Origin of the sequence: Streptomyces sp. G-G2 (assembly GCF_030063135.1) — a bacterium.
Classification (GTDB): domain Bacteria; phylum Actinomycetota; class Actinomycetes; order Streptomycetales; family Streptomycetaceae; genus Streptomyces.
Window position 1 is genome coordinate 55,590 of sequence record NZ_JASISO010000025.1, and the last position, 57,286, is coordinate 112,875.

Consider the following 57,286-nt stretch of genomic DNA (forward strand, 5'->3'; position numbering starts at 1 on the left):
GCGGAAGGCAGTGTGACCGGTTCCGCCACTGGCGATAGCGGGTCGGTGCTATCACTGTTGATGCCGGTAATTGAGGTGGCGTAGGCAGCCGGGACGGTCGCGGTGGCGGTACGCCGATTGTTGCGACGGCAACAGAGGCAAGAGCGCCTCACCCAGGTAGCCATACACCCTTCTACCAGCGCTCCCGTTCCGGCCTCCGCAAAGCCGAAGCCGCCCACTGCTGACAGTGGACGGCATTCGACGGACGCAGTCGGAAGCCTTACTCTCCGATGTTCAGTTCATCGACCTGCTCGATCCGATCCGGCGGCAGCCCGAGAGCCTCACCGAGCTCGTGAATCAGCTCGATCTCGGCCGAGGTGAGCGACTCCTCTTCATCGGACAGCACATCACAAAGACTCTGCAGTCCGATCTCGGCCTCGTCCACACGGATGTAGGTAAGTAGATCTTCCACCACGGGAGCGGGAACGTGACCGGAGAGCATGGCGGCCAGCTCTCGCAGCCTGTCATTGATCATCAACATGCTCCATGGTCCGGGAAGGCGGAGACAATTCCCCGGCCAGCTGGTTCCATCGCCACGCGGATGCACACTCCATCACGCACCCCAAAAACCTTGAACATTGCCGGATTTCCTCTCCGCGTCAACCACGCGCCGCCAGGCCCGCCTCCTTCCCAGCGTGAATTCGGGTCAGTCGCAATGTCGGACACATGTTCCATGATGTCGTCAGCGGACCAGCTCGACGGGAAGACCGTTTTGCCCGGGTTACCTGGCGCCATGTGGCCGCCGCTCCACTGTCCGTTCCTCCCTAGGCCGCCGCGGAGGATGTGAGATGTCGCCTGTTCGCTCGCCAGGTTGATGCGCCCGGGTGAGGGCTGCAGGGTCGCATCGCTGGCGCTACCCGTGCTGTCGACCGTGAAGCGCGCAGTTCCGCAGTTGTGGACCAGAACTGCAGTCGCACCTGCCAGCACATAATACGTGTGGAGGCCATCGACGGTCAGGTCATAGGTCGTGGTGTTGGCATGGTAAAGCCGCACCACCGTGACTTGGGCGGTGCCGGTGGGGGTTCTAAGGACGTCGCCGGGACGGAGGTCCTGGGCGTCTACGAAGGAGGACTGGGTCTGGTCGTAGAAGGGGTGGTGGTAGGTCGTGGTGAGAGTGGCGCCGTGGGTCGTGACGTCGCTGGCGCCGGCAGCGACGATGCTGGCGTTTCCGTCAGGGGAGCTTCCGAGAACGGCGGCGAAGGCCGCCACGGATGCCGCCAACCCCAGTGCGCCCCTGTGTAGTACCCGGGCCTTCGACGACTGATCCGGCGTTGAAGGGGTGCTGGCGTTCTCAGTGTTGGGGACGATGGTCAGGTCGACGAAGTCGTGGTCGGTGGTGGTGACGATGACCTTGTCGACCTTGTGGGTCTGGGCATCGTCCTTGCCAGGTGCGGCGTTCTCTACTTCGTCGCCCGCTTTGACCTGATCGATCGGTTTGGCCGTGCCGTCGGCCATCAGTACTGGGGTGGACCCGGTGAAACTGTGCGGCGGCGCCGACCCTTCGATCGGACAGCTCCCGCCGGCGCCCTCCTCCACAGGTCCGCTTTCGTCGGCGCCCTTGGAGGACCGGCCCTTTGCTGCGGCTGCACCGGTGAAGAGTATTCCGCCTGCGGCGCCGCCGATGGCGCCGTCCTCCGCGCCGCTGATGGCGGCGTTTGCGGCTCCCGACCATGAGCAGCCTGCTGAGGTGTCGGAGCAGGTGAGGCCGTAGTCGGCGGCGCCCGTTGCGCCGCCGGATATGCCGCCTACTGCGGCTCCTTCGAGGGTGTTGGTGACGAGTTTGGGCAGTATTTTGCCGATGGCGGCTTCGGCGAGTTTGCCTCCGAGTGCTCCTCCGAGTGCTCCTCCGATGGCGCCGCCGACGGCTCCGAGGAGGATCGCGCCGCCGAAGGCCTTCGCTGAGCAGGCTCCGCTTTGGCCGTCCATGCACTTGAAGCCCTGGTCGATGGCTCCGCCGACTTCGCCGGCGAGTGCGCCGCATGCTGCGGCTCCTACGACGGCTCCGACGCCGCCGGTGGCTGCGCCGATGGCGACCTCGCATCCGAGGAAGACGGCGGTGCTGGCTGCGAAGGAGGCGATGGCTGCGGCGTGGTTCTGGAAGAAGGTGGTAGTGGTATTCACCGCTACGGCTGCGGCCTGATAGGTGGTGGTGACGACTGCGACGGATTCGCGAGCTCGGCTGGTGACGTATGCGGTTGTTTCGTGCCACTTTTGGGTGACGGTTGCGCGGATGGGTCGGTAGGCATCGGCCAGCTGGCGTTTGAGACGATTGAGGTAGGCCATGGTGTCGTCGTATGCGTCAACGGTCGCGTGCCAGGCGCTGGCAGCCCAGTTGTATGCGCTGTTCAATTGGGTGGAGGCCCAGTTGGCGACAGTGTGATACGCGCCGGTGGCCGCCTTGACGGTGCTGTGCCACTCCTTGGAGACCCAGTGTGCGGCGTCTCCGAACCAGCTGTGGCCGCTTGGGTCGGTGCGGTTGAGGGGGTTGTCGTCGACGTAGACGAACGGGTTGGCCGCGACGGAGTTCGGTGCCGGGTCCAGGGACACGGTGTCCTTGTTCATGAACCGTCCGACGCCCGGGTCGTACCAGCGGGCGGCCATGTTCACCTGGCCGGTGCTGTTGTCGGTCCATCCGCTCTGGTAGCCAAGGCTGCCTGCGGGGGTGTTGGTGGTGGCGGTGGGGTTGCCCAGTGGGTCGTAGCTCCGGGATGCGGAGAGGGTGGGCGACGCGGCAGTGAAGTTGCCGACCACGTCACCGTGCTGGTCGTTGTAGGCGAGTGCGGAAGTGGCGGGGCCGCCTGCGATGGTGCCGATGCCCAGGAGGGAGCCGCCCGGGGTGCGGGTGTAGGTGTTGACGCCGTCGGAGGCGACGCTGTTGTCAGCGCCGCTGTAGGCGAAGGTGGTGGTGGCGCCAGTGCCGGCAGTGCTGGTGATGACGCGGTCCAGGGCGTCACTGAGGTAGGTCTGGGTGCCTTGGGTGACCTGACGGTCGAAGGCGTCTGAACTGGACGTGATCGGCGTGGCGCCGCTGGTTTTCCGGGTGACGGTTCCGCGGGCCGAGTAGGTGTAGGTGTTGATGCCGTCGCCGGTGAGTTGGTTGCGGGCATCGTAGGTGTACACGTTTGCGCCGGACTGGATGCGGTTGCCCGAGGTGTCGTAGCCGTATGCGGTGGTTGCGGTGCCGTTGTTCCAGGAGGTGAGGCGGTTGGCCCAGTCGTAGGTGTAGGTGTTGGAGGCGGCTCCGGCCAGGCCGGTGGTCGTCTTGGATGTCTCGTTGTCGTTGCCGTCGTACCCGTAGGCGATGGAGGCCACGGAAGCGCCTGCGCTGGTTTTGAGGCTGTCGCCGGTCAGTCTGTGCAGGTGGTCGTAGGTGTAGGAGCGGGTGTTTCCCGTGCCGTACTGAATCGTGCTCGGCTGGGAGAGGGTGTTGTAGCTGTAGGTGAGTTTGGTGGTGGTGGCCGCGTCGGTGATGGTGGCGAGCCGGTCGGCGTTGTCGTAGGTGTAGGCCGTGGTGCCGGAGGCGTCGGTGCGGGCGGTGGGCAGGCCGTCGTTGTTGAAGGCGAAGGAGCTGGTTCCGCCGCTGCCGCTCACGCTGAGTGGCTGGCTGCGGTCGTTGTAGGTGAGGGTCTCGTTTGTGGCTCGGAGCGTGGTGTCGATCGCCGCGGTGTTGGCGGTGAGCAGACGGTTGTCTTTGTCGTAGGTGAAGCTGCGGCTGGCGGTGGCGGCTTCGGCGCCGGTGCCGTCCCGCGAGGTGATGTTGCCGAGGTTGTCGTAGCCGACCGTGACCTTTACGCCGCCCGGTGAGGTTTGGGTGACCGGGCGTCCGGCGGCGTCGTAGGTGGTGGTCTGGGTGGAGTCCGCAGCGGTGGTGTAGCTGTAGGTCGATGTGGTCACCGACGGCTGGATGGTTGATTCGGGCAGGTTCCACGCGTTGTAGGTGGAGTAGGTGCTGTTGCCGCGGCCGTCGGTGAAGCGGGTGCGCTGCCCGGAGGCGTCGTAGCCGAAGGACGTGGTGATCGAGTGGGTGGCGTCGACCGGTTGCACCTCGCCGGTCAGCAGTCCGGTGGCGTCACGGGTGAAGGTGGCAGTGTGCTGGTTGGCGTCGGTGGCGGACATGGTGCGGCCCATGGCGTCATAGGTCGCCGATTTACTGGAGAGGACGGTGGTGCCGTCGGTGTCGAGTGACTGGATGGTCAGCGGGTCACCGAGCTGGTCGAGGGTGACCTTGCTCTTGGTGCCGTCGGGCAGGGTCGTTATGGTCTTGCGGCCCTGGAGGTCGTAGGTGTAGCGGGTGGTGTTTCCCGCGCCGTCGGTGACCTGGGTCTGTTCGCCGACCTTGTCGTACCCGTAGGAGGCGGTGACACCGTTGTGGGTTGTGGTGGAGGCCAGGAAGGCTCCGCCCGGGTTGATGGCGCTCGCTGCGTAGGAGTTGGTTGTGGTGATGGCGGACGGCGCCGGGAACCGCTCCAGAATGGTGCTGGTCACCTTCCGGCCCAGGTAGTCGTACGTGGCCTGGGTCTGGATCCCGGCAGGGTCGGTGGCGGCGAGGGCCTGGCCGTTCGGGTCGAACAGGGTGTGGCTGACGCCGTTGTTGGCGTCGGTGACCTGGGATGTGTCACCCAGTTGGTCATAGAGGTAGGACGTGGTGTGGGTCAGAGGGTCGGTGACCTTGGTGAGATTGCCTGCCTTGTCGTATGTCAGGCTCGTGCTGGCACCGGTGATCGGCGTACCGCCGCCAGGGGGGGTGTACGAGGGCAGGGTCTGCCCGGCCTTTCGGCCCGAAGCGTCGTAGGCGGTCGTGACGGTGTTTCCGTTGGGGTCCTGGGTTTCGGTCTGATCGCCGAAGGTGTCGTAGCCGACCAGGGCCGTCGGGTGTACCAAGCTTGCGGGGCCGCCGTTGGGTTCGGCGTTGACGGCCGGGGCGCTGGTGACGGTGAGGTGGCCGGCCTCGTCGTAGGTGTAGTTGGTGGTGTTGGTGTTGGGGTCCGTCATGCTCGTGGGCAGACCGCGCTGGTCGAGCTTCCAGGTGCTGGTGGCCTCCGTGCTGGAAGCGGTCGTGCCGCCGGAGCGGCCGGCGCCGTAGAGGGTGGCGACGTCCGCTGCTGTGAGAGCCCGGCTGTATGCCTGGACATTGCCGATCTGGCCGTTGTGGGTGTTCCCGGACAGGTATCCGCCGCCGGCCAGTTTGGCGTTGCCGATGGTCAGGGGTCCGTTTGCGTTCCAGGGGCTGGTGTTCGTCGCGGTGCCCGCCAGGACACCGTTGACGTACAGGCTCATGGTGCTGGTGGCGGAGTTGAAGACACCGACGAGGTGCGTCCAGGTGTTCAGTGCAGGGGCGGTTGGAGCTGTCGCCATGGCATAGGTGAGGCCGCTGGTCGCATCCGCACTCGGAGACTGGAACATCCATTTGCCGAAGTTCGGCGCGTACTGGAGGAAGAACGCTCCGTGGTTGGTGCCGCCCTGGGCAACGATCGTGCGGAAGTTGCTGGTGTCCGCGAGGTTGGCCCAGGCCGAGACGGTGTACGACGCCGCTGTGTTGAGGACCGGCCCGTTGGTGGAGATCCCGCCGGTGGTGCCGTTGAAGGCTGCCGCTCCGTCCGTCCAGGACACCGGCCCGGTGCTCGAGGCGGTGTTTCCTGTGCCCGAGGCGTCAGTAGCGGTCGTGCCGGACGTTTGGTTCAGCGGCCACCATCCGGCCGGGTGTCCGGCCGCGTCCTCTTGCAACGTGCGGCTCGTTACGTTGCCCATCGGGTCGAACGTCGTTTTGGTGGTGTGGCTGGCACCGCTCGCATCGGTGAGGGTGCTGGTGGCGGGCTTGTCATCGGGGGTGAAGGACACGGTGGTCGTGCGGTTTACCCCGTCCGGGTCCACGGTGGTGGAGGTGGGCCTGCTGGCGGCGTCCAGGGTGGACTTGGTGACGGTTGCGCCGTTGTTGGTCGCCTGCTGGACAACGTTCCCGGCCGCGTCGTAGCTGTTGGACTGCTGGACGAAGGTTTTCGTGCCGGTGGAGTCGACGCGGGTGACGGTCGCGCTCAGGTTGTTGTCGGTGTAGGTGTAGGCGGTGGAGTTGCCCATCGCGTCGGTGACGGACTGCAGCCGGCCGGCCGGGTCGTAGGCGCGAGAGGTGGTCACCAGGTCCTGGGCCGCCGACGGGTTCACCGGGTCGCCGGTGTAGCCCTTGAGGGTCTGGGTGAGCTGATGGCCATTGGGGTCGTAGGTGTACGCGGTGACGTTTCCGAGGGCGTCCTTGACGGTGGCCTGGTTGCCGTAGGCGTCGTAGGTGTAGTTCTTGATGCCGCCGGTCGCGTCCGTGGTGGTCGCGGCTTCGTCGTACGCGTTGTAGATCGTCGACACCGTGCGCGAGGCGTCGCCGCCGGTGAGGTCGGCGACGGTCTGTGACAGGACCTGCCCGTCCGCGTCGAAGACGGTGGTGGTCTGCGGCTGGTGAACAGCCCCGGTGACCCGGTTGGTTGCCTTCGCGTCGGTCTGCGACGTGACCCGGGACTCTCCGTCGTAGCCGAAGGAGGTGACCAAGCCCGCAGGGAAGGTGTCCGAGATCGCCGTATTGGTCAGGACACGGCCGAGATTGTCATAGGTGAATTTTGTGACCAGCCCGTTGGGATCGGTCATCGAGGCGATGTCACCGTTGCGGAAGTAGCTGATCGTGGTGGTCGCGCCGCCCGGTGAAACCGTCTTGGAGGGCAGCCCTTTGGGGGCGAACCCGCTGTCGGCAGCGGGGTTCGTGGTGCCGTCGGTGTAGGACACGAGGGTCGACCGGCCGGACGGGAAGCCCGCCACTGGCGGGGTCGTGACCTTCGTACGGTTCCCCAGGGCGTCATAGGAGTATGACGTCAGATAGGTGTTGTCGGTCGCGGAAGCGGACCGGCCGTCGCGGACGGTGTCGACCAAGTCGTTGATCGGGCTGGGAGTCAGCTGTGCGCTGGTGTCGTCCGGAAGGTATGTGGTGTAGGTGGTGGAGCACGAGTTGGCGGCCTGGTTCTGGCAGGTGGTCTTGGAGACCTCGTTGCCCCGTACGTCGTGGCCTGCGGTGCTCACATTGCCGTTCGGGTCGGTCACGGTGTGCAGATAGCCGCCGGTGTCGTACCCGTAGAACGTCTTGTTGCCGAGCCCGTCGATCTGGGCAACCATGCGGTTGCCGTTCCACAGGTCGTACTGGTATTTGACCGCCTTGCCACCAGGATCAGTGACGCTTGCGGTCTGCAGCGGTGCGAGACCGGTGGAGTTCTGCCCGGCGTTGAAGTGCGCCGAGGCATCCTGACCCGTGAGCTGCGTACGGTAGAAAGCGACCTCGGCGATCGAACCAGGGAAGTATCCGAGTTCGTTTGTCGGGTGGTTCGGCCAGTTGCCACCGGCTTCGCCTGCTCCGATGTAGGTGTAGTTCGCAACACTGGTGAGCAGGGCGGCGGTGGTGCTGCCCGCCTTGGTTCCGTCCAGGTACAGGGCCTGGCCGCTGGTGGCTCCGGCGGCGAGCATGACGTGATGCCACTTGCCGTCGTTGATCTTCCCCGGCGAGGTCATCATGCCGCCGGTGCCGTTGGTGTCCCAGAACTTGCCGTACAGCTTTCCGTCCGTGCCCACGTACAGGGCCGGTGTCCAGTTACCCCCGGTGGGATTGCCGCCGGTCAGGGATTGCGCCATCTGGTCGTACAGGACGCCGCCGGCGGTGTTTCCGGCAGGCATCTTGAACCACATGTCGACCGAACCGGGCTGTGTGACGACCTGGTCTGTCGAGGGCAGCTGGATGTAGGACGAAGTGCCGTTGAAGGAAGCCGCCGTGTTGTCGGCGAACGGTCCGGCGGCGCCGAGCGTGACGCCGTTGTAGGTCGCGGGGCCGGAGTGGATTTCGTCGTAGGCCTGCGACGCGCCCGCGGCGTCGCCGAGCCGGTGGTAGGTGGCGGGCGCTGCGCCGAGGACGGCAGCGCGGTATATCTGGCTGGATCCGGTGACGGTGGGCGTCGACATCGTCCAGGAGCCACCGTTTTCATCGGTGGCGCCGGTGACCGCAGCCGTTGCCGCGTTGTAGGTAACTGCCGAGTACGCCTTGCCGGAAGGCCGCGTGACGGAGGTCAGCAGGCTCGTCTGCTTTGTGCCGGCCTGCTGTAGAGCGGTGACGCTCGCCTGCGAAAGGGGCTTGTTGAAGAACGAGACGTTCGCGATCGAACCGTTGAAGTACGTGCCGTAGAGCGTGCTCGAGTTCGGGTGCGGCTGGTCGGGCCACGCATCACCAAGGTAGCCGGTTCCCACGTACACGTGGTTGAACTGCCACGGCGCCATGTTGCCGCCGCCATCCGCGCTGTAGCCCGCGCCGGTGCCGACCTGGTTGCCGTCCAGCCACATCGTCTGCGCGGTCCACGACCCGGCGAGCGCCACGTGGTGCCACTTGCCGTCGGTCACGGCGCTGCTGGTCTTGATGGTGCTCATGTCGGTGCCGGCCCGGAGGGTGCCGTTGAGCTTTCCGTCCGTGCCCACGTACAGGACCGGAATGATGTTCCCGGAGGTCTCCGTTGCCTTGACGGCCATGTCGGAGTAGGAGAACAGCACCCCTGGCGCCTGTGTGGATGTCTTGAACCACAAGGAGACGGTCTGGGCGGTGGAGCTGCTGGCGTGCAGGTCGGGCAGCTGCACTGAGGATGACGTCCCGTTGAAGCCTGCTGCTGTCGCCGGGCTGCCCGCCCCGAGGCCGGGCTGCCCCAAAGTGACGTTGCTGTAGGTGCCGTTATCGGCGCCCTGCTGGGACAGGACGGTGCTGGCCGCTGTGGTACCGGATGACTCCGACAGGGGCCAGAAGGAGCTGGCGCCCTGGTCGAGGACCTGGCTCTGGTACGGAGATCCGGCGGTGTAGCCGTACTGGGTGCAGTTCGTGGTGCTGGTCGGCGGACAGACCTTCGCCAGCTGGTCACCGGTGTACGTGTAGGTCCACGTGAGCGGGTTGGCCGTGGTGACCGGGTCGGTGACCACCGTCGCGACGTGCGCCCCGGACGCGCCGGCAGGAGTGGACCAGGTCAGGTGCAGGGCCCGCCCGGAAGCCGCGGAGGTGACGGTGGTGACCTTGCCGGAGGTCAGGCTGAAGGTCTGGGCACGGCCATTGGCATCCGTGATGGAGGCGAGTGCGAAACTTCCGGATCCCAGCGCCTGCGTGAAGGCATAGGTGGTGGCATTCTTGTCGGTCAGCGAGTATCCGCCGGTGATGCTCTTGAAAGTGGCGAACCGGCCCTGCGGTGCGGTGAAGGACCCGTCGGAGTTACGGCCGTAACCGATCACTGAACCGTCCGGATACGTCACTTGGACACTGCCGACCGCACCGGCGGAGTCGTACTGCTCGGTGGCCTTCGCGTCGAACAGGCTGGACCAGCCTGTGCCGAATGCTCCGGTCGTCCGTGAGTCGCGCGAGTTGTAGTCACGTGTCACCGTGAGCGATGGCCCCGGTGAGGAGACGTTCGCGTCGGTGGCTGTGGTCGTGTAGTTGCCGATCGCCGGGTTGAACCCGTGGTGGTCGGTGTTCTGCGACAGCCCGGAGGCGATGACCGGCTGCGGAACCTGAGTGGTCAACTGTTGCCAGTTGGGTCCTGCCGAGTAGTTGGTGCCGTCATTGGACTGCACCTCCCAGTAGTAGGCCTGACCCCACTTGAGCTTGCCCGCCGGGACGTCGTAGTAGCTGTTGGTGATCAGCCCTGAATCGGCGAGCTTGTTGCCCGAGGTGTCGTAGATCTGGAAGTCGAACTTGGGGGTGACGGAGACATTGTTGTCCACCGTCCCATTGGCACTCAGCTGTGGTGTCAGAGTCTGCACCGGCGAGTTGTTCGGCGGGCTGGTCGACAGGATCTGCGGCAGCAACGCGCCGGTATACGTCAGCTTCAGGCTGGGACCGCGCAGGGTGTTGTAAGAGGCGAACTGCTTCCAGTGCAGGTTGTCGGCCGTCGACGCCGTGACGGCCAGACCGTAATCGTTGGTCGCCCCGGTCGCCGCGGCCCAGTTGTTGAACGGAGTCGTGGACAGGGGCACCGTCAGGTAGTCCCCCTTCGACTGGTCGCCGCCGCTGTTGGCGCATCCGTTGGGCACGCTCGGGGTGAGGTTGCCGATGGACGCGCCGTAGGTCAGCCCGGGGTAGGAGGTCACCTTCGACGGTGTCCACGCCTGGGTGATGGGAGCGACGTCAAACCGCTCCGGCGTGCACGTGGAGGACCACACGTCGAAGAGGGTCAGCGAAGCCGCGGACACGTTGGCCCTTGAGCCGTCCAGCCCCAGGTAGGGAAACTGCATGAAGGAGATGGCCGAGTGAGGACCGGAGTCGAAGGAACCGACCTTGGTGGTCAGCTCCATCGAGTGGTCGATGTCGTTGCCCGCCCCCGTCTCCGCGTAAGTGGTCAGAGCATGGACATTGTTGTAAGACGGGTCGACCGTCACCGGGAAGGTACGGCCGGCGTCGTGCAACCACGCCGGATCCAGCGTCATGACCAGGGCGGTACGGCCCTGAGACGACTTCAGCTCGTAACGCACTTGGTGAGTCGTCCCTCGCTCACCGGAAGTACGGTCGATCTTCGAGTCATAGGCGTACGCAGGCGGGATCACCCCCTGCGTCTTGCCGGAGGCCTCCACCAGAGTGATGGCGCCGTCCTTCCCCGCTACCGCACTGAGCCCCTTCAGATCCAGGGGGAACGTCCACACATTGCCGGCCTGCGGCGAGTGGATGACCAGCGCCTCCTTGAGTCCCACCGTGCTCGGCTCCAGCACGAGGTCCGTCTGGGGAAGCACACCCTTGTACGTTGCCGTCGAGCCCGAGACCACCGGTGCGACAGCCGCCGCGCCCTGCAAGCCGTACGACATGGTGTGGCCACTGTCGACAGCCAGGTGAACCAAGGAGGTGTCGGCGGCACTCCGCGCGAAGTCAACCGCACTGGCCCCGGCCGCCTGATGCAACCTGCCGTCCGCGCCATCATGAACACTCGTGTCGATGGGCTGCCAGGTACCGGAAGGGTCCTGGTAGTTCTTGGGGAGCTGGGTGAGGTCGCGGGTGTACGAGCCGTCGGCGTTCTCGAAGTAGTCCGACGTCGCCGTCGACTTCGTTGCGTTTCGCTTGCTGGTCCGGGCGTCGAAGCCCAACTTGTCACCGCTGGGGCCCGCCGTCACCTTTCGCGCGTACGGGGCGTATTCGGGCAGCTCGCCCTTCCCCTTCCCAGGGGCCTGACCTGCCCCCTTTCCGGCTCGAGTGGATGCCGCGGACACTTGGTGCCCACGTCCGGCAGCAGTGCCCGACTGCTGCTTCGGCAGGTCACCCCAGTGCGGTGATGGCGGTGTATCCGAGGTGATCCAGTCGGCCAGGGAGGACAGCTTGGGCAGGGTGACGGCCGGCAGGGTCGCGCCGGTATTCATCGCGGTCTGGGTGCTCAGCCACAAGGCTGTGGCTGACAGCATCCCAACAGCGGTAACGCGCCGCAGGCGGCGAAGTCTTCGCGCCTGCTTGGTGGAGCCGCGGAAACGGCGTGGACGCACGAAAACTCCAGAGGAAGATCTTTAGGTGAACCAACAGACCCTCCCTGGTGCGCTCGTCGAAGCGCCAGAGCTGTAGATAAGATTTACGTAAGAGCGTGAAGATCTTGTGTAAACGATGGCGAAGCTGCCGCCGATTCGTTACCTACGTGATCTTTCCCTGTTGAGCTGCGGTCTTCACTAGTCGCGCTACCTCAGAACCGGCCTCAGGAGAGTCCGAAACCACCGTGACGTTGCTCGTCGGCGTTCCACCGCCCACCACCACAAAGCGCACCTTGTGCGCCTGCGAAGCGACTTGGATAACGGCGGCGGCCTGAACGTCGCCCACTGCCACCACCACATCGCAGTGACGCTGAACCAACGTGTTCGCATAGGGGACCGCGTTGCCCACAGTCGCCGGACCGAACACCGGAAGCGAACTCACCTTCGCGTGCGTCTCCAGGGACGCACTCTCCATCCCCGCCCAGATCTGTGCAGCCTGCGATCCGGTCACCCCCTGCGCATCCGACAGCAGGCATGCACTGAAAGCGGTGTACTGACGCGCTCGGGGCACCGGCGACGGCCCGGCGCTGCCACTCAGCACGACAACAGCGGCAGCTGCGGCCGCCAGCGCAAACCCTGCCCCCGCGAACAACAACATCCGACGACGTCTCATGGACAACCCTTTCCTCGTGGCACGGCACATCGCCCACCACAGCCCGCGCGAGCATATGCGCCCTCCCGCCCGCTCACGCCAAGGGGTAGTACGACCTCGCAGAGCACCCTGTCGCTCACGCCATACGTGCGTGCCAGCGTTCAACCCTCCCATTTGAGGGGCCCTCAGCCGCCACAGGCCTTGCGGATGTCACACCGGCCCGCGATATCGTGTGCCGGTTCGACGCCGATGGTGTCCGACCCCAACCGTCCCCCCGAAAGGTCACCAGTGTCGTTCCCGCCGAGTCATACCGCCCTGCCCGCACGCGCTGCCATCACCAAATGGGCTCCCCGTGTGCTGCTTGCCCTGGTACCGGTACTCAGCCTGGGGCTCCTGTGCGCCGTACCCTCCCTGGTCCTAGCTGTGCGGCGGAATTCCCGAGCCGGATGGGTCGGCTTCGCCTGCTTCGCCGCACTCACAGTTGCCTGGGTCACCAACACCGAACTCCACAAGTTCGAAACATCGGCAGGGGCCTCGGTCGTCAACATCCTTCTCCTCCTCCTCACGACCGTCGGCGCAATGCTGCATTGCCTTCTCACCTGGACCACCACGAAGCGATCTCCCGAAACAGAGACCAAATGACCCGCGCGATCCCGAATTAGGGTGTTCAATCAAGCCTTGGTCGCCGTTGCTGTCGTGTTCAGCAACGGATCAAAGCCGTCCGAGTAGTGCTGGTGCCCCGATGCTCTGAGCGTTCGCCTTCACGAAAGGGCCTGACCCTGGCCTGATGCTGGGGCCCCTCCGATCCTGGGCCCGCCAGCATCAGGCCGTTGCCGTCGCGGCGAGCTTGTACCGCTGGATGTACGTCACGACGTCCCCGCCGACCGGGTCGGCGCCTTCGTCCACGAGGAGCTCCCGGGCCCACACGTTCAGACCGGGGGCGGTGACCGGCTGCTCCCAGTCGCCCGCCGGCGTGCGCTGGAGGAATGCACGGCGTACCCGGTCGGCCAGCCACTCGGCCTGGTCGGTGCGGGCGCCGACGATCGTCACCTGAAACGCCGGACAGGCGTCCTCGGAGTAATCAGCGAACGGCGAGCCGCCCACCAGACCGCCCAAGGGGTAGAGCACGCTGTACGGAAGCGGCGCCGGCCGGCCGTCCACCAGCGGGAGCCCCCCGAGCCCGCAGGGCCTGCCGGTCGCCGCGGTCAGCATGGTGCGTACGGCGGCCGTGAGCGGAGCCCTGTCGATCAATCGGAGCCTCCCGTGAAATGGGAGGCCGCGGGCCCCTCGATGGACAGCACGCCGTACCGGCACATGCCGAGCCCGTCCCACTCCGTGACGCCCGGCGTCGTGATGATCGAGAGAGTGCGTTCGCCATCCGCGTCCAGCAGCTCGGCGACGACCACGGCCCGGGACAGCATGCCGCGTTCGTGCCCGCCGAGGACATCGGTCAGGGCCTCCTCAATGTCGGCGGCGAGATCGGTCACAGGGCACGCTCCACCGCAGCACCGAGAATCCGGGCGACGACCGGACCGGATGCTTCGACCGCGGGTCCGACGTGAGGGAACGGGGGCTGCGCGTACCGGCGCCCGAGGCTGTCCGTCCCGACGAACCCGTACTCCAGCCTCCGGGCCTGCGGGGCGTCCGAGCCGATCTCTGCGATGAACACCGGCCCCGCTGCTGTCACGTCGGACTGCCACGAAGCCCGGTACTTGCCGGTGATCACCCGCGGGCCCGGATGGCCAGACGCCCGCTGACGGATCGAAGCCACCAGCAGAGCCGCGCTGACCCGGGCCGCAGCCTCCGACTCCGAGCGCAGGGAGAGCCCCTTCTGATCGAAGAGGGCCGCGAGCGCCGCCGGATGGTTGAAAGATCCCCCCTTCGCCCGGCTCACTGGGCGCCCCGGTCACGCTGCTCCAGCCAGACGGTCCGCAGAACCGGAAGCGACGACACCTCTCCCATCGTGGTCACCTCATACGTACGGCCCTCGGCCTGCCGGTCATGAGCCGCGACCACCAGCACCACGTCACGGTCCTCCAGCTCCGGCGCCGACAGCGGCAGCAGCAGCTTGTACCCGGCCCGGATCTCCTCCGCCCACGCCCCGTCCCGGCTTCTGCTGCGGATCTTCTCCTGCTGCGGGTACAGCCCGGCGTTCCCGTCGTAGACCATGAGCGGAGGCCCGTCGACCAGCTGCCCGGTCTTCGGGTCGAGGACCTGCTCACCGACATCACGCATCACCCTCACCGTGTCCGGCATCAGGTGCCGCTCCGCGAAGCGGGCAACCCCCGCCTGATCAAGCACCGACAGCCCACTCCCGAAGCTGCGCCAGCAACCCGCGGGTCAGCTCTCCAGGCCGCCCGTCAAGGTCATCGCGGGCGAACATGGCCTCATCCAGCTTCTGGGCATCCACGGCGTTGAGGAAGTCGACCACCACGTGTCGGAGATTGGCCGGCTCGGCCATGACCTCGGCCAGGCCATCGAAGCCGAACCCCTCCCAGCCCGGCGACAGGAACAGCGTCACCTCCGGCGCCTCGCCCGGTACTTGTGTGACCCGGTAGACCTCTACGGCCGGGGCCACGTCGAGGCCGCAGACCTCGATCACCGGTGGCTCATCCGGGAGAGCAGTGATACGGACACGACGGGGCTGATCGAACGCGCTCATGAAGAGAACGCTAGGTGCGCGGGGCTCACGCTCCGCAGAGGCAGTAAGCGAACGGATCGGGACATCCTCTCGGCGCCCTGTTAAGGGCCGCCAACTAGGAGCAGTTGGTGGCGAACCTGCTGACCGGAGGGTGCGCGGTTGCCGCGAGCGGGGCAGTGCGGCTGCATGTTCGACCGGAATCCGCGCCCCCGGGTGCATCCGGAAGACATGCCAGCGGCGCCCCAGCTCGAGGCACTGCCCGCAGGTGGCGGGGCAACTACTCGACGCGCCGGGCCGGATTGCTGTCCTTGACGTCTCACGCCCCGAATTATTCGCACACACGTTTGCGTTGATGAGTTACCTTCGCCCCTCCCACACCAACAACGGGAGGACCTCGTCATGCAACTCATCGCCAGACGCGCCCTGTTACGGATGGCAACCGCTCTGACCGCAACGCTGATTACGGTAGCCGGGACGACTGTGGCCGCGTCGGCGCAGCCCATCCCTGAGATTGCCTCCCCAGTGGCCACCGGGCGCCCTGTGCCGGACCAGGGAAACCAGGACAGGAAGCCCGCCCCCAAACCGCAAACTGACCCCGCGGCGCACGGTGTGGGCAGCCCTACCAAGTGCTCGGAGCCGAACGCCGACGGTAACCGCAGCTGTATCGAATTCGGCAGCCGGGACACGCCGCCCCGTGGCGTGCTGCCGCAGGAGCGTGGCCTCTCCGCTGCGATCACACCCCCACAGTGGTGCGACCAGGCCCGTGACCAGGTCTGGGCCACGCGAACCCAGGCGTGCATCTGGACCACGCTCACGTACACCACTCAGCGAGTGGTCAACGGGCAGACAACGACCACTGGGGAAGCCCAGATGACGATCATGCAGTACAACTACACTGACCCCGGTATGGGTCGGTACGGACACCAGATCGACACCTCCATGTACAGCGGCTGGGGCGACGCGACCAAGGCCACGATCGACGGACAGGGAACTCTGGCCGGACCCTGCACCCGCAACGGCGCCACGTTTCCCCAGAAGCCCTTGTCGCCCGCGAACAGCTGGCAGACCGGCGAATCCTTCTACGACACCACGGCCACGGCACCAGGCGCCACAGGCACGTGCGAGACGATGTGGTACCTCACCTTCACCAACGCCCCCTATTCTCCGGCCGTCACCAGCCGGTCAATGAAGGAGGTGCGCTGCGACAACGCCACCGCCGGCCGCCCCGTCGTGGGCTGCGTCGTGCCGTGGGCCGCGTCCGACCTTGTCTACACCCGGACCGCCACCCCCGAACTCGCCGACCACGTAGCCAAAGCGCAGGCTACGGGGCTGCCCTCCCGACTCACCCGCACGGAGAACCAAACCATCATCGACTCCAACCGGACCAAGGCGTGCGGCTCCGCTCCGAGCGTGCCGAACAAGTCGTGCGACGAGTACCCCATCGCTTCATCCCATCAAGGGCTCAACGCTGGCGGCACACGCCGTACCCACCCCGGCTGCGGGTTCACCGGCGTCCCCGCGGGCACAGGCCCGACGGGGGTGAGCGTCTGCATGATTGCCGCCCCCGACAACAACTCGCAGGGCGGCACGAACACACAGTTCTTCCGGCGCGAGCGGGTACTCGAAAACGACCCCTTCAACGTCGTCGTCCGCTGACGCACGGCGCTCCCCACTCCGCGTAAGGCGGCGCTGTTGCCTCAGGAGCACCACAGCTGATTTCCTCAGGTACCCGGGGCGGAGCCGAGAACCGAGGAGCAGCGACTATGCCAGCGTTACCCCAAGTGTTCGTCAATGAGGGAACCTTCGGGATCCTCGACGACGGTGAGGTGCCCATCGAGACCATCGACTGGTCCCACGGGATCATCGCGCCCATGTCCAACGGCGCGCTCGTCCTCACAGGTATCAACACTGGCAACGTCCAAGTGCAGGTCGAGTCCGGCTCAACGGCGACGCCAAGTGCTGACAATGAGTTGTGGGAGGAAACAGGCCGTTGCCGCATCTGGGCTCCCAGAGGCAAACTCCATATCGAATCGCTGGTCAACGGTCCACACCAGGACCTCCCGCCCCTCAGCATCGCAGGACCAGGCTGGTACGAGGTGGAAGTCAAAGCTCGCGGCCGCCACCTGAACCCCGACGGCGCCAGCCTTGAGCCTTCCGAGTGCTACCTGATCCAAGCTCGACCCGACACGAACGCTCCACCACCGATCACCCGAGCCGCACCTGTGCCAGCGCGCGACGACGAGGAAACCAGAAGGCAACGGCTCCTCCGAGGCCTGTGACCGCCTCGGCGTCGACACAAGCTTCCAAAGCCGTCACCTTCACTGCCGTAGCGTGAAGTACGTCTACCAATCCGAGCTGCTGGCTGCTGGTCGGATCACGCTCCGCCCCCACGCCCAGGTGGGGGCGGAGCATTTTCGTTGCCACGGCCGGACTGCTGACGCTGTCCGTTTCCTCTTCTGCCCGTTATGGCTCCGCCTGGCGGCGCCGAGAAGCCTGACGGGTCAACTCGGGTCGGCACCTTGGGGCCGGCCGCGAACGGGACTCCCAGGGTGCCGGTTGGTCTTCCGTGCCTGTCCGACGCAGTCGATCTAGTGCCTACCGTCCAGCGTAGTTACAGGCCCGAACAACATCAGCGGGCATCACGTCGTGAACCGGACGATTTCACCGTGCGAAACCGCTATTCGCTGAGGTTGTCCAGTGTGCCCACGGCACAGGCTGGCCATTTGCTACGAACTCGGCCTGCAACGATTCGTACAGCAGAGCGGATATTTTTGAATGCACATTTGCGATTTTCCCATATGCACGAGCTGCTAGTGGGGGAAGTGACGGTTCCTCTTCATGTGGGGTGCATGGGGTGATGTGAGCGGTCGGATCCCTCACCTTCTGGTGAAACTGTCAGTCACGGACTCGTCGTTGTGGTCACGGCGCAATCAAAAGCCGAAGCAAGTTGAACCAGAGTGTTCATAAAGATTCACGATGTGAAGTGCAGTGATGGCGGGGAAGGTCGTTGCGGCATGGGATCAAGTTGCAGGACGGGAACATTCCGAAGTGTGGAGCGAATCGACCCGGTCGGACGATATGGTCTGTCGTGAAACAGTGCTGGCTGACTGATGGAGGCCGCACAGAAAGACGGCCCCGGGGTGCATCCCGGGACCGCCTGTCGGGCCATCATCCAAACGAAAGGTTTGCCATGACCCGCGGAAACAACCGGAATCGGGCTGTCGCTGCCCCGGTGGCTCCCCCCCGAATTATCCCTGCCCTCGGCAGTCGCGAAACCCGAAGCGCCGCTCTAGTCGATATCCGACTGTGTGCGAGCTTGCTGATCGTGCTCGTCATCCTCGTGACCGGGATCATCCTGCTGCCGTGGGTGTGGCCCGCGGTGCAGAGCAACCCCGCTTTCTGGCCGCTCGTCATCCCCGTGGCGCTGAGCGTGCTAAGGCTCTCCCGCCGCAGCCACATTCGCATCGTCCGACTCCGCCGGAGCTAGCTCCGATCTCTGGGGGCGCCCCCCTGGCGCCCCCAGAGCCATGCCTGTTGGAGCCCCGGACCGTTGGTTGACCACGTCCGGGGCCGGCGAAGGGAACCTTGGATGGCTGTGCCATCACAAAACGTGCGATGCGCGTTGTGCAGCAAGAGGATCAAGCGGTCTGCCGTGGGCGGACGCCCCAAGGACTACTGCGACAGGACATGCAGGAGACGTGCTCAGCGCCTGCGTGACCGTGCACGGAAGGCATCAACCCCGAATCTGGCCTCCTGGCAGGGACTGACCCGCGACCTCCTTGTTAACGCCCAGCGTCTACACGTCGCCGACCCCCGACGGCTGCCATTGGCGGAGGTACTCGACCTGGCCAGGCGGGTCCGCGAAGATGCCGACTGCGTCGCCGCTCTAGGGGTCGATGCTGCACGGCAAGACGGGAATGCCTGGAGCGAGATCGGTCCGGCGGCTGGAGTGAGCGCGGCAACGGCCCGGGCCCAATGGGGAGGTCTGCGAGTGCCCCGCCTGTTGTCCGCTCGGTTCGCCCTGCCCGCGACGGGCGCCAGTGTCGGCCCGGAGGAGGGAATGCAGGACTGCCCAGGCTCGGGGATTACCCGGACCGAACCCGGCGTGGACTCTGGGGCATTCGGGCAGGAACGGTCAGCCGCGCAGTCCGGGCAGTGCTCCGTTCGCAGGGGAGGGTAGGCCTTGGCCACGGATCAGCGTCGCGTACGAACACCGTCGTTTCAACTGGAGTACCTGGCCTTCTGTGAAGCGAACCGGGACTCCTACCTTCGCTATGCCCAGGTCCGCATCGATGACCAGGGGGAGGCCAGGCGATGCGTCGACGCCGTACTGGAGGCGGTGGAACGGCGTTGGGTCGCTGTGCTGGGCAGCGAAAGCCCGGCCGCACGAGTATGGCGGCACTTGCGCTCCGAGGCAGGGAACTGCCGGCCTTTGGATGCCGAGTCCGCAGGGGAGCTTCACGCAGTGCTCCGGGAGGACCAGGCCGACATCATGCTCCTGCACCACCAACTCCGTCTGTCTATCTACCACGCAGCGGGCCTGATGGGCATCGCAGATCATGACGCTCGCGCTCTGCTTCGAGGAGCTGAGCGGGACCTGGGCAGTCTTGGAGACGACTGAAGAGACGGCGCAACCCCGGCGCACGCCTCACCAGAGGGGCGTGCGCCGGGGGGCCACCTGATCTTCAGTGGCGAGAAACTCTTCCCCATTACGTCCTTCTGGGCGACTAGCCGACCGCTCCACGCGCTCCTAGGATGTGCCATTACATCCCAGACTGCCCAGCCCACACCAGGGCTCATAGGAGCGCGTATGACGTACGGGGAGAAACCCCAAACTCGCTTCATCGACACCAGCAGAGCCAGCGCCGCACGCATGTACGACTGGCTTTTGGGGGGGACGGAGAACTACGAAGTCGACCGTGATGCCTGTGCCCAACTTCTGAAGATCGCGCCGAGCACCCAGCAACTCGCCCGAAGCAACCGAAACTTTCTTGGGCGGGTAGCGCGTAAGTTAGCGGCCGAGAAGGGCATCAACCAGTTCCTAGACCACGGATCCGGTCTGCCGACACAAGACAATGTGCACCAGATCGTTCAGAGGGTCAGCCCAGGGTCCAAAGTGGTTTACGTCGACAACGACCCCATGGTCCTGGCGCACGCACGCACATCTCTGGATGACAACGAGAACACCATGGTTCTCGACTATGATATGCGGGAAACTCAGAAGATCAGGCGGGCGACCGATGAGTTCCTCGACTGGAACGAACCCATCGCAGCCCTCTTCGTGTCCGTGCTCCACTGCCTGAAGGACCCTGCTAGCGAGGACACTGTCGGTCCCGCAGGCGTGATCGAGGCCATCACCCAAGAACTTCCCCGCGGCAGCTACGTGGTCATCTGTCAGCTCGTCAGTGATGATCCTGACGTCCGAGATAGTGTCTCGGCCCTCATGGAGCTAGCCACGGATAACAACTGGGGGCGTGTCCGCACCACCGACGAGGTTCGCAGCTTCTTCGATCCGTTGGAGATCGAAGAGCCACCCGGGCTAGTCGATGTAAATGACTGGTGGCCAGACTCTCAGCCGCCCCCAGCCCACCTGCGACCAACGGACTGGGTCGAATGGGGCGGGGTCGGCCGCGTCCCCAAGTAGACCAGTGGTGAGGCGCCGTCACGGAGCGGCCGGAGGGCGCTCTACCTCCTCGGGCTCTACCCCTGCGGATCCGTGGCGGTGACCTTCTCCCAGTGTGTCAGCGCCTTTTCCAGGACTTTTGTGCTCTGTGTGCGATCGTGTGCATTCGCTCGGACGTTGTCCATGAGCTTGCGGTACTTGTCGAGCTGTCGCTTTTGTGTGACGTAGTTTGCTCCGTCGATGTGCTCGACGTAGGCGAGTTCCTGACAATCCCCATCGGGGAAGGAAAGATGGAAAATCGGGTACGGCGGTGTCATCGCTCCCTTGTGGACGATCCGGACGTTGACTCGGTCCGTGCATGTGGCTTTGAGGAGGTACCTCACCTGCGTGGCCATCTCGTCGGGAGTGCCATAGGCGCGGTAGAGGACTTCTTCGGTGATGAGTACGGTCAGCATGGGGGTGCCGCGGTCGAGCATGACCTGCCGCTGCATCCGGAGGGCGACGATGCGCTCGATCTCGGAATCCGAGAGATCGACCTCCATCAACTGCACGATCGCCCGTGCGTACGCCTCGGTCTGTAGCAGCCCGGGTACTACGCGAGGGTCGAAAACAGAGATCTTGTCGGCGGTCCCTTCGAGCCGGATGAGCCGCTTCAAGAAGTTGGGCGTCACATCGGCGAACCGCGAGTAGACGTCCGCGTTCCCGGCCTGCGCCTGGAGCTGGTCCAGCTGGCTTTGCTGCTCGCGCGTCAGCCCGTAGAACCTCGCAAGGTCGTGAACGTCGCGGGGTTTGGCCGGACTCTCGCCTCGCTCCAGGCGGCTCACCTTTGACGTGGAAGCCCGAATCACCGCAGCGGCATCTGCGAGTGTGTACCCGAGGCGCTCGCGGTGGTACCGCAGTTCGTCTCCCAGTAGTCGCCCGGCGGGGCGTTGCTCGTCGGAAGCCTGTATGCGCAGGACGGGCGCGTTCGACTCGGACCGAGCCTTGCGGGCGGCGGACATACACACTCCGAAGATGCCGGGGACTGCGAAACGTCCACAGAATGCCGTGCATATGCCCGCCACACAAACTATAGCCAAAGCCTGACTCTATGTGACTGCCCTACGCGGCGAGATGATCAAACTCGGCGCCCTTTGCGCCGGTGAGGAAGGCGTGCAGTTCGGCCTTCGTGAAAATGAGCGCCGGGCCTTCCGGGTGTCGGGAGTTCCGCATGGCGATCTCTCCTCCCGGAAGGTCGGCCAGCTCGATGCACTCGCCGTTCCCGACGCTGACACGCGCTTTCAGCCAGGTAACGCTCGTGAGTTCTCCTGCCGAGATGCCGTTCCTGATCGCCATTTTTTTCCTCATTCATTCCGACGCTGCCCGTGGATACGTGGTGCACGCGGTTCCCATACGGGAAACGGTGATCCACGTCCTGCAAGGATAGGTGGGTGACCCTGGGCAGGCATGCCCCCGAAAGGGTTCAGTTCTATTCTGTTCTAATGATTAGCTCATTTACGCGTCGGTATAGATGTGTTCGTTTCGCGGACCGGCGAGTGGTTCTCTTCGTGCCTCCCTTCTGAGCCCCGCCAGGGCTGACGGTCGGCGGTAGGAGCGCAGCACGGCGGCGGCAGCTGGCGTTCCCTTTGCCTCGTCTGCCTGTGTGCCTTGGGTGCCTGGGCGTACAAAGAGGTGCTGGCGGTGGACCACAGCACGTTTGTTAACGGTTTGCTGCTATGCGGTAGTTGCTCGCGTCAGCGACGAGACCGCGGGACGAGGAGAATGCTCATGACCACCTCAGGTGTCCCAGTCAGTCCGTCGTCGGGCGCAGGCTGTATGCCGATCTGGGCAAGACGGCGTTCGAGCGCCGCGACGTTGGCCGAGTGATCGATGGTAGCGACTCCGTTGACGGTGACCCGTAGCGGCTCCGAGAGCAGCGCGGCGATCCGCTCGTGGAGCATTTCATCGACAACGGCACGCGCCGAGCCAAGGCGCTCGTACCGCTGGGCTAGATCGTCCGGATCTGTGTCGGGCCCCAGCTGGGCTGCCAGCCAATGAAGGACAGCGGTGTGCATGAAGCTCCTGTCGGTACGTAGGAGGCGGGGAGGAGCGGTGTGCTCCTCCCCGCCGGGGGTCAGGCTGAGGCCGCCGTGCCCTTACGGGCGGGCTTCTCCTTCGGTGGCTCGCCGTTCTCCCAGCAGATCGGGTTGGTGATCTGCTGGGCGATCTCCGGGTCCGTGACCTCCGTGCCGGCGATCAGCACGAGCGGTATGCGCTCCACCGGGTCCAGGATGTGCACGGTCGCGGTCAGAACACCGAGGGCGTGGACGGCGGCGCTCACAGGACGGTCGCCGTGATGTGGCAGTCCGGTGCGGCCAGCACCGGCATCGCGACGGCAGCGCCCTTGGTCCAAATCTGCACGGGGTCGTCCTGGGCGCCGCGGGTGATGATGATGCCCGGGGCTTCCTCCCGTTCGATCTGCGCGTCTGCGCCTCGGGACAGGGCCAGGGACTCGGCGGTCGTGCCGTACTGGGTCTGTCCCCACTTGGCCCGATCCGGCGGCAGCAGGATCCACTTGTCCTCGGGCAGGACGCGCTTGGAAACGTCGTCCTGCCAGACCTGCGCCTTGTAGAGGGTGATCGGCGGCAGCCCGTACGTCCCGCGCACCGAGTTGACCTGCTCGGGGGTGAGTGCCGACGTCGGGGTCTGGCCGCCGGCCGGGGTGCCGTAGTAGGCGGCCCGGTAGGAGCCATTCCCCGCGAGGTGAGACCACGCCCTTCGGGAGGTGAGGACCATCTCCGGGGCCGGGGCGCCGATCGAGTCGAGGTAGTCGATCCAGCGCAGTTCGTCCGCGAGCGGGTCGGACGTCGGATCGGACCACGGCTTCGGGGCGGTGGGCATGTTCGCCGTCGGGACGCCGTAGTCGACTTCGACGGTCAGTCCGTTTTCGCCGGCGAGGGAGAACTTGCCGTCGAGGAGTACATCACCGGCGGCCAGCTCCAGGCGCGAGCGGATCGCTTCGACGTGCCGTTCGACGTCGTCGTAGAGCAGCTCGACAAGCCGGTCCTCGTCGGCGCCGCGCGCTGCGTCGAGGAGGAGCTGTTCCATCTCGCCCACGAGGAGCTTCTGGCCGAGTGCGGGCAGAGTGCCCTCGGTCTGCGAGGTTTCGGCCTGGCGCTTCGCGAAGGGGACGCTCGTGTCGTACGCCCGGTAGGAGGCGGTGTTGACGCGTCGCTTCGAGTTCCGGATCCGCCACTTCACGTCCTGGACCTGCGTCTCCGCGAACACGGTCTGTGTCAGGAGGAAGTCGCCCGGGTTGGGGATGGAGCGGGCGTACACGGTGAGGTCCGCGACGGATACGCCCTTGAGGAGGTCGGAGATGCTCATCAGCTCACCGCCAGGAAGCGGATCTGCGCGCCCGCCGGGTTCGCGGTGATCTTCGAGGGGTCAATGCCGCCGGGGATCTTCGCCGTCTTCACCGTGCCGTGCCAGAACAGGGCGGCCGGGACCTTCACGGTGCCAGGGGTGAACGCGGCCTCCGCGTAGACGAGGCCGGCGAGGACCTGGCGGCCGTCGGTGGCCGCCGGGTCGTAGGCGCCGTACAGGCCGGAGGCGGTGATCCGGCCTACGGGCACACCGGAGCGCACGAAGCCGTGTGGGGCGGTCGCGGTCGGCTCGGAGTAGTGGGTGCTCTTGGTGAGCTTGGCCAGGTCGATGGTGATCGTCTCGGTGGAGTCGGTGCCGTGGCGGGAGGCGAGCCAGTCCCGGTCAGCGGTCACGGTCACAGAGGTCGTGTACGGCTGTATCAAGCCGCTGTCTCCTGTCGTGCTGGAGGCGACACGCACTCACCGGAGTTGGTGGAGCGGTCCACGAGGAGAGAGCGGGGCGTGGTCCCCGCGGCGGGCAGCTGTCGCTGCGCGCGGCTAGGTGGCCGGGGGAAGGATGCCGCGCCGCCGCGCCATCGCGAGACCGGCAGAACCGGGCTTGCTGGTCTGGTTGCCCGGGCGGGGCGGAGGCACGGACGCGGGTGCACCGCCGGGCGCGGGCGGGATCGCTCCGGGGGTCTTCGGGGCGGTGGTGAACAGTTCGGGGCGCCGGTCACGGAGATCGCTTGCGGCCTGCGCCACGGCGGTGTCGTCCGCGTCGTCAGGGACACGGAGCAGGGCCACGGCGTCGTTGAGGTCCTCGCCCGTCGCACCGAGTCCCGCGAGGGCGGCACGACGTGCGGCGTCCCGCTCACGGGTGCTCGCCGCCGCTTCGCGCTGGACGGTTGCGGCCTCGCGGGCGTCGAGCTCCTGTTCGCGGCGCTGCGCTTCGGTGAGCTGCGCCTGTTCAGCCTCGCGCTGCGTGGTGATGAACTGCTCCAGCTCGCTGGCCGAGGTGAAGCCCAGCTTCTCGACGAGTGCGCGGGCCCCGGAACGCTGCCCCTGGTCCTTCTCGCGGGCCATCAGCTGCTGAAGCTGCTGCTGGTCGAAGGAGACCTTCACCGGAGTGTTGGACGGATCTTCGGATGAGGCGCCCAGGATCGGGAAGATGGGGCGGCCGTCGCGGCGGTAGCCGAGGACGGCACCGGGAGTGGGCAGGGTGCGGGACATCAGGACGTGCAGCTCCTCGACGTCCCCGCGCCGTCACCGAGTCTACGTAAGCCAGAGTGACGCTCCTCGGCCTCCCGATTCCCTCACCTGGCGTGATCAACACGACTATCCAGGTGGGGGCATCGTGGAAGAGATTGACGGCGTATCGCTGGAGAAAGCGACGGCGGTTGACTGGCGGCCGAAGAAGACGCGGTTGGCTGCCGGTGCGGTAGCTGTCCTCATGGTGGGTGGCGGCTTGTGGCTGTGGCAGCCGTGGGTGGACCGCACACCGTTCACCGCGTACACGGCCGCTCTCCAGGAGGCCGAGTACACCGTCCCTGGTTCCTCACCGGGTACCTGCGTACGTATGGCTGCCTCCCAGGAAGATCGCGGCATCTACGACCAGGACGGAAAGCGACTCGCCGCCGGACGAGACCCGAAGGAAGGCGAAGTGCTGGGACCCGAGTTCGGCGATTTCGCTGGTGACTGCCTGTTCATCTCGCGGATCGCGAACGTCCCCGGAGGTAAGGGCACGTACGTGACGCAGTGGGGTGGGGGCACCAAGTCCGAGGTCTCCGAAGAGGACATGCGCGAGTCTGCGGAGGCCCAGAAGGAGCGGTTCAAGACGAGGCGGAAGTCCGACTTCAAGCTTCTTCCGGAGAAGTAGCGCCTTGCTCCTCACCCGGCTCGGCGGAACGGATCCCTGCCGGTGCTGTCTCCACTCGCCTCACTGCGATCCGTTGTACCTCTTCACGGGCGTCCTCGATCGGGTAGCCGGCATCCTGCAACATCCGTACGCCGGTCTCCAGACTCAGGACATCGGCTCCGACACCGCGCACCACTTCGTCCAGGACGGCACTGCGGTCCGTAGGCGTGTGCGGCCCGAAGGCCAGTCGTACCGGGAGGTTTTCACCCGCGGGCCAGCCTTCCGCCTGCCCGGCCTGGTGGAGTCGCTGCACCATCTTGAACAGCAGCCCGTACTTGTGCGCGCGGGCGAGGCGCATGGCGTCGACGAGGGAGTCGAGCGGGCCCAGGGACAGCTGGAGGGCATACCCGCTGGGGACGTCAGAAGGGTTGACGGTGCCGAGGCTCACCGCGGGGAGACGGGCGTTGACGGCTGCCCTCTCCCGGATTTCCTCCACGCGGGCACGGAGTTCTGCCAGCTGCCCGGAGGTGTCCAGGACGTCCATGCGCCCGCCGTCGGCCAGCTGGAAGATGGTGCCCGGCTCGACCGTCAGCGGCCTGGGCCTGCCGGTGACGCGGTCCACCTCGGCGCGGGCGCCGGCCAGACCGATGATCGGGGCACCGGTCGTAGCCGAGGCGCGCGCCGAGTCGGTGTCCGTCTCCGCGAGCTCGTCCAGCACCTGCATGACGGGGGCCAGCGACGACTGCCCGAAGTGCTCCCCGTCGGCCACGGAGTTGCTGATATGGATGATCGGCAGGAAGTCCAGGCGCAGATCGAGGCGGTGCAGGACCTCCCCGTCCGAACGGGTCCGGAACCGGGCCTTGTCCATGGGCAGGTCATCGAGGCTCTGGCCGTGGCGCAGGTCATCGAGGGTCCACTCCGCGTCCGTGAGATAGCAGGTCGTGCTGGAGGGCCGGTCCGCCCACGGGTAGGTCCGCTCGATATCCCCGCGGTCCGCAAGGAACACGTCGCCGGTCTCCAGCAGCCACCCGCCAGTGCCATCAGCCACCAGGTCCCGGTCTGTTCGTCCCGCGTCCGGCGTCGTGCTGCGCGTCGCCGCTGTGATCGGGCCCAGCTCGTAGGTGATGCGCCGGATCCGCGCTTTGATCCCGCGCTCGGCGTCCTCGGGTATCTCCCAGGCCAGATGGACCCGGCGCGGGTAGTCGCCCGGGTCCGCGTCCTCATCCAGCACGGGGAAGTAGAAGCCGGGGTCGAAGGTCCGTAGCCGCACCCTGCCCTTGGCCGGATCCCAGGCCAGCAGGTAGACCGCATCCCCGAGCAGGACGGCCTTTCGCTCGGCGGCCTGCATCCGCAGCGGCAGCAGTTCCTTCTCCGCCCAGCCCCGCAACAGCAGCTGCACGGCGGCAGCCGTCTGCGCTTGCGGGTCGTGATCTTCTGCCCCGGCATGCTCGGCGCCCGCCACAACGATCTGCTGCGACTTGCCCAGCAGGTGCGCGAGCGCGGTGTCCACGAACACGGCGGCGTCCCCGAACTCGCGCCGCTCGGCGCCCGCGTCGTTGCCGGTGAGGACAGCCAGCTCCCCGGCCTGGTTCCCGTCGTACGCGGCGAGGATCTTGTACGCAGCCAGCCGGCGAAGATCATCACGAGGAACCCACGTCGCCTGCACCTGCGGTGCGAGAGACCAATGAGGCTGCCCGCCGTTGGCGGCCGTCATCATCGGCTTGTAGTTCAGCCACGACCAGGCGTCGGACACGAAAGTGCGCAGGCCCACGAGAACATCACCCTCGACAGCCCCACGCCGCCTTCAGCCTAGGGGATCGAGAGCGACTGGGACGGAGTGAATGAATCGAGAGGCGGACGGCCGAACCCCAGCGATACCGTGAGCTGTTGAATCGAACCGGGAGGGGCACTGTGCGGAGTGACGTCAAGCCAGAGAAGGTAGTCCTCGCTGTCGCAAAGGCGGCTGAGGCTTGCTTCACCCGCGGTGACTGGCTGGAGTTCGGCTACGAGACTGGGTTCGCCGACGAGGTTAGAAACCACCCCAGGCTCCTCCGCAGTCTCGACTGGAGCGATGACGACTATTCCGGCCATGTCCTCGACATGATGGAAGGCATCCTTCGGCCACCAGGCAGGAAAACCCGGCGAGGGCCATACGCGATCACCGACACAGGCATCAGCGCCGACAACTTCGCCGTCGCAGAGAAGATGCTCGACCTTCCGAAGTGGTTGGCCAAGAACGAACCTCGCCTCCACAGCGAGATCTACGACGGCCAGGAGCTTGACGCGGGGGTGGACGAACTCCAGGCAGCCGCAAGCAGTCTTGGACTTCAAGATGTTGACGTCCATGCAGCCCGTATCCGGAAGGGTCTGCGAGACGACCCAGCCCAGGCAATCGGCTCGTCGAAGGAACTCCTGGAGACCGTTCTGAAAGCGGTGCTAGGGCTCCACGGCAACGGCCCGGAGACGAAGAAGGACGTTGTCCAGTTGACCAAGGAGGTGGGTGTGCGCCTGGGCTTGGATCCTGGAGGAGTACGAGGGAGCGAGTCGGGAGCGGAACAGCGCAGGAGGATGCTTGGATCTCTTGCCCAGTTGGTCTTCAACACCGCCGAGCTTCGGAACGCGGGCTACGGCACGGGCCACGGCTTGAGCCGTGGCCCGTCCCTGGACATTGCGACCGCCCGCTTGGCCGTGTCAGCAGCCGTTGCCGCTGCGACCTTCTACATCGAGGCGTATGCGGCCCACCAGAGATCCCGGCCGTAGCTATCGTCGGCCTGTGAGCCTCCCGTCCTGGTACCCGGATGAAGCGGAGCCGCTGCGCTGCGGGTCAGCGAGTTCGGTCATGGCATGCACGGCGGCGTCCATCCGGTCCGGGGAGTCCATACCCGCAACCCAGGTCACCATCTGCTGCTCCAGCTGTGGCCACTGCCCGACGTGGTGGACGCGGCCCTGCTCGTACAGCTGGGCGATGGGCTCGGCCCGCAGCCGCTTGCCGTGCTTCGCCGTGACCGGGAGCACGGCGGGCATCAGCATGTTCTCCGTGCGCTGCTCCCGCTGCAGCTCCTGCCAGGCCTGAAGCAGAACCTGTTTCGACATGTCACCGCCGTAGTTGGCTTCCACGACGATCGCGTCCGCCCGCAGCTCGATCGCGAGCAGGCACGCCTCTCGGCCCCAGGCGTCGGCTCCACGGTTCCCGGATCGGTCGTCCAGGAGGTATATGCGTCCCTCGGCGTCGCGGGCCGCCGCGATGATGCCGGTCTCGTCGCCCACAGCGGACTCGCCGCCTGCCGGGTCGACCGCCACGACGATTCGGCTGAGGTCGATGCCGCGCAGCTGTGCGGCGCTGATCCGGTTGCCAGTGATCCACGCCCAGTCCCAGACCCCACCGTCCTGCGGCCGGGGCTGCTGCTGGTAGAGGCTCCACCAGACGCGCTCACCGACCGAGCGGCGGATCTCCGCGAGCGCGGCTTCGTTGTACCGCTCCGGCCAGAGCGGGCCGCCGACCCGGCGCCCGAGGGCGTCGTCTTCGGACAGGGCGAGCGCGGGCAGGTCGATGACGGTCCAGCGGCTGCCCTCGTCGGCGAGGACGCGTCCGGCGAGGTCGTCCTCGTCCCAGCGGGTCTGGATGAGGATGACGGAGCCGCCCGGCTCGATACGGGTCAGGAGGACGGCCTGCCACCACTCCCACAACCGGCGGCGCATGGTGGGGGAGGAGGCCTCCGCGGCATCCTTGATCGGGTCGTCCACCACCGCCAGGTGGGCGCCCTTACCGGTCAGGCCACCGCCGACGCCAGCCATGACGGCGCCGCCCTCGGTCCCCAGCAGGTCGAAGCGGTTCGCTGCCGAGGAGCCCGGCCGCAGCGAGATGCCGATCTGCGGCCCGTAGGTGAGGATCGCGTCGCGGATCCACCGGCCGTGGTCGTCGGCTAGGTCGGAGGAGTAGGAGGCGATCATCACCCGGTGCTCCGGGCGCCGCCGCAGGTACCACAGCGGCGCCCACCGGGCGGCCCTTCGGCTCTTGCCGTGCCGGGGCGGCATGGTGAGCAGCAGCTTCGTCGGGACGCCGGCCGCGACCCGTTCGAAGGCAGCGTCGATCAGCCCCAGGTGCGGGGCCTGCATCTCCCGCCCTTCGGTGAGGACGGAAGCCATCGCCCCCGGGGAGCGATCCATCGCCATGTTCCGCTCGATACGAGCGAGCTGGGCACGGAGCTGTGGTGTGGAGGCGGCGGCTATCTCACGGCGGCGCGGCGCGGGAAGCGACCGGTACAGCTGGAGGACCGCAGCCTCATCAGCCCTGGCCACCCTCGCCCGGGTCGCCGGCCAGAGCAATCAGCCGCTGGAGTTCCTCGAGGCCCGTGGTCTCCACTTGCACTGCGCCGCCGTCAGGGCCGGACACTTCGGTGCGGACCGGCCGGTTGAGGCCCAGGAGGTGGCTGCTGCGCTCGATGATCCGCACGGCGCGGTCGACGGCTTGGAGGTCACCGTTGCGGATCGCGGACCGGTAGACGCCGAAGAACAGCCGCTCCAGCCGCTCCACCATCAGCTTGCGCAGCTCGTCCGCGCTGTCGTCCAGTACGGTGCTGCGCTCGGCCAGTGCCTTGGAGACGTCCTTGCACGCGAGCTCGATCAGCCGGGAATCAGTAGGGGGCTCGTCGCCCCGCTTGTACGTGTCGATGCCGTACCCCTGCGGGTAGGCGACGCCATCGCTGTTGATCGACGGATCGGCGGCGAGCTTCCGCCCGATCGTCAGCCAGTCGACACCAGCGAGCTTCAAATCAATCGCGTCGGCTCGGCGTTGGGTGATTGCAGCACGCACGGCCCGGGTGGGGCGGCCCATGAACACAACTCCTGGGCCCCGCGCCACCCTCCCATGATCCTGTAGCGAAGTGCGCCGCCCAGCGGTGAGGCGTGGCCCGCCCCGCGTCCAGGAGCTTTCGTGGACGCGGGGCCGGGCTGGGAGGGGTTAGCCCTGAGCCAGAGTCCACTTAGTGAGGCGGTCCACGATGTCGAGGAGGGACCGGCGCGGTCCGTCCGCGATGAAGGCGAACACGACGAACGAGGGGATGAGGGCGATCACGACGAACAGGGCCGGGATGATGCGCACGACGATGGTCAGGAAGTCGACGACGGCGCGGAGCGTCTTGGCCTGGGCGAGTACATCAACAAGGCGGTCGAACAAGGTGTCTCCTCAGTTGCGAGTCGGGGCGAGCAACCTGGCTTCCCTCCTGAGGGCATACTTCTCCCTCAGTTCGGGGTCTGCCGTCTCCGGCAGAACGTCCAAGTTCACAACCGCCCCGCTGACCCGAACTGCGTGAGTCAGCGGCGGGTTATCGCCTGCCGCACCTGTTCCACCCCTTCTGACCGTCAACGGTCCTGTAGCTGTTACATCGCCAGAGAAACACCTGGCGGCCCGAGGACGCTAGCGGGCCGCCAGGCTGCTACGCAAGAGGTCGTTCAAGCCGTTGGCTCATCAACGCCCCTTGGGTCATTGGAAGGTGAGCTGCTCCGGGCCTCCTCCCGGCTCCTCCCGGGGTGGCTTCGCGGGGGCGTCGGGGACATCCCTGCACTGTCGGAGCCACCAGCCGAATTGCCAATTGCGGCACGTTCTGTACAGCCGCGCCTGCCGCATCGGGGCAGTGGCGGGAACTGAATGCTCACCCCACCCTGTAATGGGCCGCGCGTTGCTTAGCTGCACGCCGAGTCCCGGAACGAGCGCATCCCCCTTCCATGACTCGCCGGGCGCATACTCGAAAGCGAGATGTGCATTGCGGCTCCAGTCCCACGGGATGGGAAGCGCACACAGATACCAGGCGACGGGCGGCGAGTCCGCCGGCAGCAGCAGGGTCTGCCGCTCCAGCCGGCGGTCCACCCTTGGCCTGTCGGACTCGCCGAACGTCTTCAGGCAGTGCTGTGTGAGGTCGAGGTGACGTATCCCGGCCAGCCACATGATGCCGTACTTGTCGCGCGATTCTATTTTTACGCGAACCCTTTTCGAGTCCGCCCCCGATTCCATTTACGATCCCTCCAATTAACTATTCCTATCCTCGATCAATTTTATCAGAATTTCCACGATTTCTTCATGTTTATCATGCCGGAAATCGTTGGGATAAGGCATGTTGAATTCACGCCGAAATGCCTCTTCGTATTCCTCGATGGGGAAGGGGCGAGGCTTGCGGCAGACGGCCTTGACAGTGGCACGCGTGGCGTCGCTCAGCTCCACTTCCTCGAAGTAACGGGACAGGAGCCCACGCAGCGACTCCGGGGTGTGATACCGAATCCGCTGCCACTTCCCGCGTACGAAACGCATGTCCACGTTCTCGCTGTCCAGGAACGCCAGGCGGGTGGAGTCACGGCTGATGGAGTGCCCGGAGTTCTCGTACGCCATCTCGCGCTCCAGGTTCCGCGTGCCGATGCACACCTGCCCGTCGGCTGCGCAGAGCGCGTTCACGGTGAGCAGCACCCAGTGCTGGTATTCGAGGGAGGTGGTCGCGTTGATCACCGAGTCCAGGACGACGACCTCGTACAACCCGCGCTCTCGAAGCTCCCGTTCAATCCCGCGGATCATGGACACGATCCCGCGGACGTCGAGGCTGTATTTGCCCTTGAGCGTCCGGTACGGCTCATAGTCCTGGACCTGGTAGCCCTGTGCGCGCAGGTGCTTCGCGTAGTCGCCGTGCCCGGCCCCGAAGTCCACGACCCTGTGCGAAGTCGTGAGCCACGGCAGGACCAGCCGCTCCCACACCTCCGACTTGTAGCGGACCTTGTCCGCCTTCGCCTTCGAGGAGTGCTCGCGGAGCCGGTTCGGCTGGACGATGTGCTGGTTCCAGACCGGGGCTTGATCCTCCAGCCCGGTCCAGTCGTAGACGCCGTACTCGCCGGTCAGGTCTTCCACGAGCTGGCCGGCGTCGAAGGAGGCGACGGTCCACGCGAGGATGTCGAACCGCTGTGCCTTCGCGACGGCCGCGTACTCGGCGTTCAGGACGACACGGCCTTGGTCATCGATGACGACAGACCCCCACGGGCCGTGAGCTGCGGTCATGAAGCCGATGGCCTGCTGGAACGGCAGGTTGCGTGAGGCGATGACCTCGATGCTCTGCCACGGAATCCAGCACCATTGGCCGATCGGCCCGGCCTCCGCGTAGACGACGCTGCTGTCGGTCTCGACCCGGTTGTGTAGGAGGTTGAACTTGATCTCGTCCTGGAGACGGACCTTCTGGGGAAGGATCATCGCGGGCACGGTAGTCTGCCCGATCGCCTTCAGGCCCTTGGTTCTCTGGTGACCGGCGACCAGAGTCCCGTCCGCGTTGAGGATGACGGGCTTCACCACGCCGTGGCGGCGCAGTGATCCCTGGAGGCGCACGAACGAACTCTCCGAGAGCCGACGCGGGTTGTAGTCGGCCGGGCGGAGCTTATCCAGTGGGTAGGCGGGATCGAACCGCACGTCGAGAGGGTTCACGCGACGCTCTCCTCGCGGGCGTGGTGCTCCTCGTTGAGGACGTGCCAGCCGAAGCCGAGGTCGGTGTCCTGCTCGTCCACGTACCGCTTGTAGATCGAGTTCAGGAACTCCACCTCGTCCTGCGTGATCCGTACGCGGATGGATGACCACTGGAGGTAGCCCCACTGGAGGTAGTCCACCGTCGCGGCGGCCCCCGTGCCGGCGCCGTCGCTCGGCAGCTCGATAGGCGCGGGCAGCGAGGTGTCATCCAGCAGGTCGTCCAGCTGCTCCTGGTCGTAGCCGGTCCCCTCCAGGTCCGGGAGGTCGGTGAGGATGTCCGCGAGGAGCGCGGTGTCGTACCCGGCCAGGTCGCTGGTCCGGTTGTCGACGATGACGATCTTCGCGGCCGTGGCCTCGTCCACGTCCAGCCAGGTGACCGCGATGTGGTCCCAGCCGAGCCTGCGGGCGGCCTTCGCCGTGTGGTTACCCGCGAGGATCTCGTTCGAACGCCCGGTGTGCGTACCGCGGTTGACCACGATCGGCTTGTACTGGCCGTGTGTGGCCAGGGACTCCGCGATGGCGTCCAGGTCGCCGGTGCGAGGGTTGCGGTAGTACGGGGCCAGGTCCGCGAGGGGTACGACCAGGTCGGCCAGCGAAGCAGGAATGCGAGGTGCGTCAGTGGACACGGGGCTCCAGCCCCGCGCCCACATACGACCCTAGGTGATCAAGGGTGTCGCTTCGTTGGCTGCTTCACACGGCCAGGTCGCTGTACGTCTGCGCTTGCTTCCGCCACATGGTGGCGTACTCGGCATCGTGGGTGAGCAGTGCTTCGTGGGTGCCCTCCTCGATGACGTGTCCCTTGTCGAGGACGAGGATGCGGTCTGCGGACCGGGTGGAGCCCAAGCGGTGGGTGATGAGGATGACGGTGCGGCCGGCGCTCAGGTCGCGGATCCGCTCGTACATCGCTTCCTCGGCGCGTGGGTCGAGCGCCGAGGTCGGCTCGTCGCAGACGAGAAGCGGGGCTTCGGCTCGATAGAACGCGCGCGCGGCGGCGAGCCGCTGCCACTGGCCGCCGGAGAGGTCCACGCCGCCCCACTGCGACGGCGCCAGATTGGTGTCGAGGCCGTCGGGGAGCCTTTCGAGTACTGCGTCGGCGCTGGCTGCTGCCGCCGCGGCCATGACCGCGGCGTCGCCGCCCTCGCCCTGGCCGAGGGTGATGTTGGCGCGGGCGGTTGTCTGCCAGCGGGCGATGTCCTGGGGGAGCATAGCCAGATGCCGCCAGATCTCCTCGGGGTCGGCGTCGGCCAAGTTGGTCCCGTCCCACGTCACGGCGCCCTGGGTGGGGGCGTACAGCCCGCAAAGGAGCTTGGCCAGGGTCGATTTACCGGAGCCGTTCGCGCCGACGATGGCAAGGACTTCGCCTCGTCGCACGGTGACGGACACATCCGAGAGGGCGGGTACGGTCCCGCCGGGGTAGGTGAAGGTGACGTTCTGGGCGCGGATGATGCTGGGTTCTGCGGGGACGGTGGCCGCTGGGAGGGGGAGACGGGTTCGGGTGTCGGCGTCCTCGAGGAAGCTGGCCCAGTCGTGCAGGTAGAGGCCGACCTTGTAGGTGGTGTGCATGCCGGTGACCAGGCCGGTCAGCAGGATGCGGCTGGTCTGTACGGCGATCACGGCCGTACCGGCGGCGGCGATCGGCACCGTCCCGCCAGTGACCAGCCACACCAGTGCTGTGTAGACGAGGAGCATCGCGCCGCCGGCGAGCGCATCCCCGACGAGCTGATAGCGCGCGGTGCTGCGCCCCACTTGCTCGGCGTGGACTTCCAGGCGCCGGGCAACGGAGCCGAACTCCGAGAGCAGCCAGGGCCGCATGGTGCTGGCGCGTACGTCCAGAGCGGTCGCGCGGCCGGAGGTGTGGTACATCAGCGTGTGCCTCAGTCGCCGGTCCGCGAGTGTGTGCCGCTCGGCGCGGTGGACAGCCCGCGCTCCGTAGATGGCTGCTGCTCCCTTGGGGAGGACGGCGAGCAGCAGCAGGGGTACCAGCGCGGGGTGCAGCGTGGCGAGGATCCCGAGGGCGGCCAGGATTCCGAGCATGGAGGCGGCCACCGAGGCGAGGGCCTCGATCATGAGGTGGACGTCCTTGGATGCACGGTTGGCGGCTTCGCTGTGGTCGCACCATGCCGGATCGTCGTACGCGGCGAGCGGGACGCGGGTGGCGGCGCCGAGATAGCGGAGCTCCGCCATGCTGTCGACGCGGGGGCCGACGCGGGCCGTCATGCTCACCGCCATCGCGGAGGCCAAGGACCGGGTGACGGCCGCGCCGGTGATCAGGGCGAGGGATGGCAAAGCCTGCTGCAGCCGGTCGACGGCTGCCCCGGACGCGAAGAGGGGGATGAGCGCACCGCGGGTGGCGTACAGGCCGATCGCGGTCAGCACCCCACCGACGAACTGGACCACGGCCAGCCACAGCACGGCAGGCCGGTCGGCGGCCCAGGCCAGGCGCATCGCAGTAGCGGCGAGAGAGGGCAGGCGGCGAAGCATGGTGGGCAGGGAGTCAGCGAGTGCGTCTTCGTGGCGTTCGGCGCTGACCTTGTACTGCGGCAGGACATCGCCAGCCACCGGAGTACGGCTCCGGCGGCGAGCGGCCCGCGCGCGGGCGGCGCTGGGGGGTACGGGAGCGGTGTCGGCCGTGCCGCTGATGCGGGGCTGTGTGTCTGTCATGCATGGAGCAACGCGTCACCCATACGGGTGGTTGTGGTGGCGAGGGGTAGCGAATTTCAGTTCGAGCGTTCCACCTGAAGGGCGGCTGCGTACGGCCAGACGCGGTCTGTCTCGGCTTGCCCGATGACGACTCCTTCGGCCTCGATCCACGCGTGCGCACCATGGGGTGCGAACCGTGCACCCAGGACCCAGCGGACCCGGCGGCCGGTGAGTGCGGCGGCGAGGTGGGCGCCGAGGGACTCCTCCAAGCAGGCGGCCCTCCCGGGCCAGCCGCGGGCCGCCCTGCGAACGGCGGTATGCGCGACGGCGGCCTCGTCGGCGGTCGCTGCCCGCCCCGGTAGCCGGGTCACGGCGCGGGCGACGGCGACAGCACAGCGCACGGGCATGCACCGCAGCAGCACGAGCGCGAACGCTAGTCCGGCCTGACCGGCGATCTGTTGACGCAGCGGGACGGAGCCGGTTGAGGCGAAGCGGACCGTAGGCACTGTCACGCCGACCGTGGGCGGCTGCTCGGCGCCGGTGAGCAGCCGGGCGGCCTCAAGGTCGTCGGCCACCGCTCGCAGGTCTGCGCGCACGGTGTCCGCGTCGACGCCCCGGCTCGACCAGTAGGCGGCCAGTTCCTCGATCGCCTCGGGCACCGGCGTGCCCGCGGTGGTCTTCGTCCACAGCTGGGCACCGACAGGGTCGAGGAACCGCCATTGTCCGCGCCCGCGGCGGGTGTCCATCAAGGCGACATCGGCACCAGTCCGGGCGGCGTAAACGCCGCTGGCGCACTTCACGCCGCCTCCTTGGCGGCCGGTGCCTGCTCCCAGAACAGCTCGCGCCGGATGGGTACGGCGGCCCTCCATCGCTCGATGGCGATCAGGCTGTGCAGCCCGGCCAGCGGGGCGGGTTCCCCGCGTACGGCCGCCTCAAGGGCGGCGACGGCTCGGACCGGGTCGATCAGACCGGCCTGCGCCAGAGCCGAGGACTTGATGATCGCGGTCAGGGCCGCGGCGTTGGCCCGCAGGCCGGCGTAGACGCTCTGCGTGTGCGCCGTCTTCGTTCGCCGGTTCAGGCCGTACGCGGGCATCACCGCGCTGAACGCCGCACGGGCCAGGGGCTTGAAGTCTCCGGGCCGCGACCGTTCCCAGCCAGGGACCGCGTGGCAGGCGTCGACGACGAGACTGTCCAGGTAGGGGGCGTGGACCGGCAGGCCCCACCGCTGACGGGCGATGTCGTCGAACGTCGCGTGTTCCTCCCCCATCCGTTCCAGGGCGAGACGCTCATGGAGCACCCCTGGCCGGATGTCCAGGTCGGCACGCCGGGCCGCGTCGTCTACCAGAGCGGCCACGGCGGACCGCCCTCCGGCGGTGAGCCATGCTGCGGCAGCCGTAGCCCCGCACCAAGCCATCGGTCCCGGCCGCAGAGCAAGCGGGGAACGGCGCTCCAATTCTTCGGCCAGCCGGGTCAAGGCCTGCGGGTACGTCGTGCGCGCGGTGCGGGCAGCCTCCGTAAGGACGGAGAGGACAGAGCGTTGCCGCGCGCGGGCGAACGCGCCGGTATCGCGGGCAGCCGCCGACCGGTGCCCACTGTGGAAGAGGTCAATGTTCGTGGTCGGGACCGCGTCCAGGACATCGTCTCCACCGCGCCCGGTCAGGTGAGCGCGGGAGCCGTACGCGAGCGCGGGCTCCAGGTGAGCGGCCTTGATGGCCAGAACCCCCAGGCTCAGCGACGGGCTGTCGGTTAAGGGCAGCTTCGTGACGCTGTCGAGCCGGTCGAAGTGCTTCACTCCCAGCGCGGATCCGTCCACCATCGCATGCTGGATTCCCGGCAGGTCACCGGCGAGGCGCCGCGCGTACAGCAGGTCGTCCTCTGCGGCCATCTGCCGGTCGGTGTAGGTGATGGCGAGGACCGGTGCCCGATTCGACGCCACGGCGGTCACCGCGCTGCTGTCGATACCCCCGGACACATCGGTGGACGTCTTGCCGTACAGGGCCATGCGGCGCACCACCGCCGTCGTCACCCGGTCCGCCAGGGCCTCGGCGCCTTCCTCGAAGCTGAGCAGGCCGGACACGGAAGGCGTGACCGGTTCCGTGCGCGGGAGCCGGCCGGGCTCCAGCACCAGGGCCCTGCCCGGGGGGACCCTGCTGATTCCGTCGAAGTACGAATGACGGCCGCCGAGCGGGTCGACCCGGTGGACGGTGAACGAAGCGAGGAGCCGGTCCAGGGATGGTGACGACCCCGCGTACGCCGCCAGGACCAGCGCCGAGGTCGACCACAGGACCTCGTCCCCGTCTACGATCCAGAACGCACTGACCGTCCCCGCGCGGTCACCGGCCACACGCACGGTGTCTGCGGTCCGGACCACGCTCAGGTACGCCCCCGGCAGCCGCGCGGCAAGGGCCGTGTTCCCGCGCTCCGCCGCATCCCGGGCCTCGCGCAGCTCCGACGCTGTGGCCAGGCACGAGCCGATCGCGATGACCTCGGCTGTGCCGCCCAATGCAGGACTGCTACGGACTTCCGTCTCGGTGTAGTTCGCATACCAGATGCGGCCCGGCCCTTCCATGGCTATCTCGCGCCGTGCGCACGGCCGCCACCTGCTGCCCGGCGCCCTGTCGCGCCCGGTGTCGTAGATCCCCGCCACGAACCTCATCGTCCCGCCCTCCTTGTCTGTGAACCGGACCCTTGCCGCCGCAGCGCAAGCGCCCGGGACGACCTGTCAGGTCGGCGTCCCGGGCGCTCGCTCACCGCGTCACGCCCTCTCGGGCGGGCGGGTTAGACGAAGTACTGGGTGTCGTCGGCCTGGTCGTTGCCGGCCGAGCCGAGGGTGGCGCCGGTGACCGTGCCGAGGGTGGACACGGCCGGGGTGACGTACTCGGGGGTCTCGATGAGCTCCATTGCATCCTCCACAGAATGCTCGGGGGTTAGGGACTGTCCGTCGGCCCGCCCGGTCTGGTCTCGCCTCGGTCGGCCCTTCGAACACCTCTATGGACACCCCGGCTCAACATCTGTCAGAAGAGGCGTAGTTGGGTCCTTACTGGGATGTCCCCTGGGAGGAACCTGGTATCCGATTAGGACGTACCGAGGTCAGGGCGCATCCAGCAGATCGAGAACGGCCTGGTGGTAGATCGCGTAGACGCGGGGCAGCTCGGAGAGGTCTGCCCGCTCGTCGATGCCGTGCAGCCCTTCGTAGGGGAGTCCGAACCCGGCGGTGGCCGGGATGCCGTGCAGGGCCAGCAAATTCCCGATGTTCGACGGTCCGGCTGTCTTAGGCCGGACCGGTGTGCCCAGGCGGTGTGCGGCGGACATGAGGGCCGCGGCGGGCTGTTCGTCGGCCCCGAGCTGGAACGGCGGCCAGCTCGCCACGACCTTGATGTCCGTGGGCTGCGGTCCGGGAACCTCTGCGTCGAACTCGGCGACCGTCTTGCGGACCAGGTTCTCGGCATCCGCCGAGTCGAAGTCGGGGGTGGTGCGCACGTCGATGTTGATGTCGCACCGCTGCGGCACCACGGAGAAGCCCTGTCCACCGTGGAAGGAGGTCACGGACAGCTTGGGTGGCAGAGGGAACCGGGCGCCGGTCGCCGGGGCCTGCGGGAGTTGCGCCGCGTCCAGGAGTTGCACGAGGGCGGCGGCGCGGGAGACCGCGCCGACGATGGTGCGGCTGGACCCGGAGTGCCCCGACGGGGCGTGTACGGAGATCGTCGCCCGCCACAGCCCGCGCCCGCCCACCACTACCTCGTCCATTCCGGGGTAGCCGATCATCACGCCTGCGGGAATGGAGGTGTCGGGGTCCGCGAGGTAGGCCAGCGCGCCACCGAAACCGCCGGTGTGTTCATCCACGTCGAGCAGTACCGCGAGCCCGCCAGCCAGCTCGTGCGCGCGTTCGTGGACCTCCGCTGCGATGTGGCAGAACGCGGAGGCCGCCAGCTTTGAGTCGGCTGCTCCCCGGCCCCGCAGCCAGCCCTCGTGGACATCGGCGACGGTCGGCGGGAAGCTCCATGACCGGTCGTCGCCGAAGTCGGCGGTGTCGACGCAGGCGTCCAGCGTCCACCACGGTCCGGGGCGCCCACCCGCGATCTCCACCAGGAGGCCGACGAGGCGACCGTCCCCGTCGTGGAGGCGCCGGTGGGGGAGAGACCGGCGGGTCAGCCACGCCTCCAGCGTTCCGAGCACCGGACTGTAGTCATCGACTCCGCCACGGCTGGGCTGCCGGATCAGATCTTGGGCCAGCTCCACCACGGACTCCACCTGATGGGCTGCAGCTGCCACGGTCTCGTTCACGCTTCTCCCTGTCACAGCGCCCCGCCCTGCCGGTGCGGCAGCGCGCGTACAGCCGCCATCGTCTCCAACGGCCGTGCGGACGCGCACGCTTCTTTTCCATGCTGGAGAAGCCCCACGGCGGCCTCCCGGCTCAGCAGGACCCCGCAGTCGAAGCCCTCCGCCCCGTGGAAACTCGGGAGCGGCACCACCGCGGCGGTCTCCGAAGCGACGAAGAACCGTTCCATTGCCGACGAAGGCTCCACCATCCCGATGTGCAGGGTCTTCTGCCCGTTCCGGCGCTCCCCGGGATCACGTAACTCCAGCAGCCGCACCAAGTGCGCGGTCAAGGCCTCGTGCCTGGGTGGCCCGTACAGCACCCGGAAGTGCACCAGGTCCGGCTGCTGCGCCACCACGGTCTCGATCGCCGCCAGGTAGGACTTCTCCCGGGACCGCGACCCCGTCACCACCAGCTGCTCGCGGGCTCCGGCCGCAACCTCGACCATGGCCTCCAAAAGATCGGAATACCGGTTCAGGACGCGTACCACCACGGAGGTGCCGCTCGCCTCGAGGGAGCTCGCGTTCTCTGCGCCGTCCTGATGGGCGAAGAGGATCTCCCCCCGCTCCCGGTACAGCTGGCACAGGCCCCGCCGGTTCTTGATTCCCGTCCGCTTACGGCCGGACTCCCACGCGCTGAGCAGGCTCGCGTCCGTCGAGCCGCCCGTGATGCCGTTCAGGGCATCGGACGCCTCCTCCAGCGTCATGTGCCGCGCCTGACGAGCGCGCTTGAGCCCCGAATCGGGATGTACGGAGGCGCTCATGAATCCCCCAAGGCAGAGGTGGCGGTCGGGAAAGTAGGCGGTGCGGTGGAAGCGCAGGAATACACAACCGCCCAGCATCATGCGCGTTGCGGCAACGGGTGTGCAGGGCGCACGCAGCATCGAGGCTGGATTCCGGCCTGCAACCGGCCGGGGCGCCTCGGGGCCGGAGCTGAGTCCGAGCTCGGACCCATCTTGGTGAAGAGCTGACTCACCGCCACACCGGTCGAAGCCGGCGAGGCGCGGTCACCCACCTGCCTTGAACGCTCCGTCGGTAAGGATCGGAACGATGTCGCAGACGTCCAGTTCGGTCGCGATGTCCACGTCCCCGGCGAAGCCTCCGTCCGTGAGTTCTCGACCGGATGCGCTGCTGGTGACCGCGATCACGACATCCGGCGTCGCCTCGAAGCAGTCGGCTGCGGCGGCCGCTTCGGGCGACAGCGGGCCGCCACTTTGCTTCCGTAGTGCCGCGAGGACCGCTCCGGCGCCGAGCAGATCCTCCAGCGCGGGGCGCAGACTGCCGTCGGGCCATCGCTCGCCTGAGGCGATCACGGCGACCGGGCGGTCTAGGGTTCCGAAACTCTGATGGGCGAGCCAACGGCCCACCGCCGACGCGTTGCGCAGGCAACCCGCAACCACCATCGCCTCCCCGGCCGCGGCGGCGATCGCGGAACCGTTGGGAGAGGGTAGGACCAGGCGCGGGGCGAACGGAGCACTTCTCAGCGCCGCCGGAGACAGCGACCACGGGAACGCCGGCGTGGCCATGCGCCGCCCGACGGCCAACCGTGCCCCCATCTCATCAGCGAACCTCGACGCGGTCTCGTCACGCCAGGCATAGGGAAAGACTCGCGTCCCGGACTCCACAGCCACCGTCACCGAGGTCGTGAACGACAACACGTCGACGACCACCAAACACGCGACATCCGCCGCGAGCCGCTGCGCGCCGACGGGCCCCCAATCGAATCGCGCCCCACTGCCTGTCTGCAGAAACCAATCGTCCATAGCTGAAGACCATCCCATTGCATCCAGACACCAGCGCCAGCGGGGGCCAACCATCCATCGGAGCAGCCATCCCTCCGCCCCCTGATCAGACCCTCGCAGGATCAACGCGGAGTTGCACTAGCGGGATCCGAGGAGGCTTCGGAGGGAATTGCTCGACCCGTGGGTGCACCGTGCTCAACGGGGGCGAGCTGCTGCGGCCCGAGGGCCTGGGGTGAGTGCCCGCACCGGAGTTCGAACCCGGATCTCTGCGGCCGATATCCCAGACTGGGCCGGTACCGCGCACCTCTGCCGATTGGGTCAGGCGGGCTTGTGTGCATGGGTCTAGGTGGCCTTGGCGCGGGGGCCGACGTATCGCGCCCAGACGTCCGTGCCTTGGGATCGGGTCTCGTACGCACCGGCGGGCCGGAATGAGGTGTGCCGGCCGCTGCGGATCCGGTAGGCAAGGTTCGCAGCCTGGTTGGTCGAGTCGCGCGCGTCTACGTGTGCCCACTCACCGTGGCGGTCGCGCAGTGACGCGGCGGTGGCGTCGGCATCCGAGTTCCGGGACGGCAGGGGCTCGAAGCGGGCGTGCATCAGGGGGTGGCTCCGTTCATGTGGGATGCCTCGGCGAGGTGGCGGATGCGGGCGGCTGTGGACCACTGGCTGTCGGCGAGCTCCCCGCACAGCTGGTTGGCGAGCTCGACGATCTCGGCAAGGGCCTGCTCGACGGTGAGCGGGAGGACAAGGGCGGAGCGGGTGCGGATCGAGCCCCGGTGGGCCGCAGGGGTGTAGGGCACGGCGTTCACCATCAGCGGTTGTTGCAGCGGCAGGTGTTGGTGATGACGTTGAACCAGCTGTCGCAGGAGTTACACCAAATCGAGCCGGGGGCCGGTGCGGAGTCGGGATCGTGGGCCATGGTGTCTTCCTCGTCAGAATGTGCTGGGGAGGGTGGAGCGTGGGCCGTTGGGCGCGAGGGTGGCGACGATGAGTGCGAGGTCACGTGGCCGCCACAGGGCGGCCTCGAAGCCGCAGGCCGCCAAGTGGGTGAGCCACTCGCGTTGAGCGGGGCGCACCTTGCCGGTGTCAGTCTTCAGCTCAACGAACAAGGTCCGGCGGGTCAGCGGGTGCCCGTACACCTCGTCGGGCCATCCTGCGTCGCTGCGCTGCGAGTTGTGCGTGTGGTAGACGAGGGTCCAGCCGCGGAGCAGGGCCAGTTGCCTCACGTGGCGGCGGAACTGCTCCTCGCTCACTGCGCGTTCGCGGAGGGCCGGTAGGTCCAGCCCGCTATCGCTGCCTCAAGGACGGCGTAGTGCTCGGCGGCCTTCGGGTCCGGCTGCGGCGTGTAGACCAGTGCCGGCGGCCGGGGGTTCGCTCGGCGGTGCCGGTCGCGGAGGACGTCGTCGATCGAGTACCGCTCGCTGGTGAGTTCGGCGAGGGGGTGCCCGTACTGCTCCATGGCCTGTGCCTCTTCGAGGTCGTCATGGGTCGTGGTCGTAGGCATCTGTTTCTCCATGGGTGGGCCGGGACCCGCAGTGGGGGCGGGTCCCGGCCGGAGGGGGTGGCTCGTATCTGACGAGCCGGTCCGGGCGGGCTGGGCGCGGGGTGTCGCTGCCCGTCCGGAGGTGGGTGGGTATCGGGCCGTGCCTCTGGCCTGATGTGCAGGACCGTAACACGGTTTTGTGTGGTGGCCTATTTCCTGCCTGTCAGTCGAGTTCAATCACGTCGTTGAGGTCGTAGAGCTGCGGCTTGCGCAAGCCGCTCCAGGTCACGGCCACAGTCGGTCACCGGTGAATGGGTCCGTCGCGTAGCCGGAGACCTCACCGGGGATGCGGATGTGGCGGCTGGGGCCGGTGCTACTCGGGGTGACGGCGGTGCCGACTTCGTACTCCATGGTTCAGTCCTTCTGTGTTCGGGTGGTGGCAATGAGTTCCAGGCCGCGGCCCCATTCGGGGGTGACGGGCTCATTGAAGGCGCAGCCGCTGGCCTGCCCTTCCAGGTCGGTCGCGATCCAGTCGCCGGGGCCGCCGGCGGCGGGGCGCTCGAAGTGCTGGACGCCTCCGCCGTCCAGAGTGATGGCCAGGCGGCGGCTGCCGGTGGCTGTGGCGAACACGGCAAAGCCGCTGCCGGTGGTGAGGGCTTCGTGGGTGAGGACGTCGCCGAGATTCATTGCAGATCCTTCTATGGGTGATGGCCTATTTATGGTCAGTAGAGGGCGCCGAAGCCGTCGCAGGTCTCGCACGTGTCATCGGTGGCGGGGCTCACGCCGTCCTCACAGTCCTTGCAGTCGATGCGGCGCCCGATGCCGTGGCACTCGGCGCACTCGCGCGTCTGCTCGTGCGGCCCGTGGAGGTAGACCTCCCATCCCAGTCCGTCGCAGCTCTCGCACTCGGGCGCCTCGAAGTCGAAAGTGTCGGCACAGATAACGGGGGAGTGGGTGAGCGGCATTCAGGTCTCCTCTCGCAGTGAAGGCGACCACCGCCCTCCTTGTATCTTGATTCTACTATGCATCAGGGGGGTGTCCAGCCCCTCCGAAAGCGCCGCCCTACACCCGCCCGTGCTCCAGCAGCGCGGCAGCGACCCCTTGAATCTGTTCATCGGTCCACTGGGACCCCGTCAAGGACAGGCGCACCGGGCCCTCGTGGTCGCCCGAGATCGTCATCCCCGACCTTCCCCGCGCGGCCACGCGCCGGCCCGAACCGTCGCCGGTCAGCGCCAGCCTGCGCCCCCTCACCTGCGTGGGCTCGTCGTCCAGTACCTCGGGCACCTGATGGCCGATCGCGTTGAGCAGCCGCTCGTCGTGCCTGCACCCACCCGGACAGACCACCAGGCAGGCGCCCTGGCCCGTCACGAGGAGCACGTGTCGTACGGACGCCCCGGCCCGAGTCCGGATCTCGACGTGCGGGGCCGGAGCCCAGCTCGTGCGGTGCATCCAGAAGCCCTCACCGATCTCATCGCGCCGAGCGCGGCCAAGATCCCAGCCCTGCAGCCGGGTCAGTCGACCCCAAGTCCACGGCTGCCCGTGCTGCTGGTAGTCGGGGTCAGCAGCATCGTCGGTCATCCACAGCGATGTGGTCCGGCCTCCGGAGAACGGCGCTCCCGCCTCGTACGCCGTCTCGACGCGGACTAGGACGAGCGGCGAGTTGAAGGACACCTGTTCAGCCGCAGCCGCCAGGCCCGTCCATAGCGGGCAGCGGGCGCAGGCGTAAGGCTGCGTCTGGGTGCACGGGCCGAAGCCGCCCCACCGGGCGCGTCTGGTGTCGAAGCTCTCGCGCAGCGTGGCGTATGACCGCGGCCGCAGGGCGCATTGCGGCCCTCCGGCGCCCATGTGCGCGTTGAGCGACAGGCGATTCCACCCCTTGCCGTCCACGGGGCGCGACGGTGAGGGTTCGGGAGGGAACGCCGGCATCAGAACAGCCCCTCCTGGCCGGGGTCCGGGGTGGCCTGCTTGGTGCGCTCCTTCTTCGGTGGCGGGGTGTCGCCGAACAGGGCTTCCGTGCCGAAGGAGTCGGTGGTGGCATAGATGCGTTTCGGGCCGGAGCTGACGGGGAGCACGGCTGGGGCGTTGGCGTCGAAGTCGCTGTGCGGCATCGCGGTCCAGGCGGGGCCGGCGGGCGGCGGGGTCATGGGCATCTCCTGTGCGAGGGCGGAGTGGCGGGCGAGGCGGGGCGGGGCGCATGGTGCGCCCCACCCCCGCAGCGTCAGGCCGCGACCGGCTCGCCCTTGTGCTCCTCGGCCTCGGCCTCCGGGTTGACGATCAGCTCAGCGGCCTCGGCGTGCGCCTTGGCCTGCTTGAGCTGCCACCGCGCCTTGGTCAGGGAGTCGGCCACCCGGTCCAGCTGCTCCAGGCGAGACCCGACCTGACCTTCGAGGGCCTGCGCCAGCTTGACCGGGTCCGTCTTGGCGATCTCGTCGAGCATGGCGCGGATCTGCTCGACGCGGTCGAGCGTTCCCCTGGTCTTCTTCTGGGTTGCGGCGCGCTCCTCGCGCTGCTGCTCGCTCATGTCCTCGACGACCATCAGGACGGCCTGGTCCTGCTGCTGCTTCATGGCGAAGGCGAAGTGCACGATCTCGTTGTCGGCCTTGAACTCCCCGCGAGCGAACTTGCCGAGCAGTGCGCCCTGGTTGGCGAGGCTGAGCGAGGCGATCTGAACAGCGGCCGCCGTGCCGATCGCACCGTCCTGTACGAGTTTCTGGAACTCGATGCGCAGGTCCAGCAGCGCGAGACGGAGCTTCACGTAGGCGGTGGTCTTGCCGAAGTCGGCGGCCACGCTTGCGACCGTGGCGCCGTCCTCCTCGTCCAGGATCCGCTGGTAGCCGTGGGCCTCCTCGAACGGGGTCATGTCCTCGCGGTTGACGTTCTCCGACATGGACCGCTTGAACCGCTTCAGTTCGTCCTGCTCCGAGATGATGGAGACCTTCACGGTCGTCTTCTCCAGGAGCGTCAGGGCGCGGTAGCGGCGCTCGCCGGAGACGATTTCGTAGCCGCCCTTCTCGTTGTCCGGGGCTACCTCGATCGGCGCGATCTGCCCGTACTGCTTGATGGAGGCGGCCAGCTCCTTGATCGCGTCCTCGTTGAAGTAGTCGCGGGGCTGGTTCGGGTTCGGGCGGACCTGGCTCATCTTCACGGTGCGGTAGGTCATTTCAGGCTCCAAGAGGTGTTTGGCTGTGGGCTTCCCTGCCCTTGCTTATACCTGAATTCTACTATGTATGGGGAGGGTGTCCAGCCCCCGGAGATGAGGGCAACGTGACCTCGGCCACAACTGGTCGAGGCTGTGAACTGGGGAAACGCCGAGGGGCGCCGGATTTCTCCGACGCCCCTCGGCTTCCCCCTCATGCCGCGAGCGCGCGACCCCCGTCCACGCGCTCGCGCCACTGCTGAACCTCGGTCGGCGCGCCCGCCGAGAGCGCCACCGAGCAGTCGATTGCCAGAGGGCATGCGGCGCACAGGCTCCCTGGCGCGCTGAACTTCCGGGAGCGCCGTTCGGCGCTGCGGCACGCCGCCTCGCTCCAGGCGATGGGGCGGGCGAGGGGACTCGCTTCGTGACCCAGGTCGCCGAGCGTCTGGAGCGCGGGCGAGCGGTCACCGATCGGCCCTTCGCCCGCCGACTGCCGCGGCTGCCTCGACAGCGCGATGATGCGCTGCACGTTAATCACAAGCCCCCCATGATGTTCAGCCCGCCGTGGTGGGCTTGCGTTACGTCCCGCCTCGGCCGTTCTGCCAGGGTGCGGCCGAGTGGGTCGACCGAAAGGTTATCCAGGTCAGCGGCCTGGCCGTAGCTCGATCGACCCGAGGCGTAACTGTCCAGCTGAGTGCGGCAAGGTCTCTCCGTGGTCGCGCTTGCGCTGGAGCCGGCGTCGGTCGACGGCGCCTCCAGGCAGGGTGCGCCATCCCCAAGAATCGGGTGATCGTTGACGATGTGACCATATGTCAACTACTCCCCGTCGTGTCAAACAAGAGAGGCAAGTCTTACCCCTGCCGGGCTGACCCTGGAAAACAGATGAGACACTGGGGCGGTACAAGCCCTGTGCCCCGACGGTGGGCGAGAGAGAGGTGACCATGAGCAAGGAAGCCCCCGCCAGCCGCACGATCGGCGAGAAACTCGACTACCTGATCAAGGCGCTGCACCCGCAGGGTCGAGGTCCTTACGTGAGCCGAGAGATCGAGGCCCTGATCAAGCAGAGGGCGGCCGACGGCGACCCGACGGTGACGCACGCCACGATCAGCAACATCCGAAGCGGCAAGATCACCAATCCCGGCGCTGACTCCCTCCGCGCCCTCGCCTCGTTCTTCGGCGTCCCTGTTGGCTACTTCTTCGACGATGCGGTGAGCGGGCCGATCGACGAGCGGATCCGCGAAATCAAGGGCGATGTGGATCGTGCCGCCGCCGGCGAAGATCTCGCAAATGCCCTAGAGGACAAGGAAGTTCGGGCCGTCCTATTCCGGCTCGGCGGTTTGTCGACAACTGCCCTGCGCGGCATCAAGGGCATGGTCGACACGTACCGGGCCGCCGAAGGCCTACCAAGGGTGAATTCGAAGACGGTCAAGGGTCGCAGCCCCGAGTAACCATGGGGAGGCCCCGGTTCCACCTTCAACCATCCGGCGCATACAGTTGGTCAGCCACAGAGTGCTGATCTCTGGGGGGCGTACGCGATCACGGTGAGGACGGGGAATGTTCTGGGCAAGGGGGAAGAAGTCTCTGACGGCCATCGTCGGCGGCCTTCATATTCCTGAGCCTTTTGACCTCCAGGACTTCTGCGATTCGATTGCGAACCTGCGGGGGAGGCCATTGATCCTGATCCCCGTAGAAGCCGGTCCCGCAACGGAACTCCCGTGTGGCCTCTGGCTGGGCCTGGACGACGCTGACCTCGTCTTCTACGACGCATCAGCACCCGACTTCCTTCGAGCGCAGATCGTGCTCCATGAGGTATCGCACATGCTGCTCGGGCACACAGCACCTGAGCTTGGGGACCCCGACCTCGACGGGGCGCACATCCTTGGCCAGGTGGTCGCGCAGCTGAACGGACCCACAGGCGATGAACCTGCGGCGTCGGCGTCAGAGGCACTGCGTTCAGAAGCGGCTCGTGTCCGCGCCTCGGCCGCCGAAGTGAAAGTCCTGGACAGCGAGATGGGGTTCTCCCCGGACCGCATCGCCAGCCTGCTCGCCCGGACGGGATTCCGCAGCAGGCAAGAACGAGATGCCGAAACTCTGGCGACTCTCATCCTGGAAAGGGCGAGCCGTCGGCCAGAAGTCAAAAGCAAAAGCAGAGAGGCGGGGGGTGTTGTGGGCCGTCTCAACGACGCGTTCGGGCACCCCGCACGACGCAAGTAATGAATATGATCAAGCTGACCACCGTCATCCTGCTATGGCTGGTGGTCCTGTGGCGGTTTCCCGCCGCCATGCGGAACCCGCGTCAGCGCGCCATGTGGCTGGCATTCCTAGGATTGTCCGCCGCAGCGACAACATCCGTCCCCGCCGCGGGACTCTTCATCGACGACATGCTGGGCGCGCACAACGCCTCAGTCCTGGTCAAGCACATCGTTGGGATCGTAGCCATCGCGGCCGTTCTCGAATTCGTGACGGCCATGTCCAACCCCCGCTTCCTCGAGCGGTCCCGGCCGTACAACGTTGCAGGCGCTCTTGCCGTCGCAGCAGTCATGACCGGCCTCTTCATCGCCACTGAACAGCCGACGAGGGTCACCAACTTCTACGAGGCCTACCGGGACTCGCTGCCTGCGCTCGGCTACTCGCTGACATTCGTCATATACCTGGGTGCGGCCATGTTCTTCGCCTCGTGGATGTGCCTGTCCGCGGCACGGCTCGCCGCGCGCAGCTGGCTGCGGGCGGGGCTGCGCCTGCTGGGTATCGGAACGGGCCTCGGCATGGTCTACGGACTGCTGCGCGCAGCGCACCTCGGCTACCAGATGCTGGACAAGGACTTCCCCCTCGGCGAAGCACAATTCCAGCCTCTGGCCGACGCGGTGCAGTACCTCGCGATCATTCTGATCATCCTCGGGAACGCGGTAGCCCCCGTAGATGTCCTGTGCAGCGCGCACCAGGACTGGACGGCAGTACGTCGCCTCCGTCCCCTGTGGCGTGACCTGACTACCGTGGTGCCGGAAGTGGTCCTGGCCGCGCCCCTGGGGCGCAATCCCCGTATCCAACTCCACCGTGTCGTCATCGAGATCCGCGATGCTGCTTCGGCCCTCGCCCCCTACATTCCTGACGCGCTCCGGCAGCGGGGCGACGGTGGCGGCGACACAGCGATCCAGGCGTCGGGCCTCCACGCGGCCCGGCACGCCAAGATCCGCGGGCATCATCCAGCGGACGCGGCAGCAGACCAGATCTCGATCAACGAGGCGGCGGTCGACCTGGATGAACTCGACTTCGACGCCGAGGTGCAACGTCTTACCGCCCTTGCTGACGCCTACAAGACGGCCGGCACCGCCAGCTCCACGAGGACCTCATCATGACCACACCGACCCTCACCGAACCCAGCACCCGCACGGTGGTGGCCCAACGGGTCACTGACGCTCTCGAACCGAAGAACTGGCTGCTTGTGATCACCCTCGCGGTGGGCTGGCACGCGGCAGGTTGGTCTGGGGTGGCTTGGGGCGTCGTCGCTGGAATCTTCTCCGGCGTTCTTCCGATTCTGTGGATCAAGTGGGGTGAACGCCGCAAGCTGTGGGGGGACCGTCACATCCGGCGGAGGCAGGACCGGCTTCTGGTCATCCCCGGGATCATGGTCTCCGTGGGATCTGGCATCGCCGTGATGGTTGCCTTCGACGCCCCGCGTGAACTGCTGGCCCTGGTTGCCGCCATGATGGCGGCCCTCGCCGCGTTCCTGCTCGTGACCACCGTCTGGAAGATCTCGTTCCACACGGCTGTGCCTGCCGGGGCCGTGGCAGTGGCCTCGCTCGCGTTCGGGTGGTGGGCTCTCGTCGCCGTGCCGCTCGTCGCGATAATCGGCTGGAGCCGCCTCGTGCTCTCCGCGCACACTTTCGCCCAGGTCGTCGCAGGCGCCGCCGCGGGAGCTGGAATCGCGGCCGCCGTATTCATGTGGCTGCGCTGACGCAGGGGCTCCGGCGCGCATCGCTGCGCCCGAGCCAATCCGCGCTGCCCGTCTAGCTCGGCAGGGAGGCTCTCCAGTCGATCCGGATGCGGCCGTGCGGATCGCGCCCTCGACCGCCACCAGATGCCTTGATGTGGACCTTCGTCACAGCCAGCAGCACCAGACCGCGCTGGGAGGCGCGAGGCGCAGACATCCACCAGGCCACGATGTCGTGTACGTCGGCAAGGGGGACGCCGGCGATCTGCTCGAGGAAGCGGACGCGCGTCCGGCAGGCCTTCAGGTCGTCCTTGGTGGCTTTCTCCGCAGCCTTATATGCCTCAAGGATCATGGACTTCCGCAGGGACTTGAGGACTGCAAAGCGGTCCTCCGCACCCTCGATGTGGGTGCGCAGCCGCTCGACTTCCTCGGCAGCGTCCTTCTGGAGCTGCAACAGCTTCTCGTGGACTCCTGGGCGCAGGAGATCCGCGAGGACCTGCTCGGCCACGGCCGGCTCCAGACGGTCTGCGTTCATGCGGACCTTGCCGCAGGACTTACGCGTCTGGGTGGGGGGCAGGCATCGGTATCCCGGACCCGCGTCGGCGTTGACTCTCGAGCCGGACACGTCGTAGCCGCACTCATCGCAGTCTGCGATTCCCTGAGTCAGCAGATACTCGAACGCTTCGCGAGGAGGCGCAGCGGAAGTCCGGTCCAGGCGGTTCTGCTTCAGTTCGCTGTACTCGGCCGGTGTCAAGACGGTCTCTCCGAAGCCCTCGATCGGTTTCCCGTCCGCATCCAGGCCTGCCATCTTCGGATTCGTGAGCGTCCGAAGGAGTGTCTCCCCGCGCCACAGGCCGCCGCGGACAGTGCGGTGCCCTTCGTCGTTCAGCCAGTTCGCGACGGCGTTTGCAGACTCCTGCGGGTCGGTCACGAAGAGTCTGGAAGCCGCCCGCCGGAGGAACGCTGCCTCACGGGAGTTGAGGCCCCCGCCGTTGGCATAGCCGGACAGCCGTCCCATATGTCTCAATCCCTCGCGTGATGATCGCGTGCAGATGAGTAGCCGCTCACCTGTCTAATAGGCCAATGTACGTGTTGTGCAACGTTCGAACGGTCCGCTCATGGCCCCGCTCGTGCGCGGCATGTGAAAGGCACTGGTCGGAGACCCGAAAGGTTGCCCTGTTGTGATCCACCTCACAATATTTCACGGGTGTGAACGTACACGGGGCCAATCATTCGAACAGGCCCGGCCGGGAGCGTGGGCATCACGAAGCCCGCCACCTCGACAGGAGGGGCGGGCTTCGGAGAAATAGGTCAACGTGCAGGCGTCAACGGCGGACCCCAAGCAGCTCCCACAGCGAGGCGGTCGCGACCTTCGAGGTCGACCCCAGCGGGATGACCTGCACAGGGAACTCCCCCGACTTGATCAGCTTGTACGCCGTGTCCTTGCCGATCGACAGAGCACGGGCCGCAGTGGTCACGTTCACCATCGGCGGCAGCTCCAGCAGCTCCGCCATGGTCATCGCCCCGCGCCGCTCCCGGCCCCCCGGGAGCTCCTGCGCGGCAGATGCAGATGAGGACATAGGTGGTCACATCCCTCTTCCCCGCGCCACCTGACCGGAAGCATACGGTGCCCAAGGAGGCGTCCCCTTCGATACAGAAAGATCAGGACACGTAAGGACAGCCCAGCTCAGAGGGGGACGCGTGTTCAAGGGGTCGACCTACAAGCGGTGCAAGTGCACCGAGCCCAAGCTCGATGCTGCCGGACAGCCGATCTTCACGGTTAACGGTGATCCCGCCACACGCGAGATGGGATCAGACTGCCCCAACCTGAAGAAGAAGGATCACGGCTCCTGGTACTACTACGTCAACCTCTCCGAATTCCCCGGCACTGGCAACCGCCGGCCCCGCAAGGGCGGCTTCCTTACGAGCAAGGCCGCAGCGAAGGCCGCCCAGAAGCTGTGGGACGAAGCCAGCGACGGCATAGACATCGAGTCCAAGGAGACCGCGCGCCAGTTCCTGCTCCGCTGGCACGAGACCCGAGTCGACCTCAAGGAGAGCACCCGAGACGACCACCACGACTTCATCCACCGTCTCTACATCCCCGCCTTCGGGGACGTACCCATGCGCGACCTGCGCACCAAGCACATCCAGGCGATGTTCAAGGAGATCTGGGCCTTCAACCAGGTCAAGGAAGCCAACCGGGTGGCCGCAGTACTGGCCAAGGCCGAGGCCGACGAAGCACACCTTGCCTGGAAGCAAGCCCCCAAGCCCCGCCCCCAGCGCCTGCGTGAGCGGTGGACGGCTGCCCGCGCAGCCCTCAAGGAGGCGTACGCGAAGCCCCGGCAGGACACCGGACCCGGCCGGCAGGAGAAGTTCCTCCAGGCCCTCTCAGGAGCGATGGCGTTCGCCGTCCGAGAGAAGCTGATCACGGAGAACTGGTGCGACGCGGTCGTCATCCCCAAGTACGAGAAGCCCGACCCCCTCGTGTGGACACCCGAGCGAGTTGCCCGCTGGCGCGAGACCGGAGAGATCCCCGGCCCCGTCATGGTCTGGACTCCGGAGCTGACCGGCGAATTCCTCGACCTGGCCGTCGAGCACAGCATGTACGTCATGTGGCACTGGATGACCTTCCGCGGCCCCCGCCGAGGCGAGGCCACCGGCCTGCCCTGGACGGAGGTCGACCTCGACCAGGGATACGCCAACCTGGTCGAGACGCTGGCCGTCCGCTCCTCGTACGAGACCTACGCCGAGACCCCCAAGAGCCGGGCCAGCCGACGCACGGTCACCTTCGACTCCATCACCCTGACGCTCCTCGCCGCCTGGCGGGAAGTCCAGAAGGGTCAGCGGGAGCGGTGGGAACTCAAGCGCGCGCAGTGGAAGGCCAACAATCCCGACAAGCCCCAGAAGTACGGCCCGTTCATCAACTCGGGGAAGGTCTTCACCATGGAGGACGGAAGGCCCTGGAACCCCAAGCATGTCAGCCAGACCTTCGACCGATTCCTGGAGCGCCACGACCTGCCGCCGATCCGGCTGCACGACCTCCGCCACTGCGCCGCCTCCCTCTCGCTGATCGCTGGCCTGAGCATGAAGGCGATTCAGCTGCTCCTGGGTCACGCCAGCTTCAGCCTGACGGCGGACACGTACACATCGCTCATGCCTCAGTTCGACAAGGCGAACGCCGACGCAACCGTGGCCGTCGTCCCGCGTACCCAGGCTCAAGCGTCCACGACCCCCGGCGGGGGACAGGCCCAGCCCGAAGCCCCGCCTGAGCCTGAGGCGACACCCGACCCGGCGCCCCGTCTGGTGCTCATCAGCAGCTCATCGGACGCAGAGGGTCAGGAGATCGCCGCATAGCGGGTCGTCCCCCATCTGTCCCCCGGGAAGGCCGAAGGGCCCTTGGATCCAAGATCCAAGGGCCCTTCTCGGCACTCAAACGCCTCTGACCAGGCGGTTCTCTGTGCCCTCGGCAGGATTCGAACCTGCGACACCCGCTTTAGGAGAGCCGTGCTCTATCCCCTGAGCTACGAAGGCGGGGTGTGACGCGAACCGTGGAGGAACCCCCGTGGAGGAAACCCCCGTGGGGGCACTCGTCCGGCGAGTCGAACGCCCTGGTCAGCTGGCGTCTTTGCCCGGTGGGGGAGATGTCCGGTGGACATTGTCTCCCGCACGTGCCGAGTAGCCGACTGACCGCAGACAGCCTAGCGGATCGTGCTCCGCGGATGCGCCCCCATAAGCCACAGCCGTCCCGGGGCGGCTGTGGCGGCGCACGGGTCGATGCCGGCCTGGTCGTGGGGGCGGTGTTCGACGCCGAGATCGGCGGAGGTGCGTCAGCGCGCGGCCGGACTCGGCCGAATGGCCGGAAGTGGCAAAGTCGTGGCCGTCGGAGGTGAAATCCTCGCGGTTCCGGGGACGCTGTTGGAGGGTGAGGGTCCCGCGCCCCTCCCGAGAGCGGAGATCCGAGCATGCTGGACATCGCCGACGAGTTGCACCGGTGGGTCGGGCAGGGGCGTGACTTCGCCGTCGCGACCGTGGTAGCGGTCAGCGGCAGCGCCCCCCGCCGGCCGGGCGCGGCCCTCGCCGTGGACCGCGACGGCGAGGCCGTCGGATCGGTATCCGGCGGCTGCGTGGAGGGAGCGGTGTACGAGCTGTGCCGCCGGGCCGTCGAGGACGGCACCGCCCTGTGCGAACGCTTCGGCTACAGCGACGACGACGCCTTCGCCGTCGGTCTGACCTGCGGCGGGGTCATCGACATCCTGGTCACCCCGGTGCTCGTGGGCAGCCCGTCGCGGGCGGTGTTCCAGGCCGCGCTGGCCGCCGCGGCCGGTGGCGGGGCGGCCGCCGTCGCCCGGATCGCCCGGGGACCCGCGGAGCTGCTGGGCCGCCCGCTGCTGGTGCGCGCGGACGGTTCGTACGAGGGGAGCCTCGGCGGGCACCCCGGGCTGGACGCGACCGCCGTGGCCGAGACCCGGGCGATGCTCGACGCGGGCCGCACGGGCACGCTGGAACTCGGCGCCGAAGGGGCCCGCTGCGGGGAGCCCGTGCGGCTGCTCGTCGAGTCGAGCGTGCCGCCGCCGCGGATGATCGTGTTCGGTGCCATCGACTTCGCGGCCGCCCTGGTGCGGATCGGCGCGTTCCTGGGCTACCAGGTCACGGTGTGCGACGCGCGGCCCGTGTTCGCCACGCGGAATCGTTTTCCGGAGGCCGATGAGGTCGTCGTGGACTGGCCGCACCGGTACCTGGAGTCCACGCGGGTGGACGGCCGTACGGTGCTGTGCGTGCTGACGCACGACGCGAAGTTCGACGTACCGCTGTTGGAGCTGGCGCTGAAGCTGCCCGTCGCCTATGTGGGCGCGATGGGCTCGCGGCGTACGCACGAGGACCGCAACGCGCGGCTGCGCGAGGTCGGTGTCACCGAGATGGAGCTGGCCCGGCTGCGTTCGCCCATAGGGCTGGACCTGGGCGCCCGTTCCCCGGAGGAGACCGCGCTGTCCATCGCGGCCGAGATCGTCGCCAACCGCCGGGGCGGCACCGGCCGCGCCCTCACCGGCGCGCACACCCCGATCCACCACGACGCGCACACGCGCCCGGCGCCGGTGGCCCGCATCGCCTGACGGCGGAGACGGAGACGGAGGCGCAGGCGCAGGCGGAGGGCTCGCTGATCCCGTCGGACCGTTGCGCCGGGCGCGTGCGCGAGGGGACCTCCGGTCCCTCTCCTCGAGGAGGACGTGGCGTGACTACGGCCGGGTGATGCGGACCTGGTAGCTGCCGGTCCGCAGCTCGCCGACCACCGAGATGCTGATGCCCGCCGCGCTGTCGGTGAAGGTCTCGCCGGGCTTGAAGGGCGCGTCCGAGAGCTCGCCGTGCACATTGGGCCGCCGGGTGCAGCCCCCGCTGGCCGTCGCGCTGTCGGCCACGGTCACCGGGCCGCGCCCGGTGTCCACCCGCGAGTCCACCTTGTAGATGAGCACGCCCGGCTTGCAGACGGCCTCGTCGTTCCCGCCCTGGGTGCGCACCTCGACGGCGTATCCGGCGCTCTCCGAGGTCGGTACGAACGCCAGCTTCGTCCCGCCTCCGACGGCGAGCGGGGTCAGCACGTGGTCGCTGGCGCCCGATGTCGCGGCGCAGCTGATCTGGCTCGCGTCCAGCCAGCCGAGCTTCCACTTGTGCCAGCCCAGCAGGTCGTTGCTGGCACCCCAGTCCTCGCTCATGATGTCCCAGTGGCCGACCGCGCCCCCGCCGTCCTGCGTGTAGAGGTCGGGGAGCCCGAAGACGTGGCCGTTCTCGTGGGGGAGCACCCGGTAGCCGGTCTCGCGGTAGGAGCCGGAGCCGTCGTCCTGGCGGCTGTAGATGAAGGACGTGTTGGCGAGCGGTACGCCGTCGGCCGTCGGGGCCTCGCCGTTGCCGGAGAAGGTCACCGAGAGCACGGTGTCGAGGGCGGACGGCCCGGCGTTCGGCGTGACCAGGACGTTGATCAGGTCGTACCGGCTGAAGTCCACCTGGGCGTCGGCGGCGCGGGCTATGTGCTCGACGAGCAGGCGGTAGCCCGGCTCGTAGGCGGAGCCGCGCTCGATCCCGTACGCCGCGAACGGCATCGGCATCCGCAGCCAGGTCCGGATCGGGGCCTCGGGCTTGTAGGTGAGCCGCCCGTACGAGCTGGTGCGGAACCAGTCGGAGGTCTGCGGGAAGAACTCGGAGAGCCGGTCGAGGGCCGAGCCCTCGCCCTTGGCGTCCGGGAAGTCGATCATCAGGTTCAGTGCCCGGATCTCGCCGGTCGAGCGGGAGTACCCGGGTGCGGTCGGCACCCCCTCGGACATCTGCACGCCCATGGCGCCGGAGATCCGGCAGGGCGCGAGGGCCGACTCGTTCGTCGCGGCCACCGGCCCGGCCGCCGTGGGCGGCCGGGCGGATATGTCGACGCTGGCGGTGGCCGTGACGCCGAGGGCGAGCACGGTGAGGCCGATGTAGGCGCTGGCGCGGCGCGGTGTGCGTATCCGGCGGCGGGTCTGCGGCATGGAGCTCGCCTTCGGGTCCGCGGCAGCCGGCCGGGCCCGGTCTGCGCTCTGTTCGATCACCCTCCGACGGGCGCGGCGCGCCCGCGCGCCGGGAGCGGCCATCCGGGAAGCGGGACCCGAAACGCATGTGACCCACGTCACACCGCAAGCTGAAATAACCGGGGACCTCATCCCCGTTTGCATGTGAGTCGACGGAAGCGGGGACTGGGTCCCCGGTTACCGAGGCACCGTGATCGCCGCAGGAACCCAGGGAGGCCAGGAGTGAAGCGTTCGTCGACCACCCCGCCGGTGGAGCTGACCGCACCGTCCGCCCCGGTGGACCTGGCGGAACGGCCGGTCCCCGTCGCCGCGCCCGATCCCGTAGTGCCCGATCCCGTAGTGCCCGAGCTCGC

The 57,286-nt window shown here is 67.4% G+C and carries 54 protein-coding genes and 1 tRNA gene (1 of these 55 running past the window's edge); 13 read left to right on the forward strand and 42 right to left on the reverse strand.

Translation table 11 applies throughout. From position 1 onward, the window contains the following. Positions 1–259: 259 nt before the first annotated feature. From QMF80_RS20675 to QMF80_RS20710, 8 genes are all read right to left on the reverse strand, one after another. Positions 260–514 (reverse strand): MafI family immunity protein, encoded by a 255-nt coding sequence (locus QMF80_RS20675; RefSeq protein WP_283455449.1) that lies wholly within the window; start codon positions 512–514, stop codon positions 260–262. Continuing rightward, positions 514–11,472 (reverse strand): LamG-like jellyroll fold domain-containing protein, encoded by a 10,959-nt coding sequence (locus QMF80_RS20680; RefSeq protein WP_283455451.1) that lies wholly within the window; start codon positions 11,470–11,472, stop codon positions 514–516. The genes QMF80_RS20675 and QMF80_RS20680 overlap by 1 nt, the downstream gene beginning before the upstream one ends. A gap of 220 nt (positions 11,473–11,692) precedes the next feature. Beyond that, entirely contained in the window at positions 11,693–12,187 is a 495-nt protein-coding gene (locus QMF80_RS20685) for a type 1 periplasmic-binding domain-containing protein (RefSeq protein ID WP_283455452.1), read from the reverse strand. Positions 12,188–13,003: 816 nt separating this feature from the next. Continuing rightward, the gene (locus QMF80_RS20690; RefSeq protein ID WP_283455454.1) at positions 13,004–13,432 is read right to left on the reverse strand and encodes a hypothetical protein; all 429 of its coding nucleotides are present in this window, start codon (positions 13,430–13,432) and stop codon (positions 13,004–13,006) included. After that, positions 13,429–13,668 carry a hypothetical protein gene (locus QMF80_RS20695; RefSeq protein ID WP_283455456.1) on the reverse strand — a complete coding sequence of 80 codons (240 nt, stop codon included), beginning with the start codon at positions 13,666–13,668 and terminating at the stop codon, positions 13,429–13,431. The genes QMF80_RS20690 and QMF80_RS20695 overlap by 4 nt, the downstream gene beginning before the upstream one ends. Beyond that, positions 13,665–14,075, reverse strand: a complete 411-nt coding sequence (locus QMF80_RS20700; RefSeq protein ID WP_283455458.1) for an HK97 gp10 family phage protein — start codon at positions 14,073–14,075, stop codon at positions 13,665–13,667. Before QMF80_RS20700 ends, QMF80_RS20695 begins: the two co-directional genes overlap by 4 nt. Next, positions 14,072–14,482: a DUF6093 family protein gene (locus QMF80_RS20705; protein ID WP_283455460.1), complete on the reverse strand. Its 411-nt coding sequence runs from the start codon at positions 14,480–14,482 to the stop codon at positions 14,072–14,074. The genes QMF80_RS20700 and QMF80_RS20705 overlap by 4 nt, the downstream gene beginning before the upstream one ends. Beyond that, positions 14,475–14,843: a hypothetical protein gene (locus tag QMF80_RS20710; protein ID WP_283455462.1), complete on the reverse strand. Its 369-nt coding sequence runs from the start codon at positions 14,841–14,843 to the stop codon at positions 14,475–14,477. The genes QMF80_RS20705 and QMF80_RS20710 overlap by 8 nt, the downstream gene beginning before the upstream one ends. Positions 14,844–15,221: 378 nt before the next feature. Here QMF80_RS20710 and QMF80_RS20715 point away from each other — a divergent pair, with 378 nt between their 5' ends. From QMF80_RS20715 to QMF80_RS20730, 4 genes are all read left to right on the forward strand, one after another. After that, positions 15,222–16,478 (forward strand): NucA/NucB deoxyribonuclease domain-containing protein, encoded by a 1,257-nt coding sequence (locus QMF80_RS20715; protein WP_283455464.1) that lies wholly within the window; start codon positions 15,222–15,224, stop codon positions 16,476–16,478. Positions 16,479–16,603: 125 nt separating this feature from the next. Next, on the forward strand, positions 16,604–17,101 hold the full coding sequence (locus QMF80_RS20720; RefSeq protein ID WP_283455465.1) for a hypothetical protein: 498 nt from the start codon (positions 16,604–16,606) through the stop codon (positions 17,099–17,101). A 1,037-nt stretch (positions 17,102–18,138) separates the two neighbouring features. Next, positions 18,139–18,309: a hypothetical protein gene (locus tag QMF80_RS20725; protein ID WP_283455466.1), complete on the forward strand. Its 171-nt coding sequence runs from the start codon at positions 18,139–18,141 to the stop codon at positions 18,307–18,309. A gap of 1,323 nt (positions 18,310–19,632) precedes the next feature. Continuing rightward, positions 19,633–20,466: an SAM-dependent methyltransferase gene (locus tag QMF80_RS20730; RefSeq protein ID WP_283455467.1), complete on the forward strand. Its 834-nt coding sequence runs from the start codon at positions 19,633–19,635 to the stop codon at positions 20,464–20,466. 56 nt (positions 20,467–20,522) lie between these two features. Here QMF80_RS20730 and QMF80_RS20735 read toward each other — a convergent pair whose 3' ends face one another. The 7 genes from QMF80_RS20735 to QMF80_RS20765 form a co-directional block, all read right to left on the reverse strand. After that, positions 20,523–21,446 (reverse strand): helix-turn-helix domain-containing protein, encoded by a 924-nt coding sequence (locus QMF80_RS20735; RefSeq protein WP_283455468.1) that lies wholly within the window; start codon positions 21,444–21,446, stop codon positions 20,523–20,525. A 100-nt stretch (positions 21,447–21,546) separates the two neighbouring features. Then, entirely contained in the window at positions 21,547–21,780 is a 234-nt protein-coding gene (locus QMF80_RS20740) for a DUF397 domain-containing protein (protein ID WP_283455469.1), read from the reverse strand. 398 nt (positions 21,781–22,178) lie between these two features. Next, a complete protein-coding gene (locus QMF80_RS20745) occupies positions 22,179–22,499 on the reverse strand; it encodes a hypothetical protein (protein ID WP_283455471.1) in 321 nt (106 codons plus the stop codon). Between the two features lie 59 nt (positions 22,500–22,558). Beyond that, positions 22,559–22,765, reverse strand: coding sequence for a hypothetical protein (locus QMF80_RS20750; protein ID WP_283455473.1), 207 nt, complete (start codon positions 22,763–22,765; stop codon positions 22,559–22,561). Beyond that, entirely contained in the window at positions 22,762–23,811 is a 1,050-nt protein-coding gene (locus tag QMF80_RS20755; RefSeq protein WP_283455475.1) for a major capsid protein, read from the reverse strand. Before QMF80_RS20755 ends, QMF80_RS20750 begins: the two co-directional genes overlap by 4 nt. Next, the gene (locus tag QMF80_RS20760; RefSeq protein ID WP_283455477.1) at positions 23,811–24,209 is read right to left on the reverse strand and encodes a head decoration protein; all 399 of its coding nucleotides are present in this window, start codon (positions 24,207–24,209) and stop codon (positions 23,811–23,813) included. Before QMF80_RS20760 ends, QMF80_RS20755 begins: the two co-directional genes overlap by 1 nt. Positions 24,210–24,347: 138 nt before the next feature. Further along, a complete protein-coding gene (locus tag QMF80_RS20765; protein ID WP_283455479.1) occupies positions 24,348–25,019 on the reverse strand; it encodes a hypothetical protein in 672 nt (223 codons plus the stop codon). Positions 25,020–25,143: 124 nt separating this feature from the next. Between QMF80_RS20765 and QMF80_RS20770 the strand changes: the two genes are divergently transcribed. Further along, positions 25,144–25,665, forward strand: a complete 522-nt coding sequence (locus tag QMF80_RS20770; protein WP_283455481.1) for a hypothetical protein — start codon at positions 25,144–25,146, stop codon at positions 25,663–25,665. Here QMF80_RS20770 and QMF80_RS20775 read toward each other — a convergent pair. Further along, the gene (locus QMF80_RS20775; protein ID WP_283455482.1) at positions 25,643–27,415 is read right to left on the reverse strand and encodes a hypothetical protein; all 1,773 of its coding nucleotides are present in this window, start codon (positions 27,413–27,415) and stop codon (positions 25,643–25,645) included. The two genes, QMF80_RS20770 and QMF80_RS20775, sit on opposite strands and share 23 nt — an antisense overlap. Before the next feature lie 140 nt (positions 27,416–27,555). Here QMF80_RS20775 and QMF80_RS20780 point away from each other — a divergent pair, with 140 nt between their 5' ends. Beyond that, positions 27,556–28,404 (forward strand): abortive infection family protein, encoded by an 849-nt coding sequence (locus QMF80_RS20780; RefSeq protein WP_283455483.1) that lies wholly within the window; start codon positions 27,556–27,558, stop codon positions 28,402–28,404. Here QMF80_RS20780 and QMF80_RS20785 read toward each other — a convergent pair whose 3' ends face one another. From QMF80_RS20785 to QMF80_RS20890, 22 genes are all read right to left on the reverse strand, one after another. After that, positions 28,405–29,817, reverse strand: coding sequence for a phage terminase large subunit family protein (locus QMF80_RS20785; RefSeq protein WP_283455485.1), 1,413 nt, complete (start codon positions 29,815–29,817; stop codon positions 28,405–28,407). Between the two features lie 112 nt (positions 29,818–29,929). Beyond that, positions 29,930–30,478, reverse strand: coding sequence for a hypothetical protein (locus QMF80_RS20790; protein ID WP_283455487.1), 549 nt, complete (start codon positions 30,476–30,478; stop codon positions 29,930–29,932). Between the two features lie 126 nt (positions 30,479–30,604). Next, complete coding sequence (locus tag QMF80_RS20795) at positions 30,605–30,820, reverse strand: hypothetical protein (protein ID WP_283455489.1); 216 nt, start codon at positions 30,818–30,820, stop codon at positions 30,605–30,607. Between the two features lie 849 nt (positions 30,821–31,669). Continuing rightward, a complete protein-coding gene (locus tag QMF80_RS20800) occupies positions 31,670–33,097 on the reverse strand; it encodes a methyltransferase domain-containing protein (protein ID WP_283455491.1) in 1,428 nt (475 codons plus the stop codon). Further along, the gene (locus QMF80_RS20805) at positions 33,094–33,762 is read right to left on the reverse strand and encodes a ParB N-terminal domain-containing protein (RefSeq protein WP_283455493.1); all 669 of its coding nucleotides are present in this window, start codon (positions 33,760–33,762) and stop codon (positions 33,094–33,096) included. Before QMF80_RS20805 ends, QMF80_RS20800 begins: the two co-directional genes overlap by 4 nt. 64 nt (positions 33,763–33,826) lie before the next feature. Then, positions 33,827–35,797, reverse strand: a complete 1,971-nt coding sequence (locus tag QMF80_RS20810) for an ABC transporter ATP-binding protein (RefSeq protein ID WP_283455495.1) — start codon at positions 35,795–35,797, stop codon at positions 33,827–33,829. A 56-nt stretch (positions 35,798–35,853) separates the two neighbouring features. Continuing rightward, entirely contained in the window at positions 35,854–36,522 is a 669-nt protein-coding gene (locus tag QMF80_RS20815) for a lasso peptide biosynthesis B2 protein (RefSeq protein ID WP_283455496.1), read from the reverse strand. Between the two features lie 50 nt (positions 36,523–36,572). Further along, positions 36,573–38,432, reverse strand: a complete 1,860-nt coding sequence (locus QMF80_RS20820; protein ID WP_283455499.1) for an asparagine synthase-related protein — start codon at positions 38,430–38,432, stop codon at positions 36,573–36,575. A gap of 122 nt (positions 38,433–38,554) precedes the next feature. Further along, positions 38,555–38,677: a hypothetical protein gene (locus tag QMF80_RS20825; protein ID WP_283455501.1), complete on the reverse strand. Its 123-nt coding sequence runs from the start codon at positions 38,675–38,677 to the stop codon at positions 38,555–38,557. Positions 38,678–38,866: 189 nt separating this feature from the next. Then, a complete protein-coding gene (locus QMF80_RS20830; protein WP_283455503.1) occupies positions 38,867–40,060 on the reverse strand; it encodes a M20 family metallopeptidase in 1,194 nt (397 codons plus the stop codon). A gap of 11 nt (positions 40,061–40,071) precedes the next feature. Beyond that, complete coding sequence (locus tag QMF80_RS20835) at positions 40,072–40,977, reverse strand: helix-turn-helix domain-containing protein (protein WP_283455505.1); 906 nt, start codon at positions 40,975–40,977, stop codon at positions 40,072–40,074. A 123-nt stretch (positions 40,978–41,100) separates the two neighbouring features. Further along, positions 41,101–41,856, reverse strand: coding sequence for a 2-phosphosulfolactate phosphatase (locus QMF80_RS20840; RefSeq protein WP_283455506.1), 756 nt, complete (start codon positions 41,854–41,856; stop codon positions 41,101–41,103). Between the two features lie 572 nt (positions 41,857–42,428). After that, positions 42,429–42,632, reverse strand: a complete 204-nt coding sequence (locus tag QMF80_RS20845; protein ID WP_283455508.1) for a hypothetical protein — start codon at positions 42,630–42,632, stop codon at positions 42,429–42,431. A 132-nt stretch (positions 42,633–42,764) separates the two neighbouring features. Then, positions 42,765–43,085, reverse strand: coding sequence for a VRR-NUC domain-containing protein (locus tag QMF80_RS20850; RefSeq protein WP_283455510.1), 321 nt, complete (start codon positions 43,083–43,085; stop codon positions 42,765–42,767). Beyond that, positions 43,082–43,336 (reverse strand): hypothetical protein, encoded by a 255-nt coding sequence (locus QMF80_RS20855; protein WP_283455512.1) that lies wholly within the window; start codon positions 43,334–43,336, stop codon positions 43,082–43,084. Before QMF80_RS20855 ends, QMF80_RS20850 begins: the two co-directional genes overlap by 4 nt. Before the next feature lie 264 nt (positions 43,337–43,600). Then, the gene (locus tag QMF80_RS20860) at positions 43,601–43,726 is read right to left on the reverse strand and encodes a hypothetical protein (RefSeq protein WP_283455514.1); all 126 of its coding nucleotides are present in this window, start codon (positions 43,724–43,726) and stop codon (positions 43,601–43,603) included. Positions 43,727–43,729: 3 nt separating this feature from the next. Beyond that, positions 43,730–44,002, reverse strand: a complete 273-nt coding sequence (locus QMF80_RS20865) for a hypothetical protein (protein ID WP_283455515.1) — start codon at positions 44,000–44,002, stop codon at positions 43,730–43,732. Positions 44,003–44,037: 35 nt separating this feature from the next. Beyond that, complete coding sequence (locus QMF80_RS20870; RefSeq protein WP_283455518.1) at positions 44,038–44,280, reverse strand: hypothetical protein; 243 nt, start codon at positions 44,278–44,280, stop codon at positions 44,038–44,040. Positions 44,281–44,377: 97 nt separating this feature from the next. Beyond that, positions 44,378–45,202, reverse strand: coding sequence for a hypothetical protein (locus tag QMF80_RS20875; RefSeq protein WP_283455520.1), 825 nt, complete (start codon positions 45,200–45,202; stop codon positions 44,378–44,380). Between the two features lie 38 nt (positions 45,203–45,240). After that, positions 45,241–45,459, reverse strand: a complete 219-nt coding sequence (locus QMF80_RS20880) for a hypothetical protein (RefSeq protein ID WP_283455522.1) — start codon at positions 45,457–45,459, stop codon at positions 45,241–45,243. A 74-nt stretch (positions 45,460–45,533) separates the two neighbouring features. Next, complete coding sequence (locus QMF80_RS20885; protein ID WP_267759078.1) at positions 45,534–46,475, reverse strand: ParB/RepB/Spo0J family partition protein; 942 nt, start codon at positions 46,473–46,475, stop codon at positions 45,534–45,536. A 190-nt stretch (positions 46,476–46,665) separates the two neighbouring features. Beyond that, positions 46,666–46,980 (reverse strand): hypothetical protein, encoded by a 315-nt coding sequence (locus tag QMF80_RS20890; RefSeq protein WP_283455527.1) that lies wholly within the window; start codon positions 46,978–46,980, stop codon positions 46,666–46,668. Between the two features lie 412 nt (positions 46,981–47,392). Here QMF80_RS20890 and QMF80_RS20895 point away from each other — a divergent pair, with 412 nt between their 5' ends. The 4 genes from QMF80_RS20895 to QMF80_RS20910 all read left to right on the forward strand — a co-directional run bounded on the left by QMF80_RS20895 (position 47,393) and on the right by QMF80_RS20910 (position 50,406). Further along, on the forward strand, positions 47,393–47,899 hold the full coding sequence (locus QMF80_RS20895; RefSeq protein WP_283455529.1) for a helix-turn-helix domain-containing protein: 507 nt from the start codon (positions 47,393–47,395) through the stop codon (positions 47,897–47,899). 106 nt (positions 47,900–48,005) lie between these two features. Beyond that, positions 48,006–48,665 carry a hypothetical protein gene (locus QMF80_RS20900; RefSeq protein ID WP_267759507.1) on the forward strand — a complete coding sequence of 220 codons (660 nt, stop codon included), beginning with the start codon at positions 48,006–48,008 and terminating at the stop codon, positions 48,663–48,665. Between the two features lie 5 nt (positions 48,666–48,670). Next, complete coding sequence (locus QMF80_RS20905) at positions 48,671–49,807, forward strand: MAB_1171c family putative transporter (RefSeq protein WP_283455533.1); 1,137 nt, start codon at positions 48,671–48,673, stop codon at positions 49,805–49,807. Next, a complete protein-coding gene (locus tag QMF80_RS20910; RefSeq protein WP_283455535.1) occupies positions 49,804–50,406 on the forward strand; it encodes a hypothetical protein in 603 nt (200 codons plus the stop codon). The genes QMF80_RS20905 and QMF80_RS20910 overlap by 4 nt, the downstream gene beginning before the upstream one ends. Before the next feature lie 52 nt (positions 50,407–50,458). On the opposite strand, the gene QMF80_RS20915 is transcribed toward QMF80_RS20910, so the two are convergent. Further along, positions 50,459–51,400 (reverse strand): recombinase family protein, encoded by a 942-nt coding sequence (locus QMF80_RS20915; protein WP_283455536.1) that lies wholly within the window; start codon positions 51,398–51,400, stop codon positions 50,459–50,461. A gap of 307 nt (positions 51,401–51,707) precedes the next feature. Continuing rightward, the gene (locus QMF80_RS20920; RefSeq protein ID WP_283455539.1) at positions 51,708–51,962 is read right to left on the reverse strand and encodes a MerR family transcriptional regulator; all 255 of its coding nucleotides are present in this window, start codon (positions 51,960–51,962) and stop codon (positions 51,708–51,710) included. A gap of 121 nt (positions 51,963–52,083) precedes the next feature. Between QMF80_RS20920 and QMF80_RS20925 the strand changes: the two genes are divergently transcribed. After that, positions 52,084–53,736, forward strand: coding sequence for a tyrosine-type recombinase/integrase (locus QMF80_RS20925; protein WP_283455541.1), 1,653 nt, complete (start codon positions 52,084–52,086; stop codon positions 53,734–53,736). Positions 53,737–53,840: 104 nt separating this feature from the next. Here the strand turns inward: QMF80_RS20925 and QMF80_RS20930 are convergent. Continuing rightward, positions 53,841–53,913, reverse strand: a tRNA-Arg gene (locus tag QMF80_RS20930). Positions 53,914–54,344: 431 nt separating this feature from the next. On the opposite strand from QMF80_RS20930, the gene QMF80_RS20935 reads away from it, so the two are divergent. Further along, positions 54,345–55,493 (forward strand): XdhC family protein, encoded by a 1,149-nt coding sequence (locus QMF80_RS20935; protein ID WP_283455542.1) that lies wholly within the window; start codon positions 54,345–54,347, stop codon positions 55,491–55,493. A 123-nt stretch (positions 55,494–55,616) separates the two neighbouring features. Here QMF80_RS20935 and QMF80_RS20940 read toward each other — a convergent pair whose 3' ends face one another. Further along, positions 55,617–56,894, reverse strand: coding sequence for a M6 family metalloprotease domain-containing protein (locus tag QMF80_RS20940; RefSeq protein ID WP_283455544.1), 1,278 nt, complete (start codon positions 56,892–56,894; stop codon positions 55,617–55,619). Positions 56,895–57,272: 378 nt separating this feature from the next. On the opposite strand from QMF80_RS20940, the gene QMF80_RS20945 reads away from it, so the two are divergent. Then, on the forward strand, positions 57,273–57,286 hold the 5' portion of the coding sequence (locus QMF80_RS20945) for a TetR/AcrR family transcriptional regulator (protein WP_283455554.1). It continues 673 nt past the right edge of the window; only the first 14 of its 687 coding nucleotides appear in the window; it begins with the start codon at positions 57,273–57,275; its stop codon lies off the right edge, out of view.

Bases quoted from the DNA above. Each gene is read 5' to 3' on its own strand.
- QMF80_RS20815 (WP_283455496.1), bottom strand. From the start codon at position 36,522: ATGGACACCCGCCGCGGGCGCGGACAATGGCGGTTCCTCGACCCTGTC.
- QMF80_RS20855 (WP_283455512.1), bottom strand. From the start codon at position 43,336: ATGCCTACGACCACGACCCATGACGACCTCGAAGAGGCACAGGCCATG.
- QMF80_RS20895 (WP_283455529.1), top strand. From the start codon at position 47,393: ATGAGCAAGGAAGCCCCCGCCAGCCGCACGATCGGCGAGAAACTCGAC.
- QMF80_RS20910 (WP_283455535.1), top strand. From the start codon at position 49,804: ATGACCACACCGACCCTCACCGAACCCAGCACCCGCACGGTGGTGGCC.
- QMF80_RS20745 (WP_283455471.1), bottom strand. From the start codon at position 22,499: ATGCACACCGCTGTCCTTCATTGGCTGGCAGCCCAGCTGGGGCCCGAC.
- QMF80_RS20870 (WP_283455518.1), bottom strand. From the start codon at position 44,280: ATGCCGCTCACCCACTCCCCCGTTATCTGTGCCGACACTTTCGACTTC.
- QMF80_RS20935 (WP_283455542.1), top strand. From the start codon at position 54,345: ATGCTGGACATCGCCGACGAGTTGCACCGGTGGGTCGGGCAGGGGCGT.
- QMF80_RS20685 (WP_283455452.1), bottom strand. From the start codon at position 12,187: ATGTTGTTGTTCGCGGGGGCAGGGTTTGCGCTGGCGGCCGCAGCTGCC.
- QMF80_RS20715 (WP_283455464.1), top strand. From the start codon at position 15,222: ATGCAACTCATCGCCAGACGCGCCCTGTTACGGATGGCAACCGCTCTG.
- QMF80_RS20940 (WP_283455544.1), bottom strand. From the start codon at position 56,894: ATGCCGCAGACCCGCCGCCGGATACGCACACCGCGCCGCGCCAGCGCC.
- QMF80_RS20680 (WP_283455451.1), bottom strand. From the start codon at position 11,472: ATGCTGTCAGCCACAGCCTTGTGGCTGAGCACCCAGACCGCGATGAAT.
- QMF80_RS20730 (WP_283455467.1), top strand. From the start codon at position 19,633: ATGACGTACGGGGAGAAACCCCAAACTCGCTTCATCGACACCAGCAGA.
- QMF80_RS20765 (WP_283455479.1), bottom strand. From the start codon at position 25,019: ATGTCCCGCACCCTGCCCACTCCCGGTGCCGTCCTCGGCTACCGCCGC.
- QMF80_RS20915 (WP_283455536.1), bottom strand. From the start codon at position 51,400: ATGGGACGGCTGTCCGGCTATGCCAACGGCGGGGGCCTCAACTCCCGT.
- QMF80_RS20810 (WP_283455495.1), bottom strand. From the start codon at position 35,797: ATGACAGACACACAGCCCCGCATCAGCGGCACGGCCGACACCGCTCCC.
- QMF80_RS20840 (WP_283455506.1), bottom strand. From the start codon at position 41,856: ATGGACGATTGGTTTCTGCAGACAGGCAGTGGGGCGCGATTCGATTGG.
- QMF80_RS20860 (WP_283455514.1), bottom strand. From the start codon at position 43,726: ATGGAGTACGAAGTCGGCACCGCCGTCACCCCGAGTAGCACCGGCCCC.
- QMF80_RS20920 (WP_283455539.1), bottom strand. From the start codon at position 51,962: ATGTCCTCATCTGCATCTGCCGCGCAGGAGCTCCCGGGGGGCCGGGAG.
- QMF80_RS20755 (WP_283455475.1), bottom strand. From the start codon at position 23,811: ATGAGCATCTCCGACCTCCTCAAGGGCGTATCCGTCGCGGACCTCACC.
- QMF80_RS20710 (WP_283455462.1), bottom strand. From the start codon at position 14,843: ATGAGCGCGTTCGATCAGCCCCGTCGTGTCCGTATCACTGCTCTCCCG.
- QMF80_RS20880 (WP_283455522.1), bottom strand. From the start codon at position 45,459: ATGACCCCGCCGCCCGCCGGCCCCGCCTGGACCGCGATGCCGCACAGC.
- QMF80_RS20790 (WP_283455487.1), bottom strand. From the start codon at position 30,478: ATGGGCCGCCCCACCCGGGCCGTGCGTGCTGCAATCACCCAACGCCGA.
- QMF80_RS20820 (WP_283455499.1), bottom strand. From the start codon at position 38,432: ATGAGGTTCGTGGCGGGGATCTACGACACCGGGCGCGACAGGGCGCCG.
- QMF80_RS20905 (WP_283455533.1), top strand. From the start codon at position 48,671: ATGATCAAGCTGACCACCGTCATCCTGCTATGGCTGGTGGTCCTGTGG.
- QMF80_RS20740 (WP_283455469.1), bottom strand. From the start codon at position 21,780: ATGGCGATCAGGAACGGCATCTCGGCAGGAGAACTCACGAGCGTTACC.
- QMF80_RS20735 (WP_283455468.1), bottom strand. From the start codon at position 21,446: ATGTCCGCCGCCCGCAAGGCTCGGTCCGAGTCGAACGCGCCCGTCCTG.
- QMF80_RS20835 (WP_283455505.1), bottom strand. From the start codon at position 40,977: ATGCTGCGTGCGCCCTGCACACCCGTTGCCGCAACGCGCATGATGCTG.
- QMF80_RS20865 (WP_283455515.1), bottom strand. From the start codon at position 44,002: ATGAATCTCGGCGACGTCCTCACCCACGAAGCCCTCACCACCGGCAGC.
- QMF80_RS20785 (WP_283455485.1), bottom strand. From the start codon at position 29,817: ATGGCGATGGATCGCTCCCCGGGGGCGATGGCTTCCGTCCTCACCGAA.
- QMF80_RS20825 (WP_283455501.1), bottom strand. From the start codon at position 38,677: ATGGAGCTCATCGAGACCCCCGAGTACGTCACCCCGGCCGTGTCCACC.
- QMF80_RS20675 (WP_283455449.1), bottom strand. From the start codon at position 514: ATGATCAATGACAGGCTGCGAGAGCTGGCCGCCATGCTCTCCGGTCAC.
- QMF80_RS20900 (WP_267759507.1), top strand. From the start codon at position 48,006: ATGTTCTGGGCAAGGGGGAAGAAGTCTCTGACGGCCATCGTCGGCGGC.
- QMF80_RS20885 (WP_267759078.1), bottom strand. From the start codon at position 46,475: ATGACCTACCGCACCGTGAAGATGAGCCAGGTCCGCCCGAACCCGAAC.